At 66.0% G+C, this 57,671-nt stretch carries 54 protein-coding genes (2 of these 54 running past the window's edge); 31 read left to right on the top strand and 23 right to left on the bottom strand.

Annotation, left to right across the window (positions count from 1 at the left end; genetic code table 11):
- The 7 genes from hisD to G7Y82_RS11325 form a co-directional block, all read right to left on the bottom strand.
- Positions 1–304, bottom strand: the start of a protein-coding gene (gene hisD / locus G7Y82_RS11355) for a histidinol dehydrogenase (protein WP_168148234.1). It extends 992 nt beyond the left edge of the window; the window shows 304 of its 1,296 coding nt (coding positions 1–304); its start codon is at positions 302–304; its stop codon lies off the left edge, out of view.
- Complete coding sequence (gene hisG / locus G7Y82_RS11350; protein WP_168148233.1) at positions 301–942, bottom strand: ATP phosphoribosyltransferase; 642 nt, start codon at positions 940–942, stop codon at positions 301–303. The genes hisD and hisG overlap by 4 nt, the downstream gene beginning before the upstream one ends.
- 72 nt (positions 943–1,014) lie before the next feature.
- Positions 1,015–1,839 carry an NYN domain-containing protein gene (locus G7Y82_RS11345; RefSeq protein ID WP_168148232.1) on the bottom strand — a complete coding sequence of 275 codons (825 nt, stop codon included), beginning with the start codon at positions 1,837–1,839 and terminating at the stop codon, positions 1,015–1,017.
- A 33-nt stretch (positions 1,840–1,872) separates the two neighbouring features.
- Positions 1,873–3,147 carry a UDP-N-acetylglucosamine 1-carboxyvinyltransferase gene (gene murA, locus G7Y82_RS11340; protein WP_168148231.1) on the bottom strand — a complete coding sequence of 425 codons (1,275 nt, stop codon included), beginning with the start codon at positions 3,145–3,147 and terminating at the stop codon, positions 1,873–1,875.
- A 10-nt stretch (positions 3,148–3,157) separates the two neighbouring features.
- The gene (locus G7Y82_RS11335) at positions 3,158–3,376 is read right to left on the bottom strand and encodes a BolA family protein (protein WP_168148230.1); all 219 of its coding nucleotides are present in this window, start codon (positions 3,374–3,376) and stop codon (positions 3,158–3,160) included.
- 2 nt (positions 3,377–3,378) lie between these two features.
- On the bottom strand, positions 3,379–4,146 hold the full coding sequence (locus tag G7Y82_RS11330; protein WP_168148229.1) for an ABC transporter permease: 768 nt from the start codon (positions 4,144–4,146) through the stop codon (positions 3,379–3,381).
- A 124-nt stretch (positions 4,147–4,270) separates the two neighbouring features.
- Positions 4,271–5,233: an ABC transporter ATP-binding protein gene (locus G7Y82_RS11325; RefSeq protein ID WP_168148228.1), complete on the bottom strand. Its 963-nt coding sequence runs from the start codon at positions 5,231–5,233 to the stop codon at positions 4,271–4,273.
- 55 nt (positions 5,234–5,288) lie between these two features.
- Here G7Y82_RS11325 and G7Y82_RS11320 point away from each other — a divergent pair, with 55 nt between their 5' ends.
- The 7 genes from G7Y82_RS11320 (at position 5,289) to G7Y82_RS11290 (ending at position 11,652) form a co-directional block, all read left to right on the top strand.
- A complete protein-coding gene (locus tag G7Y82_RS11320) occupies positions 5,289–6,743 on the top strand; it encodes a cryptochrome/photolyase family protein (protein WP_168148227.1) in 1,455 nt (484 codons plus the stop codon).
- A 73-nt stretch (positions 6,744–6,816) separates the two neighbouring features.
- Entirely contained in the window at positions 6,817–7,788 is a 972-nt protein-coding gene (locus tag G7Y82_RS11315) for a KpsF/GutQ family sugar-phosphate isomerase (protein ID WP_168148226.1), read from the top strand.
- Entirely contained in the window at positions 7,788–8,300 is a 513-nt protein-coding gene (locus G7Y82_RS11310; RefSeq protein ID WP_168148225.1) for a KdsC family phosphatase, read from the top strand. Before G7Y82_RS11315 ends, G7Y82_RS11310 begins: the two co-directional genes overlap by 1 nt.
- A 97-nt stretch (positions 8,301–8,397) precedes the next feature.
- Positions 8,398–8,970, top strand: a complete 573-nt coding sequence (gene lptC, locus G7Y82_RS11305) for an LPS export ABC transporter periplasmic protein LptC (RefSeq protein ID WP_168148224.1) — start codon at positions 8,398–8,400, stop codon at positions 8,968–8,970.
- Positions 8,951–9,685: a lipopolysaccharide transport periplasmic protein LptA gene (gene lptA / locus G7Y82_RS11300; RefSeq protein WP_168148223.1), complete on the top strand. Its 735-nt coding sequence runs from the start codon at positions 8,951–8,953 to the stop codon at positions 9,683–9,685. The genes lptC and lptA overlap by 20 nt, the downstream gene beginning before the upstream one ends.
- Entirely contained in the window at positions 9,682–10,416 is a 735-nt protein-coding gene (gene lptB / locus G7Y82_RS11295) for an LPS export ABC transporter ATP-binding protein (RefSeq protein ID WP_168148222.1), read from the top strand. The genes lptA and lptB overlap by 4 nt, the downstream gene beginning before the upstream one ends.
- Before the next feature lie 156 nt (positions 10,417–10,572).
- Positions 10,573–11,652, top strand: coding sequence for a zinc-binding metallopeptidase family protein (locus G7Y82_RS11290; protein ID WP_168148221.1), 1,080 nt, complete (start codon positions 10,573–10,575; stop codon positions 11,650–11,652).
- 25 nt (positions 11,653–11,677) lie between these two features.
- Here the strand turns inward: G7Y82_RS11290 and G7Y82_RS11285 are convergent, their stop codons facing one another.
- From G7Y82_RS11285 to G7Y82_RS11275, 3 genes are all read right to left on the bottom strand, one after another.
- Positions 11,678–12,046 (bottom strand): hypothetical protein, encoded by a 369-nt coding sequence (locus G7Y82_RS11285; protein ID WP_168148220.1) that lies wholly within the window; start codon positions 12,044–12,046, stop codon positions 11,678–11,680.
- 30 nt (positions 12,047–12,076) lie between these two features.
- On the bottom strand, positions 12,077–12,910 hold the full coding sequence (locus G7Y82_RS11280) for a DUF817 domain-containing protein (RefSeq protein WP_206370577.1): 834 nt from the start codon (positions 12,908–12,910) through the stop codon (positions 12,077–12,079).
- Positions 12,911–13,192: 282 nt separating this feature from the next.
- The gene (locus tag G7Y82_RS11275; protein WP_168148218.1) at positions 13,193–14,416 is read right to left on the bottom strand and encodes an argininosuccinate synthase; all 1,224 of its coding nucleotides are present in this window, start codon (positions 14,414–14,416) and stop codon (positions 13,193–13,195) included.
- A 247-nt stretch (positions 14,417–14,663) separates the two neighbouring features.
- Between G7Y82_RS11275 and rnt the strand changes: the two genes are divergently transcribed.
- From rnt to G7Y82_RS11240, 7 genes are all read left to right on the top strand, one after another.
- On the top strand, positions 14,664–15,383 hold the full coding sequence (gene rnt / locus G7Y82_RS11270) for a ribonuclease T (protein WP_168148217.1): 720 nt from the start codon (positions 14,664–14,666) through the stop codon (positions 15,381–15,383).
- Complete coding sequence (locus G7Y82_RS11265) at positions 15,383–16,900, top strand: glucan biosynthesis protein G (RefSeq protein ID WP_168148216.1); 1,518 nt, start codon at positions 15,383–15,385, stop codon at positions 16,898–16,900. The genes rnt and G7Y82_RS11265 overlap by 1 nt, the downstream gene beginning before the upstream one ends.
- A 172-nt stretch (positions 16,901–17,072) precedes the next feature.
- Positions 17,073–19,607, top strand: a complete 2,535-nt coding sequence (mdoH, locus tag G7Y82_RS11260) for a glucans biosynthesis glucosyltransferase MdoH (RefSeq protein WP_366515654.1) — start codon at positions 17,073–17,075, stop codon at positions 19,605–19,607.
- 174 nt (positions 19,608–19,781) lie between these two features.
- Positions 19,782–20,564 (top strand): GNAT family N-acetyltransferase, encoded by a 783-nt coding sequence (locus G7Y82_RS11255; RefSeq protein WP_168148214.1) that lies wholly within the window; start codon positions 19,782–19,784, stop codon positions 20,562–20,564.
- 10 nt (positions 20,565–20,574) lie between these two features.
- A complete protein-coding gene (locus G7Y82_RS11250; RefSeq protein ID WP_168148213.1) occupies positions 20,575–21,348 on the top strand; it encodes a lysophospholipid acyltransferase family protein in 774 nt (257 codons plus the stop codon).
- A gap of 67 nt (positions 21,349–21,415) precedes the next feature.
- Entirely contained in the window at positions 21,416–22,420 is a 1,005-nt protein-coding gene (lipA, locus tag G7Y82_RS11245; RefSeq protein WP_277346294.1) for a lipoyl synthase, read from the top strand.
- Positions 22,420–22,959: a hypothetical protein gene (locus tag G7Y82_RS11240; protein ID WP_168148212.1), complete on the top strand. Its 540-nt coding sequence runs from the start codon at positions 22,420–22,422 to the stop codon at positions 22,957–22,959. Before lipA ends, G7Y82_RS11240 begins: the two co-directional genes overlap by 1 nt.
- Before the next feature lie 19 nt (positions 22,960–22,978).
- Here G7Y82_RS11240 and mpl read toward each other — a convergent pair whose 3' ends face one another.
- The gene (mpl, locus tag G7Y82_RS11235; RefSeq protein WP_168148211.1) at positions 22,979–24,322 is read right to left on the bottom strand and encodes a UDP-N-acetylmuramate:L-alanyl-gamma-D-glutamyl-meso-diaminopimelate ligase; all 1,344 of its coding nucleotides are present in this window, start codon (positions 24,320–24,322) and stop codon (positions 22,979–22,981) included.
- A 7-nt stretch (positions 24,323–24,329) separates the two neighbouring features.
- Positions 24,330–24,905 carry a hypothetical protein gene (locus tag G7Y82_RS11230; protein ID WP_168148210.1) on the bottom strand — a complete coding sequence of 192 codons (576 nt, stop codon included), beginning with the start codon at positions 24,903–24,905 and terminating at the stop codon, positions 24,330–24,332.
- A 162-nt stretch (positions 24,906–25,067) separates the two neighbouring features.
- On the opposite strand from G7Y82_RS11230, the gene rnd reads away from it, so the two are divergent.
- Entirely contained in the window at positions 25,068–26,159 is a 1,092-nt protein-coding gene (gene rnd / locus G7Y82_RS11225) for a ribonuclease D (protein ID WP_168148209.1), read from the top strand.
- 123 nt (positions 26,160–26,282) lie between these two features.
- Here rnd and G7Y82_RS11220 read toward each other — a convergent pair whose 3' ends face one another.
- Positions 26,283–26,846 (bottom strand): adenylate kinase, encoded by a 564-nt coding sequence (locus G7Y82_RS11220; protein WP_168148208.1) that lies wholly within the window; start codon positions 26,844–26,846, stop codon positions 26,283–26,285.
- Between the two features lie 213 nt (positions 26,847–27,059).
- Here G7Y82_RS11220 and ppa point away from each other — a divergent pair, with 213 nt between their 5' ends.
- Positions 27,060–27,590 (top strand): inorganic diphosphatase, encoded by a 531-nt coding sequence (gene ppa, locus G7Y82_RS11215; protein ID WP_168148207.1) that lies wholly within the window; start codon positions 27,060–27,062, stop codon positions 27,588–27,590.
- A 157-nt stretch (positions 27,591–27,747) separates the two neighbouring features.
- A complete protein-coding gene (locus tag G7Y82_RS11210; RefSeq protein WP_168148206.1) occupies positions 27,748–28,104 on the top strand; it encodes a DUF4870 family protein in 357 nt (118 codons plus the stop codon).
- 55 nt (positions 28,105–28,159) lie between these two features.
- On the opposite strand, the gene G7Y82_RS11205 is transcribed toward G7Y82_RS11210, so the two are convergent.
- Positions 28,160–29,071, bottom strand: coding sequence for an ROK family protein (locus tag G7Y82_RS11205; RefSeq protein ID WP_168148299.1), 912 nt, complete (start codon positions 29,069–29,071; stop codon positions 28,160–28,162).
- 191 nt (positions 29,072–29,262) lie between these two features.
- Between G7Y82_RS11205 and G7Y82_RS11200 the strand changes: the two genes are divergently transcribed.
- Positions 29,263–31,575: a DUF6351 family protein gene (locus tag G7Y82_RS11200; RefSeq protein ID WP_206370574.1), complete on the top strand. Its 2,313-nt coding sequence runs from the start codon at positions 29,263–29,265 to the stop codon at positions 31,573–31,575.
- 61 nt (positions 31,576–31,636) lie between these two features.
- Here G7Y82_RS11200 and G7Y82_RS11195 read toward each other — a convergent pair whose 3' ends face one another.
- Complete coding sequence (locus G7Y82_RS11195; RefSeq protein ID WP_168148205.1) at positions 31,637–33,196, bottom strand: gamma-glutamyltransferase family protein; 1,560 nt, start codon at positions 33,194–33,196, stop codon at positions 31,637–31,639.
- A gap of 248 nt (positions 33,197–33,444) precedes the next feature.
- Entirely contained in the window at positions 33,445–34,026 is a 582-nt protein-coding gene (locus tag G7Y82_RS11190; RefSeq protein ID WP_168148204.1) for a QsdR family transcriptional regulator, read from the bottom strand.
- A 263-nt stretch (positions 34,027–34,289) separates the two neighbouring features.
- Between G7Y82_RS11190 and G7Y82_RS11185 the strand changes: the two genes are divergently transcribed.
- From G7Y82_RS11185 to G7Y82_RS11160, 6 genes are all read left to right on the top strand, one after another.
- On the top strand, positions 34,290–35,816 hold the full coding sequence (locus tag G7Y82_RS11185) for a cellulase family glycosylhydrolase (RefSeq protein WP_168148203.1): 1,527 nt from the start codon (positions 34,290–34,292) through the stop codon (positions 35,814–35,816).
- A gap of 112 nt (positions 35,817–35,928) precedes the next feature.
- Positions 35,929–36,405 (top strand): hypothetical protein, encoded by a 477-nt coding sequence (locus G7Y82_RS11180; protein ID WP_168148202.1) that lies wholly within the window; start codon positions 35,929–35,931, stop codon positions 36,403–36,405.
- Positions 36,406–36,514: 109 nt separating this feature from the next.
- Positions 36,515–37,279 (top strand): endonuclease/exonuclease/phosphatase family protein, encoded by a 765-nt coding sequence (locus tag G7Y82_RS11175; RefSeq protein WP_168148200.1) that lies wholly within the window; start codon positions 36,515–36,517, stop codon positions 37,277–37,279.
- Positions 37,276–38,508, top strand: coding sequence for a cardiolipin synthase ClsB (gene clsB / locus G7Y82_RS11170; RefSeq protein WP_168148198.1), 1,233 nt, complete (start codon positions 37,276–37,278; stop codon positions 38,506–38,508). Before G7Y82_RS11175 ends, clsB begins: the two co-directional genes overlap by 4 nt.
- 87 nt (positions 38,509–38,595) lie before the next feature.
- Positions 38,596–38,892 (top strand): hypothetical protein, encoded by a 297-nt coding sequence (locus G7Y82_RS11165; RefSeq protein WP_168148196.1) that lies wholly within the window; start codon positions 38,596–38,598, stop codon positions 38,890–38,892.
- Between the two features lie 55 nt (positions 38,893–38,947).
- The gene (locus G7Y82_RS11160) at positions 38,948–41,074 is read left to right on the top strand and encodes a TonB-dependent receptor (RefSeq protein WP_168148194.1); all 2,127 of its coding nucleotides are present in this window, start codon (positions 38,948–38,950) and stop codon (positions 41,072–41,074) included.
- A gap of 51 nt (positions 41,075–41,125) precedes the next feature.
- Here G7Y82_RS11160 and G7Y82_RS11155 read toward each other — a convergent pair whose 3' ends face one another.
- The 4 genes from G7Y82_RS11155 to G7Y82_RS11140 all read right to left on the bottom strand — a co-directional run bounded on the left by G7Y82_RS11155 (position 41,126) and on the right by G7Y82_RS11140 (position 47,010).
- A complete protein-coding gene (locus G7Y82_RS11155) occupies positions 41,126–43,426 on the bottom strand; it encodes a xanthine dehydrogenase family protein molybdopterin-binding subunit (RefSeq protein WP_168148192.1) in 2,301 nt (766 codons plus the stop codon).
- Positions 43,423–43,902, bottom strand: coding sequence for a (2Fe-2S)-binding protein (locus G7Y82_RS11150; protein WP_168148191.1), 480 nt, complete (start codon positions 43,900–43,902; stop codon positions 43,423–43,425). Before G7Y82_RS11150 ends, G7Y82_RS11155 begins: the two co-directional genes overlap by 4 nt.
- Before the next feature lie 5 nt (positions 43,903–43,907).
- Positions 43,908–45,203, bottom strand: a complete 1,296-nt coding sequence (locus G7Y82_RS11145; RefSeq protein WP_168148189.1) for a c-type cytochrome — start codon at positions 45,201–45,203, stop codon at positions 43,908–43,910.
- Between the two features lie 73 nt (positions 45,204–45,276).
- Positions 45,277–47,010, bottom strand: a complete 1,734-nt coding sequence (locus G7Y82_RS11140) for a ClcB-like voltage-gated chloride channel protein (protein ID WP_206370572.1) — start codon at positions 47,008–47,010, stop codon at positions 45,277–45,279.
- A gap of 562 nt (positions 47,011–47,572) precedes the next feature.
- On the opposite strand from G7Y82_RS11140, the gene G7Y82_RS11135 reads away from it, so the two are divergent.
- A complete protein-coding gene (locus G7Y82_RS11135; protein ID WP_168148187.1) occupies positions 47,573–48,091 on the top strand; it encodes a hypothetical protein in 519 nt (172 codons plus the stop codon).
- 147 nt (positions 48,092–48,238) lie between these two features.
- Here the strand turns inward: G7Y82_RS11135 and gpmA are convergent, their stop codons facing one another.
- The 3 genes from gpmA to G7Y82_RS11120 all read right to left on the bottom strand — a co-directional run bounded on the left by gpmA (position 48,239) and on the right by G7Y82_RS11120 (position 50,664).
- A complete protein-coding gene (gpmA, locus tag G7Y82_RS11130; protein WP_168148186.1) occupies positions 48,239–48,991 on the bottom strand; it encodes a 2,3-diphosphoglycerate-dependent phosphoglycerate mutase in 753 nt (250 codons plus the stop codon).
- Between the two features lie 171 nt (positions 48,992–49,162).
- Complete coding sequence (locus tag G7Y82_RS11125) at positions 49,163–49,687, bottom strand: gamma carbonic anhydrase family protein (protein WP_168148184.1); 525 nt, start codon at positions 49,685–49,687, stop codon at positions 49,163–49,165.
- Entirely contained in the window at positions 49,687–50,664 is a 978-nt protein-coding gene (locus G7Y82_RS11120) for an alpha/beta hydrolase (RefSeq protein WP_168148183.1), read from the bottom strand. The genes G7Y82_RS11125 and G7Y82_RS11120 overlap by 1 nt, the downstream gene beginning before the upstream one ends.
- Before the next feature lie 87 nt (positions 50,665–50,751).
- On the opposite strand from G7Y82_RS11120, the gene G7Y82_RS11115 reads away from it, so the two are divergent.
- The 6 genes from G7Y82_RS11115 to G7Y82_RS11090 form a co-directional block, all read left to right on the top strand.
- A complete protein-coding gene (locus G7Y82_RS11115) occupies positions 50,752–51,327 on the top strand; it encodes a LemA family protein (RefSeq protein WP_436286671.1) in 576 nt (191 codons plus the stop codon).
- Between the two features lie 34 nt (positions 51,328–51,361).
- Positions 51,362–52,303, top strand: a complete 942-nt coding sequence (locus G7Y82_RS11110; RefSeq protein WP_168148181.1) for a GIDE domain-containing protein — start codon at positions 51,362–51,364, stop codon at positions 52,301–52,303.
- 119 nt (positions 52,304–52,422) lie between these two features.
- Entirely contained in the window at positions 52,423–54,498 is a 2,076-nt protein-coding gene (locus G7Y82_RS11105; protein WP_168148180.1) for a M3 family metallopeptidase, read from the top strand.
- Between the two features lie 64 nt (positions 54,499–54,562).
- Positions 54,563–56,071, top strand: coding sequence for an efflux transporter outer membrane subunit (locus G7Y82_RS11100; protein WP_168148179.1), 1,509 nt, complete (start codon positions 54,563–54,565; stop codon positions 56,069–56,071).
- On the top strand, positions 56,068–56,583 hold the full coding sequence (locus tag G7Y82_RS11095; protein ID WP_168148177.1) for a MarR family winged helix-turn-helix transcriptional regulator: 516 nt from the start codon (positions 56,068–56,070) through the stop codon (positions 56,581–56,583). The genes G7Y82_RS11100 and G7Y82_RS11095 overlap by 4 nt, the downstream gene beginning before the upstream one ends.
- Positions 56,580–57,671, top strand: partial view of an FUSC family protein gene (locus tag G7Y82_RS11090; RefSeq protein ID WP_168148175.1) — the 5' portion only. 1,032 nt of this gene lie beyond the right edge of the window; only the first 1,092 of its 2,124 coding nucleotides appear in the window; its start codon is at positions 56,580–56,582; its stop codon lies beyond the right edge, outside the window. The genes G7Y82_RS11095 and G7Y82_RS11090 overlap by 4 nt, the downstream gene beginning before the upstream one ends.

Here is a 57,671-nt window from a genome sequence, read left to right as displayed (position 1 = left end):
CATACGCGCGAATGCGCGTCGCCGCGGCTTCCAGCGCAGCGCGCAGCTCGGCCGGCTGAGCCTCCCAGGCCGCGGCCCACTGGGCCTTGGGCACTTCGAGTTCGCCGGCCGACTGCAGGCTGCGGCGATCGAAGCGCTGGGTCAGTTCGAGCAGCGCGGCGTCGCCGTCGGCGCGAATGCGCGCAACGATCTCGTCGACGATACGGGTGACCTCGGGGCTCGCTTCCGGCGCACGGTCGAGCAGGGCGTCGAGCTGCGCGGCGAAGTCGGCATCGCGCGTGTCGAGGCGGCGCACGTCCATCAAGCGGCCTTCAGCGTCTGGCCGGCGCGGCGGATCTGGTCGAGCAGCGCGGCGATTTCGGCGTGCTTGGTCTTCAACGAGGCCTTGTTGACGACCAGACGCGAGCTGACCTGGCAGATCACTTCGGTCTCGATCAGGCCGTTGGCGCGCAGCGTGCCGCCGGTCGCAACCAGATCGACGATGACGTCGGCCAGCCCCACCAGCGGCGCCAGCTCCATCGAGCCATAGAGCTTGATGATCTCGACCTGCTCGCCCTTGTCGGCGAAGTGGCGGCGGGTGATTTCCGGATATTTGGTGGCAACGCGCAGGCGGCGACGCGGGTCGCGCTTCGGCGCGTCCTTCTGCGCCGCAACCGACAGCCGGCACTTGGCGATGTCGAGGTCGAGCGGCTCGTACAGGCCGGTGCTACCGTGCTCCATCAGCACGTCCTTGCCGACGATGCCGAGATCGGCGGCGCCGTATTCGACATAGGTCGGCACGTCCGTCGGACGGATGATCAGCAGCGACACGCCGGGCGTGCGCGACGGCACGCGCAGCAGGCGATCGATGTCGCCCGCCGGATCGAGGCCGATGCGAGCCAGCATCGGCAGGCTTTCTTCGAGGATGCGGCCCTTCGAAAGGGCGAGCGTCAGCGCGGTCATCGCCGAATCTCTTTTACCGGGGAAATACTCAGGGGCGGCGATTGTACCCGCCCTGCGCCGCGCTCGCGCGCGTCAATCCGGCGCTCGGGGATCGCGTAGCCAGACGGTCTTCTGTTTGCCGTCCGCGGATTTGCGCTCGTCGACCTCGAAGCGGCCAGCGGCGGCGACCAGTTCACTGAGCTTCTTATAGCCCCAGTTGCGCGAATCGAAGTCGGCGCGACGCTTGGCGATCAGCGTGCCGACCGCACCGAGCGCCGCCCAGCCGTCGTCGTCGGCGGCATCGTCGATCGCCTCGGCCAGCAGCTCATGAAGCTCGGCGTCGGTGCGCGGATCGGTCTTGCCGTCCTTGTCGGCAGCGCGTTCCGGCTCCGGCGGCGGTGCCGCCTTCTTCGCCGTCTTGCGCGCTGGTGTCGGGGCCTCGGCTTCGGGCGCCTTCTGCGGCTTCGCCTTCGAGCTGGCGCCGCGCAAGACGTCGAGGTAGATGAACTTGTCGCAGGCGGCGCGCAGCGACGCCGGCGTCTTGCGCTCGCCGAAACCGTAGACGGTCAGGCCGGCCTCACGCAGCCGCGACGCCAGCCCGGTGAAATCGCTGTCGCTGGAGACCAGACAGAAACCGTCGAAGCGATCCGAATACAGCAGATCCATCGCGTCGATGATCATGCGGCTGTCGGTGGCGTTCTTGCCGGTCGTGTAGCTGAATTGCTGGATCGGCTGGATCGCCAGATCGACCAGCACCTTCTTCCAGCCCTTCAGATTATCGGTCGTCCAGTCGCCATAGATACGCTTGACGTTGGCGGTGCCGTACTTGGCGATTTCCGCGAGCAGCGCCGCGGCGATCGCCGGCTGCGTGTTGTCGGCATCGATCAGGACGGCGAGCTTCTTGGTCGGTTCGGCCATGACGCATCCTCCGCTGGCGACCCGAGGCCGCGCTTAGATAAGTTTGTTGACGCGCTTGATCTTGGCACCGAGGGCGCTGAACTTGCCTTCGATATCTTCGTAGCCGCGATCCATGTGGTAGATGCGGTCGATAAAGGTTTCGCCTTCGGCGGCCAAGGCCGCGATCACCAGCGACGCCGACGCGCGCAGATCGGTGGCCATGATCGGCGCGGACTGCAGGCGATCCTTGCCGGTGATGACGGCCGTATTGCCCTCGATGCGGATGTCGGCACCGAGGCGCTGCAGCTCCTGCGCGTGCATGAAGCGATTCTCGAAGATCGTTTCCTTGATCACACCGACACCGTCGGCGAGGCAGTTCAGCGCCATCATCTGCGCCTGCATGTCGGTCGGAAAACCGGGATGCGGCATGGTATGGATGTTGACCGCCAGCGGCCGCTTGCCCTGCATGTCGACTTCAATGAAGTCCGGGCCGGTCGAGATCTTGCCGCCGGCCTGCTGCAACTTGACCAGCACCGCGTCCAGCATCGTCGGATCGGTGCGGTTGACGCGCACACAACCACGCGTCGCGGCGCCGGCGACCAGATAGCTGCCGGTCTCGATGCGGTCCGGCAGTACCGAATGCTTCGCTGCGTGCAGCTTGGCAACGCCCTGAACGCGAATCGTCGTCGTGCCGTCGCCTTCGATCCTGGCGCCCATCGCGCGCAGGCAGCGCGCCAGGTCAACGACTTCCGGCTCGCGCGCAGCGTTTTCGAGAACGGTCTCGCCGTCGGCCAGCGTCGCCGCCATCATCAGGTTCTCGGTGCCGGTCACGGTGACCGTATCGAAAACGATGCGCGCGCCCTTGAGCCTGCCGCCCTTCGGGGCCTTGGCATGGACGAAACCGCCTTCGAGCGTGATCTCGGCGCCCATCGCCTCCAGGCCCATCAGATGCAGATCAACCGGCCGCGCGCCGATCGCGCAGCCGCCGGGCAGCGACACATGCGCCTCGCCGCGCGCCGCGACCAGCGGCCCGAGCACCAGGATCGACGCGCGCATCGTGCGCACCAGCTCGTACGGCGCGACGCAAGTCGTGATCGGCCTGGCGTCGATCACCATCTCGTGCGCGGCCGGCTCGTCGACCGCGCAGCCCATCTGCAACAGCAGCTTGCGCGTGGTGTTGACGTCCCACAGCTGCGGCACATTGGTCACATGCAGCGGCTCGTCCGACAGCAGCGCTGCACACAAGATCGGCAGCGCCGCGTTCTTAGCGCCGGAGGCGTCGATCACACCGCGCAGCGGGCCGTTGCCGGCAATGACGAATTTGTCCATCGAGCAGGCTTCAGGCGCTGCGCGTGGTCAGTTGCAGCGCGTGAATGTCACGCCCCATCTTGTCGCCGAGCGCCGCGTAGACCATGCGGTGCTGCGCCAACGGCGGCTTGCCGGCGAACGAGGGGCTGATCACCAGCGCCTCGAAGTGCTGGCCGTCATCGCCACGCACGGTGACCTGCGCATCCGGCATGCCGGCTTCGATCAGGGCGCGAATTTCGTCTTTGGTCATCTTTATCGCTTCAGCTTGTAACCGGTCACCAGCATCCACAGGCAGACACTCGACGCCAGCGCGAAGAAGCCGAGGCCCCACAGCATGCTGTAGAGAATCGGTACGTCGGCATGGCCGAAGAAGCCGTAGCGGAAACCGTCGATCAGGTAGAAGAACGGATTGAAATGGCTGGCCTTGAACCACAACGGCGGCAGCGCATGCACCGAGTAGAACACGCCGGACAGAAACGACAGCGGCGTGATGAAGAAGTTGGTGAACGTGGCGATATGGTCGAACTTCTCGGCGACGATGCCGGCGATCATGCCGAGCACCGCCAGACTGCTGGCCGACAGCACGAACATCACCAGCAGCGCCAGCGGCTGATGGATCGGCAGGTGCACGAACGGATAGGTGACGATCAGCATCGCCGTCGCCACCAGCAGGCAGCGGAACAGCGCGGCGGTGATGTAGGCGCCGAACCACTGCAAAGGCCCCAGCGGCGCCATCTGCAGAAAGACCAGGTTGCCCATGATCTTCGACTGCGTCAGGCTCGACGAGGTGTTGGCGAATGCGTTCTGGATCACCGTCATCATGATCAGGCCCGGCACCAGAAACTCGGTGTAGCCGACGCCCGGATAGATCGGCGCCCGGCCCTTCATCGCCTGCGCGAACACCAACAGATAGAGCAGCGCGGTAATGACCGGCGCAGTCACGGTCTGGCCCAATACAGACCAGAAGCGCATCACCTCTTTCTTGAGCAAGGTGACGAAACCGAGCTGATCCGGGCTCATCGCTCATCTCCCGTCACATCCATACGGCTACAGCCCTGCCGCGCCATCCCTGGCGCGTCGTTCTGCGGGTGCAATGTCCACCGGACATCCCGCAAAGCGCCGGCAAACCTGAGCGGGTCGCGCGTCATGTCGCCGCTCCGTTGGCTGCGGCGGCCTGCGCCGAATGGCCGGTCAGCTCGATGAAGATGTCCTCCAGGTCCGGCTCGCGGGTCTGCACATCCTCGATCGCCACACCGGCCGTGCGCAGTGCGTCGAACACGCCGCCGATCGGGTGCACGCGGGTCTCCAGTTTCAATTCGAGCGCACCACCGACCTCACCGGTCACCAGCGGCCGCAAGGCCTCCGGCAGCTGCGCGTCGCCGGCCAGCTTGATGCGCAGGAAGCGGTAAGGATGGCGCGCCAGTAGCTGCTGCGTCGGTTCGATCACGGCGACGCTGCCGCGGTCGAGGATCGCGATGCGCGAGCACAGCTCCTGCGCCTCTTCGAGGTAATGCGTGGTCAACACGACGGTCGTGCCCTGCCGGTGCAGCTCGCTCATGAACGCCCAGGTCATGCGTCGCAGCTCGACGTCGACACCGGCGGTCGGCTCGTCGAGGATGACCACCGGCGGCCGATGTACCAGCGCCTGCGCAATCAACACCCGGCGCTTCATGCCCCCGGACAGCGCGCGCATCGACGCATTGGCCTTGGCCGACAGATCGAGGCGCTCGAGCATTTCGTCGATCCACGGCCACACTTCCTTGCCACAGCCGTAATAGCCGGCCTGGATGCGCAGCATGTCGCGAACCTTGAAGAACGGGTCGAAGACCAGTTCCTGCGGGACGACGCCGAGCAGACGCCGCGCCTGGCGGAAATCGCCGACCGTATCGTGGCCGAGCACGGCAACGCTGCCCTCATTGGCACGCACCAGCCCGGAAATGATGCTGATCAGCGTCGACTTGCCTGCGCCGTTCGGCCCGAGCAACGCGAAGAACTCACCGCGCTGGATGTCGAAACTGACGCCGCGCAAGGCTTCGAGCGCGCCGTAGCGCTTGCGGATGCCGCGAATTTCGAGCGCGGCAGCGGTCTGGGGAGAGGTGGCGTTCATGGAAGATCGTCATTATAGAAGCTTCGCCCGTCCGCTTCCGGTGCCACTTCCGAACATGACCACCCGCCCGCCCGCCATCGTCTGGTTCCGCCGCGATCTGCGCCTGACCGACAACCCGACCCTGGCAGCGGCGCTGGCCGCGCACGACACCGTCGTGCCGGTTTACATCGACGATCCGGACAGCGAAGCCCCCTGGACACCCGGCGGCGCGACGCGCTGGTGGCTGCACCACAGCCTGGCGGCACTCGACGAGCGCCTGCGCGCGACCGGCGCCCGACTGCTACTCCGCCGCGGCGACAGTCTGACGGCGCTGCGTGCGCTGATTGCCGAAACCGGCGCCGACGCCGTGTACTGGAGCCGCCTCTACGAACCGGCGACGATCGCCCGCGACCGCGATATCAAGCAGGCGCTGCGCGAGGACGGTGTCGAGGTACACAGCCACAACGCAGCACTGTGGTGCGAGCCGTGGACGCTGAAGACCGGTGCTGGCGATCCCTACCGCGTGTTCACCCCGTTCTGGCGCGCGCTGCAGCCGCAGATGCCGGCGCTGCATATTCACCGCGCACCCCAGTCGATCCCCGTGCCGAAGCGGATGCCGGACAGCCTAGCGCTGCAAGCGCTGGGCTTGCGGCCGAAGATTGCCTGGGATCTCGGCATGCAGGCCACCTGGACACCGGGCGAAACCGGCGCGCTGACGGCCGCCGCGGACTTCGCCAAGGCCAGCCTCGGAAACTACCGTGAAGGCCGCGACTTCCCGGCGCGGGCCGACACCACGCGGCTGTCACCGCACCTGCATTTCGGCGAGATCTCGCCGCAGCAGGTTCGCGCCGCGGTGCAACGGCACGCGGCCGGCCAGGCACGGCTGGAAGACGATGCCAGTCACGTGCTGCGCGAACTGGGCTGGCGCGAGTTTGCCCATCACCTGCTGTTCCACTATCCGCAGACGCCAGAGGCCCCGCTCTACGAGAAATTCGCCAAATTGCCGTGGCGCCAGCCGCGGGACTACGCGGCCGACCTCGCCGCATGGCAGCAGGGCCGCACCGGCGTGCCAATCGTCGACGCCGGCATGCGCGAGCTGTGGACCACCGGCTGGATGCATAACCGTGTGCGCATGATCGTCGCGTCGTTTCTGACCAAGAACCTGCTGATTCCCTGGCAGGAGGGCGCGCGCTGGTTCTGGGACACGCTGCTCGACGCCGACCTCGCCAACAACACCTTGGGCTGGCAATGGACCGCCGGCTGCGGCGCCGACGCCGCGCCCTATTTCCGCGTCTTCAACCCGGTGCTGCAGGCCGGCAAGTTCGACGCCGAGGCGGCCTATATCCGCAGCTGGGTCCCGGAACTGTCGGCGCTGCCGCCCGACGCCGCGCACGCCCCGTGGCAGGCCAAGCCAGCGATACTGGCCGCCGCACGTCTGCGGCTCGGCACGGATTATCCGCTGCCGATCGTCGATCTGGCCGCCTCGCGCCAGCGCGCACTGGACGCCTACCAGGCGATCAAGGCGGGCTGAGTGTCCGGTCAGCGGCCGCCGGCCCGCTGGCCGGTATAATGTGTCCCCTTTTTCGTTCGGAATGCCCTCGACCATGGATTCGGCGACGCTGCAGACGCTGGGCAAACAGGCGCTGGAGATCGAGCGCGATGCGCTGAATGCCCTGATGCCGCGCATCGACGCGCATTTCGCCCGGGCCTGCGAGCTGATGCTGGCCTGTAACGGTCGGGTGGTCGTCACCGGCATGGGCAAGTCCGGACACATCGGCAACAAGATCGCCGCGACGTTGGCATCGACCGGCACGCCGTCGTTCTTCGTGCATCCCGGCGAAGCCAGCCATGGCGACCTGGGCATGATCACCCGCCAGGATGTGGTGCTGGCGATCTCCTATTCCGGTGAAACCGCCGAGATCGTCACGCTGCTGCCGCTGTTCAAGCGCATGGCGGCGCCGCTGATCGCGATGACCGGCAAACCGCAGTCGACGCTGGCCACCACCGCCGACGTTCACCTCGATGTGTCGGTCGCCAAGGAAGCCTGTCCGCTGAACCTGGCGCCGACGGCGAGCACCACGGCGACGCTGGCGATGGGCGACGCCTTGGCGGTGGCGATGCTCGAGGCGCGCGGCTTTACCTCAGAAGACTTTGCGCTGTCGCATCCGGGGGGCTCGCTCGGCCGCAAGCTGCTGCTCAAGGTCGGCGACGTCATGCACGGCGGCGAGCGCCTGCCGAAGGTGTCACCCGAAACCAAGCTCTCCGATGCCCTGCTCGAAATGTCGCGCAAGGGCTTCGGCCTGACCGCCATCGTCGACGCCCATAACAAGGTGCTCGGCGTGTTCACCGACGGCGATCTGCGTCGCGTGCTCGATCAGGGCATCGACGTGCGGCAGGCCAGTGTCGAACAGGTCATGACGCGCGGCGGCAAGACCGTGCGAGCCGATCAGCTGGCGGCCGAAGCCGTGGCGCTGATGGAAAAGCACAAGATCACCGCGCTCTTGATCGAGGATGCGGCAGGCCAGCTGCAGGGCGTCGTGCACATGCACGATCTGCTGCGCGCGGGTGTCGTCTAGTGGCCCTGCTCGACAGCTCCGAGCTGGTCTGGCGGGCACGCGACATTCGCTGCCTGTTCCTCGACATCGACGGCGTGCTGACCGACGGCAAGCTGTACCTCGGCCCGAACGGTGAAGAGACCAAGACCAACTACGTACGCGACGGTCTCGGCATCAAGATGATGCTCAAAGCGGGCCTGCACGTCGCGGTCATCAGTGGCCGGCCGTCGGAAACGATGCGCCAGCGCCTGAGCTGGCTCGGCGTGCAGCACATCGCGCTCGACACCGAGGACAAGCTGCCGGCCTACCTGCGCATTTGCGACGAGCTGCGGCTCAACGATCAGCAATGCGCCCACATGGGCGACGACGTCCCCGATCTGCCGCTGATGCAGCGTGTGTCACTGGCGCTCAGCGTCGCCGATGCCCACCCCAAGGCGTTGAATGCCGCGCACTGGGTGTCGCGTTACAACGGCGGACACGGCGCGGTCCGCGAAGCCATCGACCTCATCCTCGACGCGCAGGGGCTGGCATGAGCATGCGACACGGTGCTTTGCGCATAGCGCAAACGGGGGCGGGAGCAGGCTCTCTCATGCGAACGTCCGTACGTGCAGCCGGCGCGAGGGGGAGTGCATGAGCCGCATCAAGAGCTGGCTGCCGTTCGTGCTGCTGATCATCGCCGCCGCGTACATCGTGTCGCACAGCATGCGCCGCAGCAATGAAGTGACCGCCAACGCGCCGGAAGCCAGTGGCCGCGAGCCGACGTATGTCGCCGACGACGCCACCTGGATTCGCTACGGCACCGACGGCAATCCGATGATCCGCGCACAGGCGCAGCGCATCGACTACTACGACGACCGCTCGGCGGTGCTGACAACGGTGGTCGTCGACCGGCTCGGCGGCCCGCAGGGACATTGGCATCTCGAAGCACCGAAGGGGACGGTGCCGGCAAACCAGCAGCGCATGCTGCTGCAGCCGGACGTCAACATCACCGGCGAGACGTCGAGCCAGCTGCCGACCACGATTGCCGCACGCGATGTCTGGGTCGACTGGGACAAGCGCACGATCTCGTCGGACCAGCCGATTCGCGGCAACGCACCGAACCGCGCGGTCAGCGCCAAGGGCTGGCAAACCGATTTCGATGCCAGCAGCATTCAAATGAAGGGCAATGTAGAGGTCCAGTACGATGCGCCACCACGCCGTTAGCCTCCTTCTGTGCTGCGGGTTCGCGCTGGCGACCGGCACGGCCGCCGCCCAGACTGCGCCGCCGCCGGCTGCGACCAAACCGGCCGCGACCACGGCGACTGCCGCCACCGTAAGCGCTACGCCGGCTGCGGCGAACACGACCGCCGCGGCAGCGACCGCTGGCACCGCCCCGACTACCGGCAAGAAGGACAACAGCCCGCGGGCACAGACCGACGAGCTGCGCCCGACCGGGCCGATCACCGTCAAGGCCGACACCGCTGAGTGGGTGCAGAACGACCGCATGAAGTACACCGGCAACGTGTCGATGGTCTCGGACACGATGACGGTGCGCGGCGATTCGATGGAAGTGCATCAGCTGGCCGACGGCAACTTCGAGGCCTGGGTGCACGGCAAGCCGGCGACACTCGACCACGCCGCGGACCCAACCGCGCAGGGCGCCGCGCAGAAGCCGCTGCACGCGTCGGCCAACGAGATTCACTACAACTCGCAAAGCGGTCGCGCCGATCTCAACGGCGCCGCGCACATCAAGCGCGGCGACGACGAAGTGTCCGGCGACACCATCGGCTACATCGTGCCCGAACGTCGCATCCAGGCCGCCAGCGGTGGCAAGGGCCAGGTCACGATCACCTTCCAGCCGCCGCCACAGAAGGACAAGAAGGGCACGACGGCACCGGCGACCGGCAGCAAGAACCAGCCAAAAGGAAAAACCCCGTGACGACTGCCTCGACTCTGTCGGCCTTCGCGCTCGTCAAGCGCTTCAAGAAGCGCAGCGTTGTCCGCGACGTCTCGCTGACCGTTTCGAGCGGTGAGATCGTCGGCCTGCTCGGCCCCAACGGCGCCGGCAAGACCACCTCGTTCTACATGATCGTCGGCCTGATCCCGGCCGACGGCGGCCGGATCGAACTCGATGGCCGCGACATCACCGCGCAGCCCATGCATGCGCGCGCGCGCCTCGGCCTGGGCTACCTGCCCCAGGAAGCCAGCGTGTTCCGCAAGCTGTCGGTCAAGGACAACATCCTGGCGATCCTCGAGCTGCGCAAGGACCTGAACGGCGATCAGCGCGAAGCCGAGCTCGAGCGCCTGCTCTCCGAGCTGCACATCACGCACATTCGCGATGCCGAGGGCCAGGCGCTGTCCGGCGGCGAACGCCGTCGCGTCGAAATCGCCCGTGCCCTGGCCGCCAATCCGCGCTTCATCCTGCTCGACGAACCGTTCGCGGGCGTCGATCCGATCGCGGTTGGCGACATCCAGCAGATCGTCCATCACCTGAAGGAGCGCGGCATCGGCGTGCTGATCACCGACCACAACGTGCGCGAGACGCTCTCGCTGTGCGAGCGCGCCTACATCCTCGCCGAAGGTCAGGTCATCGCCGAAGGCTCACCCGACGACCTGCTGTCGAACGAAACCGTGCGCAAGGTCTATCTCGGCGAGCAGTTCCGTCTCTGATCTCGCCGACCGCCGCGGCTGCGACTGCCGGCCCAGCGGCTCGCCGCCGCCTTGGCGAGCGCGGCCTGGCGGTGCTGCTGCACGGCACCCCCCAAAAGCAGCGATCATGCACCGATGCCATGCGCCTTTTGGCGCGGCGACGAAGTGGAGGCGACCGTGAAGGTCTTTTACTGCGACCACTGCGACAACCTGATTTTCTTCGAGAACACCGTCTGCAATCGCTGCGGAAACACCCTCGCGTTCCTGCCGGATCGGCGCCGCATGGGCACACTCGTCGCCGAAGGTGACAACCGCTGGCGGCTGGCCGGCAAAGCGCGTCGGCGACCGCTGTACCGCCTGTGCGGCAACTACCAGACCACCAATGTCTGCAATTGGGCGGTTCCGCACAAAGACCCGAGCACGCTGTGTCCCTCGTGCCGCCTCACACGCGTGATCCCCAACCTCGGCGTGCCTGGGCACGCCGAAGCCTGGTACCGCCTCGAGGTCGCCAAACGCCGGCTGATCTACGGCCTGCTCGAACTGCGCTTGCCGATCCTCGACCGCCAGGCCGATCCCAAGCGTGGCCTCGCCTTCAAGTTCCTCGCCGACCCGCCGCCGGGGACGACAGGACCGGCGGTGATGACCGGCCACGCCCAGGGCGTCATCACGATCAGCGTCGCCGAGGCCGACGACGCCGAGCGCGAAAAGCGGCGCCTGCATCTGCATGAACCGTATCGCACGCTGCTCGGGCACTTCCGCCACGAGATCGGCCACTACTACTGGGATCGCCTGATCGCCGGCTCGACGCGCCTCGACGCCTTCCGTGCGCAGTTCGGCGACGAGCGCGCCGACTATGCGCAGGCCTTGCAAGCACACTACGAGCAAGGCCCGTCAACGGATTGGCAAAATACCCACGTCAGCAGCTATGCCAGCGCCCATCCGTGGGAAGACTGGGCCGAAACCTGGGCGCACTACCTGCACATCGTCGATACCCTGGAAACCGCATCGGCCTGCCGCATTTCGCTGCGCCACACACCGGTCAGCGACAAGACCTACGACGGCCAGCCGGTCAGCGACGGCCTCGAGCGCGACACCTTCGCGCGCCTGATGGACCGCTGGATGCCGATGACCTTCGTCCTCAACAACCTCAACCGCGGCCTCGGCCTCGGCGACGCCTACCCGTTCGTGCTGTCGATGCCGGTCATCGACAAGCTGCGCTTCGTGCATGAAACCATCGCCGCTTATCGCGCCGATTGATGCAATCACCAGCGTTGCGCCGCCTCTAAGGCAATACCAAAACTGGCGAGGCCAATAACAGCGCACCCACCATCAGACAGCACAGTGCCGCAACCCATTTTTGCCTGGGGCCAAACGCATCGAAGCGCCTCTCGTACGCACACCACGTGGCGCTCTTTAGGGAAAAGGCGCGCTCGTTGATGAAAATCAGCGGGGGCGCGGTCAGCAGGCTCAAAAGTGGCGCTGAAGTTGCCCAGCTCGCATCGACTCCAAGCCGATCGAAAGCCCACAAAAGCCATGTGCTGATGGGCGCGATTTCGATCATGATCAGCAGCGCCTGCGCTTTCGACTCGGCAGCGCGCGGCGCCGTCTTCCATGCGCAAGCGCATCTGATCTCATACATCAGCAAGAACATAGCGGCTTTCATCGCACTAAACAGTGTGCCTCATGTCGACGGCGGCTCCGAGCGCGATGCGTCTGGCTTTGGCAAGTGCAGGCGCGACAGCAGATACGAACCACCGTCCGGCACACCGAGGGAAGCCTTGAGCCCCTTCAGTCGCGCGATCAGCACGAAGCTGAGGATCACCAACAAGGCCCAGGAGCTGATTTTCGCGTAGTGCACGCTGTGCCAGACGTCGCGCTGATTCGGATAGCGCCAAGCGCCGAAGAACGTGGCGATGTTCTCCGCGAGCCAGATGAAGAACCCGATCAGCGCGAACGATACGACCAGCGGCATGCTGTAGCGGCGATCGCCGAGCCGAAAATCAACGCGCGTTTTCCACATCAGCGCCACCAGCGCCGTTGCCAGCCCCCAACGCTGATCGGGCATCCAGGCGTTCGTAAAGAAATTGACATAGAGCAGGATCGCGAACAGGTTTGCGACATCGCTCGGATATTCACTGAAGTGCAGGTCCAGGCGCCGAAATGCCTGGACCAGATAGCTGGCCACCGCGGCGTACATGAAGCCGCTGTACAGCGGCACGCCCCAGAACTTCGTATACGCGAATTCTGGGTACGCCCAGGAGCCGTGATGCGTCTTGAACAACTCCAGTGCCAGACCGAAGACATGGAACAGGCAGATGACCAAGGCTTCGTCGGCGGTCTCGATGCGCGTCAACAGCATCAGCGCCTGGACACACAGGCACCAGATCAGCAAAAAGTCATAACGCGGAATCGGCAGCGCCAACAGCTTGCTCAGCGCCAAACCGCCGAAGATGGCGACCGCGAACACACAGCACTGTGCCTCGATACGCGCGAACAGCAGCAGATCGTGCAGCAACGATCGCAATCCTCCGCCATCATGCGCTGCAACGCTCATCGCTCGATTTGCCCCGTGTTTTGCCAACCCTGCATGCCGAATGCTCCGGCACACGCCCGATTCATGCTAGCGCGTCGCTCAAACAAAACGGCCCGCAATGCGGGCCGTTTCAAATGACATCACTCGCAGACTCGCGTTGAGTCGCCGTCGCGCGAGCGGCGCCGAGGTCGCGTCAGCCGCGCACAGCTGTGCTGAAGCACCGCGAGCACGGCAGGCGCGAGATCGGCGCGCGCAGCAGGCGACTCAGCGCGCGTCGCGCTTGGCGCCGGTGCGCAGACGCAGGCCATTCAAGCGAATGAAGCCCTCTGCGTCCTTCTGGTTGTAGGCGCCGCGATCGTCCTCGAAGGTCGACAGCGAAGCGTCGAACAGCGAGTCCTTGGAACGACGGCCGAGATTGTAGACGGCGCCCTTGTAGAGCTTGAGGCGGACCTCGCCGTTGACGCGGGTCTGGGTGTCGTCGATCAGCGCCTGCAGCGCGCGACGCTCCGGGCTCCACCAGTAGCCGTTGTAGATCAGGCTGGCGTACTTGGGCATCACCTCGTCCTTCAGGTGCGCCTGTTCGCGGTCGAGGCACAGCGACTCGATCGCACGGTGCGCCTTGAGCAGGATGGTGCCGCCCGGGGTTTCGTAGCAGCCACGGCTCTTGATGCCGACATAGCGGTTCTCGACGATGTCGAGGCGGCCAATGCCGTGCTCGCCGCCGAGCTTGTTGAGCTTGTCGAGAATCTCGAACGGCGTGCCGCGCACGCCGTCGATGGCGACCGCGTCGCCCTTGTCGAATTCGATGGTGATGGTCTGCGCTTCGTTCGGCGCATCTTCCGGGCTCTTGGTCCAGCGCCAGATGCCCTCATCCGGAGACCACCACGGATCTTCCAGACCGCCGCCCTCGTAGCTGATGTGCAGCGCGTTGGCGTCCATCGAGTACGGCGAGCCGCCGTCCTTCTTCTTGGTGATGGGAATGCCATGCTGCTCGGCATAGGCCAGCAGCTTTTCGCGCGAGTTCAGATCCCATTCGCGCCACGGCGCGATGATCTGCGCCTCCGGCCACAGCGCGTAGGCACCAAGCTCGAAGCGGACCTGGTCGTTGCCCTTGCCGGTGGCACCGTGACTGATCGCGTCACAACCGGTCTGGCGCGCGATCTCGACGAGGCGCTTGGCGATCAGCGGCCGCGCGATCGACGTGCCGAGCAGGTACTCGCCCTCGTAGACGGCGTTGGCGCGAAACATCGGGAACACGAAGTCGCGCGCGAATTCCTCGCGCAGGTCGTCGATAAAGACTTCCTTGACGCCGAACTGCTCGGCCTTGGGACGCACATGGTCGAGCTCCTCGCCCTGACCGATGTCGGCCGTGAACGTCACGACCTCCGCGTCATAGGTGTCCTGCAACCATTTAAGGATGACGGAGGTGTCGAGGCCGCCGGAATAGGCGAGCGCGATCTTGCGGCGCGAGGAACTTTGCTTGCTCATGAGTCGTCAGACGAATGTTTCGGGGGATCGATCTGGCCCGGCCGGGACCTGAAAGCCATCGAGGCGCGCGATTATAGAGCCTGCGGCGCCAGTCGGCGGCCAGACAGCCCGAAGCGGGTATCATGCCCGACCCTCTTCAAACCATGATGCAAGCGCAGGAGACCCCGATGATGACAGCCGCCCCGCGTGCACCGGCAGGCCCCGGCCGATGGCCGTGCGCTGCGCGTGCCCCGCTGCGGGGGATCGCATGACGGTCGACGGTAACGCGCCGGCACCGGCTCCGGAGCCGCGCAAGCTCAAGGTCGGGCACCGTTTCCGCGGCTTCTTGCCGGTCGTGGTCGACGTCGAAACCGGTGGCTTCAACTCGCAGACCGATGCGCTGCTGGAGATCGCGGCCGTAATCCTCGGGATCGACGAGCACGGCCAGCTGGTGCCCAAGGAAACGGTGTTCGCGCATGTGCAGCCGTTCGAGGGCGCCAATATCGAAAAGGCCGCGCTGGAAATCACCGGCATCCGCATCGACAGTCCGCTGCGGCTGGCGATGAGCGAACGCGAAGCGCTCGATCACGTGTTCCGTGTCGTGCGTCGTGCGGTATCGGAGAACGGCTGCACCCGGGCCGTGCTGGTCGGCCACAACGCGCATTTCGACCTCGGCTTCGTCAATGCCGCTGTCGCACGGACCGGCTACAAGCGCTGCCCGTTCCACCCGTTCAGCGTCTTCGACACGGCGACGCTGGGCGGCGCAGCGCTCGGCCAGACCGTTCTGGCGCGCGCCTTGCAGGCAACTCGCCTGGGCTACGACGCCGAATCGGCGCATTCGGCCATTTATGATGCAGAAAAGACCGCAGACCTCTTCTGTCTGTTGGTCAACAGGATGCGGCCGCTGTTCGAAGAATTCACGGCCGCCGGAACGGGGGATGCCGCGACGGCATCGGACATCGGAATCAACGCGGAAAACGGGACCTAATGCAACGCAAGGTATTGCTAGGAGCATGGCTGCTCACGCTCGGCGCACTCGTCAGCCAATCAGCCTTTGCTTTCGACTTCGACGACGTCGCCAAGAAGGCCAAGACGCTGTCGACGAAGGCCTTCACGCCGCCCGACACGCAGCTGCCAAAGGCACTGACCGACCTCAACTACCAGCAGTACAAAGAAATTCAGTACAAGCCGGACAAGGCGCTCTGGCACAACAACAAGCTGCCGTTCGAAGTGCAGTTCTATCACCCGGGCCTGTATTTCAACCAGATCGTCAAGATCAACCTGGTCACGGCCGACGGCGTTCGCAAGATTCCGTTTCAGCCGGAAAATTTCGATTACGGCAGCAACAAGATCGACCCCGCCAAGCTGCGCGATCTCGGCTTCGCTGGCTTTCGCGTGCACTTCCCGCTCAACGAAAAGGGCGTCGAGGATGAGTTGATCGCCTTCCAGGGTGCGAGCTACTTCCGTGCGCTCGGCAAGGATCAGGTGTACGGCGAGTCAGCGCGCGGACTGGCGATCGACACCGGCGAACTGTCCGGCGAGGAATTCCCGGTCTTCCGCGAGTTCTGGATCGAATGGCCGCGTCCGCAGGACAACGAGCTGACCATCTACGCGCTGCTCGATTCGCGCCGCGTGACCGGCGCCTACCGCTTCAAGGTGCGCCCCGGCGACTCGACGGCGACCGAGGTCAAGGCGCGACTGTACTTCCGTGACGGGGTCGGCAAGCTTGGCATCGCACCGCTGACCAGCATGTTCCTGTACGGCGCCAATCAGCCGTCGCCGGTCGAGGACTATCGCCCCGAAGTGCACGACTCCGAAGGCTTGTCCGTGCAAAGTGACAGCGAATGGATCTGGCGTCCGCTGGTCAATCCCAAGCGCCTGCTGATCACCTCGTTCGGCGAGGTCAATCCGCGCGGCTTCGGCTTGATGCAGCGTGACCGGCTGTTCGCCCACTACGAGGACCTCGACAACCGCTACGACCGCACGCCGAGTGTCTGGGTCGTCCCCAAGGGCGACTGGGGTCGCGGTCGCGTCGAGCTCGTGCAGATTCCGACCAAGGACGCCACCAACGACAATATCGTCGCGTACTGGGTCCCGGAAAAGAGTCCGCAAGCCGGCGACCAGATGGATCTCGAGTACACGATGTTCTGGCAGGCCAACCAGGAAACCAAACCGCCGTTGGCCTGGGTCGCGCAGACCCGCCGCAGCCGCGGCTGGACCGACACGCCGGACGGCACCTGGCGCTACATCGTCGACTTCCAGGGCGGTCCGCTCGACTTCCTCAAACCGGGCGAAAAGCCCGTGGCCGGCCTGTGGGTCAACGACAACGGTGAAATTCTCGACCGTCAGCTGGTCAAGAACGATGTCACCGGCGGCTGGCGCCTGACGCTGCGCGTGCGCCGCACCGACGACAGCAAGCCGCTGGAAATGCGCGCGGTGCTGCGCAAGGGCGACGACAACATCTCGGAGACCTGGGCGTATCTGATGCCGCCCGAGCCGCGCTGAGCGCGCCGGCGACAGCGCGAGTTCATCGCAGCTTCAGCGCCCGCCGGCTTTCATCGCTGGCGGGGCTCTCGGCAGCGGCGTTTTTTGTCTCTACACTCGGCAACTTGCGTCGCTGCGGAGCAGCGACTGACCGAATGGTCCGACACTCGCCAATTTGCCGCTCAGGGATAACGTGACACAGCCGCCTCCGGGCCTCGCCTCGCCGCTGCCGCGCCGTATCGAGGAATATCTGCGCGAACTACCGCCGGCCACCGCCGCTCGCCTCTTGCCCACGCTCGAAGCGACGCTGAGCAAGGATCCGAACGCGACTCAGGACCAACTGTTCGCGGCGCTGCACGCGGGCCTTGCCGAGCAGGATGCGCTGCCGGGCGATCAAACCATCGCCGGCTCCAGCTATGCACGCCTGAAGCTCGGGCTCGGTGATGCTCAGCCCGGCGACGAACACATCGACGACGCCCTGTACCCGCCGGATGCCGGGGCGCGCCTGAATACCACGCCACCCGTGTTCCGCGCGTCGATGACGCCGCGCCCCTGGGACCACAATCCGGTGCGTCGCCTGTGGCGCTGGCTCGGTCGCCGCGCGCAGGGCGGCGGTGCCGCGCTGACGCCGCGTGGCGGCGCGCAACCCGAAGCCCCGCGCTCGAAGACGCTCGGCCCCGCCCAGGTACGCTGGCGCTGGAGCGGCACGCTGCGCCGCCTGCTGCTGATTGCCTTGATCATCGCGCAAACCGTCGGCGCCACCTATCTGATGTCGGCGGTACTGCCGTACAAGGGCCGTCACCCGCTGGAACTGGCAAGCCTGACGCTCTACGCGGTGCTGTTCGCGTGGATTTCCGCCGGCTTCTGGACGGCGCTGTTCGGCTTCTTCGTGCTGCTGACCGGCCGCGACAAGTATTCGATCTCCGCCACCGCCGCGCCCGATACACCACTGGCGCCGGGCCGTAACACGGCGATCCTGGTGCCGATCTGCAACGAAGACGTCGCGCGCGTGTTCGCCGGCCTGCGTGCCACCTACGACTCCGTCGCGCAAGCCGGGCTACGCGATTCGTTCGACTTCTATGTGTTGTCCGACAGCGGCAAGGCCGACGCGCGCAGCGAAGAGGTCGGGGCCTGGCTCGACCTGTGCCGCGCCGTCGACGGTTTTGGCCGCATCTTCTACCGCCGCCGCGTGCACCGCATCAAGCGCAAGTCCGGCAACATCGCCGACTGGTGCCGCCGCTGGGGCAGCAATTACCAGCACATGATCATCCTCGACGCGGACAGCGTGATGTCCGGCGAGTGCTTGAAGCGCCTCGTGCAATTGATGGAAGCCAACCCCAACGCCGGCATCATCCAGACCGCGCCGAAGGCCGCTGGCCGCGAAACGGTCTATGCGCGCATCCAGCAGTTTGCGACCCGCGTCTACGGTCCGCTGTTCACCGCCGGCCTGCATTTCTGGCAGCTCGGCGAATCGCATTACTGGGGTCACAACGCCATCATCCGCGTCGCGCCGTTCATGCAGCACTGCGCGCTCGGGCGCCTGCCCGGCAGCGGCGGCCTGTCCGGCGAGATCCTCAGCCATGACTTCGTCGAGGCAGCGCTGATGCGCCGCGCCGGCTGGAGCGTGTGGATCGCCTACGATCTGCCCGGCAGCTACGAGGAGATGCCGCCGACGCTGCTCGACGAGTTGAAGCGCGACCAACGCTGGTGCCAGGGCAACCTGCAGAACTTCAAGCTGTTCTTCACCAGCGGTCTGCATCCGGCGCATCGCGCCGTGTTCATGACCGGCGTCATGGCGTACCTGTCGGCGCCGCTGTGGTTCTTGTTCCTGGCCCTGTCGACGGCGCTGCTGTTCGTCTTCATGAAGACCGAACCGACGTATTTTTCGCAGCCCTACCAGTTGTTCCCGACCTGGCCGGAATGGCATCCGGAATGGGCGATCCGCCTGTTCGCCGGCACCATGACGCTGCTGTTCCTGCCGAAGATCCTGTCGGCGGTGCTGCTGATCGTCCGCCACAAGGTCGCCCGCCCTTACGGCGGCCGCCTGCGCCTGCTGGTCAGCCTCGTCATCGAGATGGCGTTCTCGGCGCTGCTGGCACCGATTCGCATGCTGTTCCATACGCAGTACGTAGTCTCGGCGCTGCTCGGTATCGCGGTGGTCTGGAAATCACCGCCGCGCGAAGACGCCGCAACGCCGTGGAGTCAGGCCATCGTCCGCCACGGCGGCGGCTCACTGCTCGGCCTGGCCTGGCTGGGCCTCGTCTATTGGCTGAACCCGCACTTCCTGTGGTGGTTGCTGCCGGTCGCGGGCAGTCTGGTCATCGCCATTCCGTTGTCGGTCTGGAGTTCGCGCCGCACGCTGGGTCTGCGCGCACGCGATGCGCGCCTGTTCCTGATCCCGGAAGAGTCGATCACGCCGCGCGAGCTGCGCTGGCTGAAAGCCAATATGCGTCGCGCGCCGCATTACCCGGACTTCGCCGAAGTCGCACGCGAGCCATTCCCGAACGCAATGCTGAGCCTGGTCGGCCGCCACCGCGCCACCCGCAACAGCAAGGCGCAGCGCAGCCTGCGCAATCTCGCCGAAGCCTCGGCGCGACGCGATCCGGCGACGCTCGGCGAGAACGAGCGCAATCAGCTGCTGCTCGACGCCAGTGCGCTCGCTCACCTGCACCGCCGGCTATGGACGACGCCGGACGCACACCCGGGCTGGTTCACGAAGACCGACTGATAGCGTCAGCTGCACGAACCCGGCAACCGAAGTGCTGCTGGGTAAAGCGGCGTCGCACCGCAGAACATCCGCTCATCAGTGGGCGGCCACCGTCACGCAGTCTTCATGCCACTGTAACCGGGCTTCAAAACCCGGTTCATAGAGTGCGCGCATCCAAAAAGGAGTGCTGCATTCATGTCGACACGCATTGATGGTGACCTGCCGCGCGGCCCGCGCTTCGAGGTCCGCTTTGCTCAAACGGCGGCCGAGATCACCGAAACCCAGAAGCTGCGCTATCGCATCTTTGCCGGCGAGATGGGCGCCGAGATCGACGGCGGGGCGGACGGCCTCGACCACGACCAGTACGACCCGTTCTGTCGCCACCTCATCGTCCGCGAGGCGGATAGCGGCACGATCGTCGCCTGCACGCGCATTCTCACCGGCGAGCGCGCGCCGGGCGCCGGTGGCTTCTACTCGTCCACCGAATTCGACCTGGCGATGCTGGATTCGCTGGCTGGCCGCGTCATGGAAATCGGCCGGACCTGTGTGGCGCCGGAGTATCGCAGCGGCGCGGTGATCGCGACGCTTTGGCAGGGCATTGCCAGCACCATCGTCAACGAAGGCTACGACTATCTGTTCGGCTGCGCGTCGATCGATCTGCGTGACGGCGGGGCCGGCGCGCATGCCATCCTCGAGCAACTGCGTGCCCAGCACATGGCGCCGGCCTGGCAGCACGTCCGTCCGTACATCCCGCTGCCGGCGGCGGACCGCCGCGCACGCGACAAGGTCCGCATGCCGCCGCTGCTGAAGGCGTACCTGAGCCTCGGCGCCAAGGCCTGTGGCGAGGCGTACTGGGATCGCGATTTCAACTGCGCCGACGTCTTCATGCTGCTCAACGTCAGCGACCTGAATCCGCGTTATGCGCGCCACTTCCTCGGCCAGTCGCCGACGGTCGCGACCGGCACCAGCGCACGCTGAAGACCTGACGATGTCCCTGCTTCGCACCATCTGGCGCACAGCGCTGTTGCTGGCGCTGATCGTGCTCGGGCTGCTGATGGCCGTGCTGGTCACCGCCGATCTGTCGGAGCGGCTCGATTGCGCGCGCATGGCGGGCTGGTGGCACCGCCGCCTGCTGGCGGTGCTGGGCATCCGCGTCCAGCGCCACGGCACGCCGGTCGACGGTGCCCATCTGAGCATCGCCAACCACATTTCGTGGCTGGACATTCCGGTGATGAACGCCTGTGAACCGGTGCGCTTCGTCGCCAAGAGCGAGATTCGCAACTGGCCGCTGGCCGGCTGGCTGGCCACCGCGGCCGGCAGCTTTTATCTGCGCCGCGGCCGCGGCGACGCGTCGCGCGTCGTCGACCGGCTGACGACTTATCTGCGCAACGGCGGTAGCGTCGCACTGTTTCCCGAAGGCACGACCACCACCGGCCGGCAGGTACAGCGCTTCCATGCGCGGATGTTCGCGCCGGCGATCGACGCACGCTGCGTCGTGCAACCGATCGCGCTGCGCTATCTGCCCGTCGCCGACGGCCGCGATGTTGCCCCGTTCGTCGGCGATGACGATCTGTTCCGTCACCTGCTGCGCGTGCTGCGCGAGCCGCGCATCGACGTCGAGCTGACCTACTGCGCGCCGCTGGAAGCGCTCGGCCGAGAGCGCACCGAACTGGCTGCGGCGGCGCAGGCGGCCATCGAAGATGCGCTCGGCTTGCCGCCGGATCTGCGCAGTGCCGGCGTCCCCCTGGCCGCGGCGGCGTAAGCCAGGACAGCCGCGACCGCATCGACATTAGCGGTACAATGGCCGTCTGCAACATGCGGAGCTGTCATTGAACCCCACTCCCCCGAAAACGCCGGCGCCGTCTGAGCGGCCGGCCGTCAAGCGCATCGTCCAGGGCGAGAAGCTGCGCGGCGCCGAGAAGATGGCGCGCATCCCGGTCAAGATCGAGGCGACCATCGCGCCGCTGCGCAAGCCGACGTGGATCCGCGCCAAGAGCCAGGGCACGCCGGAAGTGGCGCGCCTCAAGGATGTGCTGCGCACCGCCAAGCTGCATACGGTCTGCGAGGAAGCGTCCTGCCCGAATCTCGGCGAGTGCTTCGGCAAGGGCACGGCGACCTTCATGATCATGGGCGACATCTGCACACGGCGCTGCCCGTTCTGCGACGTCGCGCATGGCCGTCCGAATCCGCTCGACGCCGACGAACCGCGCCACCTCGCGGAAACGATTCGTGACATGGGGCTGCGCTACGTCGTCATCACCTCGGTCGACCGTGACGATCTGCCCGACGGTGGCGCCGGCCATTTCGCAGCATGCATCGCCGAATCGCGCAAGCTGTCGCCGACGCTGACGATCGAAGTGCTGGTGCCGGACTTCCGCGGCCGTATGGACCCGGCGCTGACGATCTTCAAGGACAACCCGCCGGACGTCTTCAACCACAATCTCGAAACGATTCCGCGTCTCTACAAGCAGGCGCGTCCCGGTTCGGACTACGAGTGGTCGCTGGATCTGCTCGAACGCTTCAAGACCCTGCATCCGGACGTGCCGACCAAGTCCGGCCTGATGCTCGGCCTCGGCGAGTCGCTCGAGGAAATCGAAGCGGTGATGCGTGACCTGCGTGCGCACGGCGTCGACATGCTGACGCTCGGCCAGTATCTGCAGCCGTCGAAGAACCACCTGCCGGTCGACCGCTACGTGACCCCGGAAGAATTCGACCATCTGCGCGTGATCGGCGAGCAGATGGGCTTCTCGCATGTCGCCAGCGGCCCGATGGTGCGCTCCAGCTACCACGCCGACCTGCAGGCCGAGAACGTCCTGCACTACAAGGCGGTCTGATGCATCGCGTCGCGATCGCTTGCCTGCTGTCGGCCTTGGCATCGAGCCCGGTGCTGGCCGCCGATCTGAGCCACTGCACGACGCTCGATGACGACAGCGCACGGCTGGCCTGCTACGACGCGGCCGCCGGACGGCACGCGCCGGTCGCGGCGGTCGATGCACCCAAGCCGATGCCCAAGCCCAGACCGGTGCAAGCGCCAGCAGCAGCCACGTCATCGCCCGCGCCAACTGCAGCGGCACCGGGGGCCGTCGACCGCTTTGGCGCCGAAAGCCTGCGCGGCGAGGCGGCGGCCCCGCACAAGGCACAGGAAGCCGATCAGATCAGCTCGAACATGGTCGGTCGCTTCAACGGCTGGCCCGGCAAGGGCACACGCTTCACGCTGGCCAACGGCCAGGTCTGGGAGGTCAACGAGGATGGCTCCAAAGCCTACCGCCCGGTCGACAACCCAGAAGTGACGATCAAGAAGGGATGGCTCGGCTCGTACTTCATGTACGTCGACGCCGTCAGTGCTCGCGTCAAGGTCAAACGCGTGCGCTGAGCCAGCACCGGCTGGCGCGTCAGCCTTGCTGCAGACGCGCCAGCAGCTTGTGGTGAATCCCGCCGAAGTCGCCGTTCGACATCACCAGCACGCGGTCTCCCGGCATGCTGGCAGCGACGATCGCGTCGATCAGCGCATCGAGATCCGCCGCCACCTGCAGCCGCTCACCGACCGCAGCCAGCGCCTTGCCGGCATCCCATTTCAAATCCGGGCGCGCGTAGACAAAGCACAAATCGGCATCTTTCAGGCTGTTCGCCAATTCGTGCGCATGCGCGCCAAGCCGCATGGTGTTGGAGCGCGGTTCGAGCACCGCCAGCACCCGGCCCTGCCCAGCACGCCGCAGCGCATCGACGGTCGTGGCGATGGCCGTCGGGTGATGCGCAAAATCGTCGTAGACGCTGATGCCGCCGGCTTCGCCGATCTTTTCGAGCCGGCGCTTGACGCTGCGAAATCCCGCCAGCCCTTCGATCAGTGTGCCGACCGGCACCCCGACGTGATGCGCGGCCGCAAACGCCGCCAGCGTGTTCGACTGGTTGTGACGACCGGCCAGCGGTGAGTGCACGAACCCGGCGGATTTGCCGCCGACGCGTAACTCGAAGGCCTGCGGCTCTCCCGCCGCCTGCCAACCCGCGTCGTCGTCGAACGACACCCGCTCGCTCCAGCAACCCTGTTCGAGGACCCGCGACAGATTGCGATCGGCGCCATTGACGACGATGCGTCCACGGCCCGGCACGGTGCGCACCAAGTGATGGAACTGCCGCTCGATCGCCGCCAGATCCGGAAAAATGTCGGCGTGGTCGTATTCGAGGTTGTTGAGAATGACGGTGCGCGGCCGGTAGTGAACGAACTTGCTGCGCTTGTCGAAGAACGCCGTGTCGTACTCGTCGGCCTCGATCACGAAGTAACGCGACGTGCCGAGCCGCGCGGAAATTCCGAAGTTCTGCGGCACCCCGCCGACCAGAAAACCCGGTTCCAGACCGGCGTGTTCGAGCAGCCACGCCAGCAGCGCCGAGGTCGTGGTCTTGCCGTGCGTCCCGGCAACGGCCAGCACGTGACGCCCCTGCAGCACGTGCTCGGCCAGCCACTGCGGGCCCGACGTGTACGGCAGGCCCTCGTTGAGCACGTATTCCATCGCCGCATTGCCGCGCGTCACGACATTGCCGACCACGACCATGTCGGGCGCCGGCTGCAGGTGCGATGGCTCGTAGCCCTGCATGACGGTGATGCCCAGCGCTTCGAGCTGCGTCGACATCGGCGGCCAGGCGTTGGCGTCGGAACCCGTCACGGTATGCCCGGCCTCGCGCGCAATCGCCGCGATGCCGGCCATGAAGGTGCCGCAGACACCGAGAATGTGGATATGCATATCGGCCTCAGGCGCCGCCCAGCAGCAGGCCGGCGAACGAGCTGATGAACGCGAGGAAGAACAGCAGCACGATGCCGACGACGAAGGTCAGCAGCAGACCGAGCAGGATCGACAGGTTCGCCGCGTTGCGGAAAATCCAGGCCATCACGCCGATGCTCCAGAAATTCAGCATGTTCATGATGAACGCCGTGCTCTGCGGCAGCTTGAACTTGTCCGGATGCTCGAGCAGCTGCGGATTGCTGGCCAGCTCGCGCAGCGTCGGCGCGATCTGCGCAAAGAACGGCAGCAGCGCCAGTGTCAGCACCGCATTGGTCGCCAGCAGCGCCGCATAGGTCTGATGGAAGCGCGCGTCGAGGTTGCGCGCGCGCAGCAGGGCGCGCGTGGTCATCGCAAAGCCGGCGACCAGCGCCGCCGCCAGCAGCAGCGACGTCGCCACCGGCAGCACCTGCACGAACATCAGGGCATTGACCCCCGCCGCCGCGACCGCGATCGGCAGCGTCAGGCGGGGCTCATACGGAAAATCCTGCGGACCGGCGCGAAAGAACAGAATGCGGACGGTGGCGCTGACGAGCGAGGCGAACATGGGTGGCCGAAAAACGATAAAGGCCGATATTCTAGAGGCAGTCATCGCGTCGGGCATTGCAGCGACGCGACCATTCGGTTGCCGCCCCAGCGCGTGCACCCTTCACCGCATCCATCGATGCATGATCCGTCACGCGCCAGACGCGCGTGACGTGCGCCCTTCATGACCACGTTCATCCAGACCCCAGAACAACTCGCACCTCATCTCGACCGCTGGTCACAGCGCCAGTGGCTGACCGTCGACACCGAATTCGTCCGCGTCGACACCTACTACCCGAAGCTCTGCCTGATCCAGATCGGCGACGGGGACGAGGCGGCCTGCATCGACACGCTGGCGCTCACTGACCTCGGACCGCTGCTGGACGTGCTCTACGCCAGCCACTCGATCAAGGTCTTCCACGCCGCCGCCCAGGACCTGGAAATCCTCGTCAAGCTGCGTGGCAGCTGTCCGCAGCCGCTGTTCGACACCCAGATCGCTGCGACGCTGCTCGGCATCGGCGACCAGATCGGCTACGCCGGCCTGATCGACAAGCGCCTCGGCATCACCCTCGACAAGAGCCTGTCGCGCACCGACTGGGCACGGCGCCCATTGCGCGAAGCGGAACTGGCCTATGCCGCCGCCGACGTCTCGCACCTGGCGACCGTGTTCCCGACGCTGCAGGAGGAACTGGCCGCCTGCGGCCGCCTCGCCTGGCTTGCCGAAGACTGCGCACGGCTCGCCGACCCGGCGAACTACAGCACACCGCCCGAAGACGCCTGGCAGCGCCTCAAGGGGCTGTCGCGCCTCGACGCACGCGCACAGTCGGTTGCCGCCGCGCTGGCCGCCTGGCGCGAAAGCGAGGCCCAGCAGCGCGACCGACCACGTAAGTGGATCCTCGACGACGATGCGATCTATCGCCTCGCCGAGCGCCGCCCGGATTCGACGCAGCGCCTCGAATCACTCGGGGTGCTGCCACCCAAGACCCTGGAGCGGCAGGGTGAGCGCCTACTGGCGATCGTTGCCGAAGCGCTGGCGCAGCCAGCCACAGTGCGGGTCGCCGATGAAGAGCTGACAGCGGAACAGAAGCAGCGGCTGCGCGAGCTGCAGAACGCCGTGCAGGCGCGCGCCGCCGAGCTGGGACTGCCGCAGGGTTATCTGGCCCCGCGCGCTGATCTGGTCGCCGTCCTGCGCCGCGGCGCCGCGGCCGACGTCCCGGTGTTGCAGGGCTGGCGCCGCGAGGTCTGCGGGACGATGCTCATCGAGCGTTTTTGCTGAGTGATTCAACACGGCTGGCGCTCACAGACCGGCCCCACCCGCCCCCTCGGCTGCACCGAACAGGGCGTGGAGCACGAAAAAGGCCCGCTACGAAGCGGGCCTTTTTCGTTACCGGATTTCGGCTTACTTCAGCACGCCAAGAATGCGATCGAAGATATCGTCCAGCGTACCGACGCCCTGCACGGTCATGAGCTTGCCCTGCTGCTCGTAGTAGTCGAGCAGCGGATGGGTCTCGTCGTTGTAGACCTTGATGCGATGACGGATCACGTCTTCCTTGTCGTCGGCGCGGCCTTCCTTCACGGCGCGGTCGAGCAGGCGCTTGATGATCTCTTCGTCGGTGACGGCCAGATGCACGGCCTTGCCGATCGCCGGCTGGCCAAGGCGCACCAGCATCGCGTCCAGCACTTCGGCCTGTGCGGTATTGCGCGGGAAGCCGTCGAGAATGAAACCCTTTTGCGCATCCGGCTGGCCGAGGCGCTCCTCGACGATACCGATGACGATTTCATTGGCAACCAGCTGGCCGGCGTCCATCGCCGCCTTGGCCTTCTTGCCCAGCTCGGTGCCGGCCGCCACGGCCGCGCGCAGCGCATCGCCCGTGGAAATCTTCGGAATGCCGAAATGCGCTACGAGCTTTTCGCCCTGCGTGCCCTTGCCTGAGCCCGGTGCGCCCAGCAATACGATTCTCATCTTTTGGAATGCCTTCTCAAGCCGTCGAACGCGCTCAACCCTCCTCTGCGGGAGGTACACGCGGGCTGGCAAAAGTAACCGCTGCGTCACCGGGGCGTCAAACCTTGCAATTACGCGGAAAATGCATTTGTTAGAATCGGCGGCCCGATCATCCGGGGCGGACATCGGCCGCTCCGGCCGTGCATCACGCCATCAACAGAAGGACACGCGAACATGGGTTTTGAAACACTGGGCCCGGGCAGCAAGGCCCCGGAAGAGTTCTATGTCGTCATCGAGATCCCGGCCTACGGTCCGCCGGTGAAGTACGAAGTCGACAAGGAAACCGGCCTGCTGATGGTCGACCGCTTCATGAACGTGGCGATGAGCTATCCGGCCAACTACGGCTACGTGCCGCAGACCCTGTCCGGCGACGGTGACCCGGTCGACGTGCTGGTGGTGACGCCGCACCCGGTCGTGGCCGGCTCGGTCATCAAGTGCCGCGCGGTCGCGGTGCTCGACACCGAAGACGAAAAGGGCACCGACGCCAAGCTGCTCGCCGTGCCGGTCGACAAAGTGTCGAACAATGCCTACGACAATCTCCGCGATCTGGCCGACGTGCCGGAACGCGTCAAGAACGAGATCGAGCACTTCTACAGCAGCTACAAGGCGCTGGAGAAGGGCAAATGGGTCAAGCTGGCCGGCTGGCGCGATGCCGCTGCTGCCAAGCAGGAAATCGTCGACGGCATTGCCGCGTACCAGAAGTAAGACGTCGTGAACCCAGGGCGGCCGGCGTCAGCTGGCCGCCTTTTTCGTGGCCGCGCGCCTGAGGATTCCAACCGATGGCCGCCCTCGCGCGTCTTATGTCAAAGTGCCCCAGCAGCATGGGGGCTGCAAAAAACGAGCTCAGGGAGTTGCACATATCATGGAATCCGATCCGATTCTCACGCCGGGCCAGAGCGCCAGCGAGGCCGAACGCACGACGCTGCTGGTCGCCTACGTCCTGCAGGTCATTTCACCGTTCACCGCGTTCCTGGCGTCGGTCATCAGCGTCGTCATCAGCTACATCAAGGCCGCCGAGACACAGAACGAATACATTCGCAGCCATCATCGCTACCTGATCCGCACCTTCTGGTGGACGCTGATTCTGGGCTTCATCTTCGGTCTGCTGTGCTGGATCGTGATCGGCATTCCGTTGCTGATCGGCCTCGGCATTTGGTGGATCTACCGCATGGTGCGTGGCTTCATCGCCTACAGCGAACGCCGCAGCATGCCGCTTTGATCGCACGCACCGCCGCCGTTCCCCGATTCGCGGAAACGGCGGCGGCGCGACGCGTCTAGGACGTCGCGTCCTCCGGCCACAACCAGGCCGCACCCCGCACGCCGCTGGCGTCGCCATATTGCGCGGCGACCAGGCGCGTCGCGATCTCATCCGAGAACACCCACGGCGCCCATAGGGCCGGCACATTCCGGTACAGGCGCCGCAGGTTCGACAAGCCGCCGCCGAGCACGATGACCTGTGGATCGAGCAGATTGATGACGTGCGCGAGCGCCCGCGCCAAGCGCTGCTCGTAACGATCCAGCGTGGCGCGCGCTGCCGCGTCGCCGTCTTCGGCGGCGAACACGATCTGCTCCCCGCGCCAGTTGCCGCCGTGCAAGCGCATGTGATCGGCGGCCAGGCCGGTGCCGGACAACCAGGTCTCGATGCAACCGCGCCGCCCGCAATAACACGCCGGGCCCGGCAGTTCGCCGGGTTGCGGCCACGGCAGCGGGTTGTGCCCCCACTCGCCTGCGATCGCATTGGCACCATCGAGCAGTTGTCCGCGCACGACGATGCCGCCGCCGACGCCGGTGCCGAGAATCACGCCGAACACCGTCGAAGCACCGGCAGCCACGCCATCCATCGCTTCGGACAGCACCATGCAGTCGGCATCATTGGCGATGCGGACGCGCGGCCCGAGCTTCGCCTGCAGATCGGCGAGCAGCGGCCGGCCATTCAGACAGGTCGAGCTGCAGTTCTTCATCAAGCCAGTGCGCACACTGGGCGCGCCCGGCGTGCCGACGCCGACCGGCAGCGGCCCGCCGCCGGCTGCCGCTTCGAGACGGTGCACCAGGCCGGCGACCGCCTCGATCGTGGCGTCGTAGTCGCCGGCCGGTGTGGCGATGCGCTGGCGCGCGACGATGCGCGAGTGCTCGCCCATCACCACACCTTCGATCTTGGTACCGCCGAGGTCGATCCCGATCCGCATGCGCGGATGGTCGGTGAAGTCGTACGTCTTTTCCAGCACCGAGATGGTGGCCTGCGCCGTACGCAGGATGTGCGCCGCGCGTCGACTGGCCCATAATCGGACAGTTTCCGGTCCGTCCGGAGGCGGTGCCTGCAGCCTCGCGGGCGCCATCACATATGGAGCGCCGATCACGGCGCCGAGGGGGAGATGCCATGCCGAACATCCGGCACATCCGGGCCATGGGCCCATTCCTGCTGGCCTGCCTGTTTGCGGCGCTGATCACGGCCTGCGGCAGCAGTTCGCCCGACAAGAGCTCCAGCGGAGGCGGTAGCGGCGGCGCCGACGCGCCGACGATCAAGGTCGTGTCGAACCGCCCCGATCTGATCAGCGGCGGCGACGTCCTGCTCGACGTCGTGCCGGCGACGGCCGGCGTCACCGTGACGATGCAGCTCAACGGCAGCGACGTCAGCAGCGCCTTCACGGCGATGGACGACGGCACGTTGCGCGGCCTGGTCAGCGGCCTGACGGTCGGCGACAACACCTTCACCGCGACGGCCGGCGGCGACAGCGCCAGCGTCACGCTGGTCGACCATCCGAACGGCGGCCCGGTGATCGCCGGCCCGCAGCTGCAGCCGTGGACCTGTCAGGAGGGCGCAACCGATGCACAGTGCAATCAGCCGGCGACCTACGCTTATTACTACCTGTCGTCGAATCCGCTGAAGACCGGTTTCCAGAGCTACGACCCGGACAATCCAGCCAGCGATGTCGCCGACACCACGACCGACCAGGGCGTGACGGTACCGTTCATCGTGCGCGTCGAAACCGGCTACCAGGATCGCGATCAATACCAGATCGCCGTGCTCTACCAGCCCGGCACGGGCTGGAGCGCCGTGACGCCGCAGACGCAGTTCAATCACAAACTGCTGATCACGCACGGCGCCAGCTGCGGCGTGTCGTATCAGACCGGCACCGCGCCGAGCGTGCTCAGCTATCAGCCGGCCAACGTGCTCGGTCTGGCCGGCGTCGACGTCTCGTCGCTGCCGACCGAGCTGATCGCCGACAGCGCGCAGTACGCGCTCGGCGCCGGCTTCGCGGTGATGTCGACCGCGCTCGACAACAGTGGTCACAACTGCAACGTCGCACTGCAGGCCGAATCGCTGATCATGGCCAAGGAGCATCTGATCGAGCAGTACGGCACGCTGCGCTACACGATCGGCACCGGCTGCTCCGGCGGCTCGCTGGCATTGCAGTGGATCGCCAACGCCTACCCCGGCATCTACCAGGGGCTGTTGCCGACCTGCTCGTTCCCCGACGCCTGGAGCACGGCGACGCAGTTCGCCGACTACCACCTGCTGCTCGCGTACTTCGGCAATCGCAGCGAATGGGGCAGCGGCATCACCTGGGCCGAGCCCAAACGCGCCAAGGTGATGGGCCGCGTCAGCCTCACGCTCAACGCCACGGTCAGCGAGTCGGCGCAGTTCCACGTCGCCGTGCCGACCGACCCCTGCACCGGCATCAGCGACGCGCAGCGCTACGATCCGACCACCAACCCGGGCGGCACGCGCTGCACGATCACCGACGCCGTCATCAATCTGCTCGGGCCGCGGCCGTCTGAACTGTGGACGACGATGGAGACCACCGCCGGCCACGGTTTTGCCGGCTTTCCGGTCGACAACGTCGGCGTGCAATACGGCCTCGCTGCGCTACAGAATGGCAACATCAGCGCGGCGCAGTTCCTCGATCTGAACGAGAAGATCGGCGGCCTCGACGTCGACACCAACCTGACGACGACGCGCACCGCCGCCGTCGAGCCGGCGCTGGCCAATGCCTATCGCACCGGCCTGATCAACGAGGCCAACAACCTCGACCAGGCTGCGATCATTGACTGCCGTGGTCCGGACCCGGGCCTGTTCCACGATTCGTACCGCGCGTTTGCGATGCGCGCGCGCCTCGACCGCGCGCACGGCACGCATGCCAACCAGCTGATCTGGGAAGGCTCGCTGCTGATCGTCGGCGACGCCGACTGCAACCAGAACAGCCTGATCGCGATGGATGCCTGGCTGTCGGCCGTCGAGCAGGACAGCAACAGCCTGACGCTGGCGCAGAAGATCATCGCCGACAAACCGGCCGACCTCAGTGACGAATGCTGGAGTGGCGCCGGCCAGAAACTCAGCGACCAGCTCTGCGGCGAACTGGTCGTGCCGGTGTTCGGCACACCGCGCACCGTGGCTGGCGACGCGATCAGCACCGACACCAACAAATGCCAACTCAAGCCGCTGAATCGCGACGACGACTACGGCGCGGCCGGCTTCACCGACGATCAGTGGGCACAGATGGAAGCGCTGTTCCCGGACGGCGTCTGCGACTACAGCCTGCCCGGCGTCAGCCAGCAGGACACCATCGCCTGGCTGCACTACGCCGACAGCAGCGGCACCGTCATCTACGGCGGCACGCCGCTGGCGGCTGCAGCCGCCAACAGCGGCACCGGCTGGACCAGCGCGGCATTCAGCGGCTTCACGTGGTGAACCGACGGGGGCGCCGCGTACCGGCGCCCCCTTTTTGACCGATCGCGCTGCGGCACGCCGCTCAGTAGCCGCCCGCCAGCCCGTCCTTGCGCGGGTCCGAGCCACCGATCAGCACGCCACGCGCGTGGTCGATGTAGATCGCCTGGCCGCCGCCGATCGGCATCTTGGCCGGGCGCACGACATAGCCCTTGGCAGCCAACGCTTCGCGCACCCTCTGCGGCACCGTCTCCTCGACTTCGAGCACGCCGCGAAAACAGAAGTGCCGCGGCAGTTCCAGCGCCTGCTGCGGATCGAGGCCGAGATCGAGCAGCGCGCTGAGGAACTGTACCTGGCCGGTCGCCTGGTAGTGCCCGCCCATGACGCCGAACGGCATCACCGGCCGACCGTCGCGCATCGCCATGCCGGGAATGATGGTATGCATTGGCCGCTTCAACGGCGCCAGCGCATTCGGATGCCCCGGCTCGCGCGAGAAGCTCGCGCCGCGGTTATGCAGCAGCAGCCCGGAACGCGCGTCGTAGATCGCGCTGCCGAAGTCGGTAAAGATCGAATTGATGAACGACACGGCATTGCCGTCGCGATCGACGCAGGACAGGTAAACCGTATCCTTGTGCGGCGTCTCGTCGAGCAGCGCCGGCGTCAATGCGTGTTCCGATGCCAGCAGCGGCCGCAGCTCGTCGGCGTATTCGGCGGACAGCAATCGCTGCAGAGGAATCTGCGTGAAGTCCGGATCCGCCGCCCAGCGCGTGCGCTCGCGATAGGCGAGCACGCTGACCTGCGCCAGCAGATGCGCATACGCAACCGGATCGCGCCAGACCTGCGGCATGTCCAGCGCCGACAGCAGGTTGAGCATGATCAGCACCGCCATGCCCTGTCCGTTCGGCGGACACTCGAGAATGTCGTGGTCGCGATAACGCGTACGGATCGGCTCCACCGCCTGACCGCGATGACGTGCGAAGTCCTCTGCCGTGTGCGTGCCGCCGAGCGCGCGCAGCGTCGCGACGATGCCGTCGGCGATCGCGCCTTCATAGAACGCGCGGCGACCATCGGCCGCGATCGCGCGCAGCGTCGCCGCCAGCGCCGGCTGCACCACGCGATCGCCCGGGCGCACGGCGCGGTCGTACATCGGCGCGGCCGTCGGGCTGCGCGCGAGCCGCTCGCGCTCCATCTGCCAGTCCCAGGCGACGCGTGGCTGGACGAGATAACCCTGCTCGGCAAGCGCGGTCGCCGGCGCCAGTAGCCGATCCAACGGCAAGCGGCAGTGGTCGGTGTGTAGCTGCAGCAGCGCATCGACGGCGCCCGGCACGGTCACCGCGTGGGCGCTGTCGAAGCCGATCTCGCCGATCGCCTCGGGGTCGAGCGCCGCCGGCGTGCGGCCGGAACCGTTGTAGGCCGATACCGTGCCGTCGGCGCGGGCATGAATGTAGAAACTGTCGCCGCCGAAACCGGCGTTCTGCGGCTCGGCAACAGCCAGCACCGCAGCCGCGGCGACCGCGGCGTCGGCCGCCGAGCCGCCGGCGCGCAGCACCTCGAGTCCAGCCGTCGTCGCCTCCGGCAGCGAGGTCGCGACCACGCCGTTCTCGCAGTAGATGGCCGAGCGGGTCGGCTGCTGAAAATTGCGCATCGGCGCGTAACCTCCGGTAAACGAGGCCCGCACTTTAATCAGTGCAGCCCGCAGCCGTCGGCGATCGGCGCCGGTACCGGCGAATTCGGTGGAATCCACCAAGTGCACCGTTGACGCTCGCACATCCCGGCGCAGCGCCGGCGGCCGTCGCTCACGACGCCGCGAACGGCGGCAAGGGGGCTGTGACGCGGCGGCCATGCGCAGCATTAAAATGGGGCATAGCAACGCACGCCCGGAGGCACGTCAGCTCAGCCTCTCGTTCGCCCCTGATCGGTTTTCGAGCGCGCGCGGCGAAGCGGTAACGAAGGCACCTGCGCCGAGACCAGGATGCGAATGGCGTCACGCGCAGCTTCCAGCTTGGGCTTTCGTCCGGCAATTTGATCGCTGTACATGCAGGACTCGACGATCCGGACAAGAATGTAGGCGAGATCGTCGATATCGAGCATCAGCCGTACCCGGTTGACCTCGACATGCTCGCACACCACTTTGCGAACCTCGGCAATGATGCGTGATTGCACCGGGCTGTCCTTGGACATCAACACCCGCAGCGCATACTCCGGATCCTGATCGAGGAAGCGACGAAACGGCTCGAATGCCAAGACCTCGGACATGACGCGGTAACTCACATCGGCCGCGTAATCAGCCAGCGATCCGCGCGAGTCGCGAGTCGCGCGCGCCCAGACGTTCGACAGCAATACCCACAGTACTTCGCCCACCAACAGTTCGCGGCTACCGATCCAGCGAAAGAGCGTCGCGCGGCCCACGCCGAGTTCCGTCGCCAGTGCGGCCACTTCGATGCGCTCGCCAGCCAGCCATTTTTGCAGCGCCAAGTCGATCGCATCCTCACGCACAGGCCGTTCCCGGCGTCGCGTCCCCGCTCCCCGCTTTGACGCTGTCGACAGCAAATCGACGGATTTCAAAAGCATGCCCTCAGACCGAATCCGCAGCATTGTCCGCAACGGTGATGCGCCGGACGCCCGGCACAGCTCATGTTGATCACGCCCGCGAATGATAGCGGGCTCGCTTGAGCCTCCCGTAAATATGAGTCATATTAAAAAAACGACTCATAAAACATCAGGGGGGAGACTGTTCTATGTCCGGCAAGCTCGTGCAAGGAGTTGCGGCCGCGTTGTGCGCCTTGGGGCTTGCCGCATGCGGCACGAGTGCCGATCCCAACGCATCGGCCGGCAACACAACCGCTATCCCCATGCCGTCGCTGCCCGTCTCGCACAACGGCCGCTGGCTGACCGATGGCGACGGTCGAGTCGTCATCTTTCACGGCATCAATGTGGCGATGAAGGAAGCGCCTTACACCCCGCAAGCGCAGGGATTCACCGAAGAAGACGCGGCCATGCTGGCGCGCGAGGGTTTCAGTACGGTGCGTGTCTGGGTGTTCTGGAATGCCATTGAGCCCATGCCCGGCGTGTGGGATGACAGCTCGCTCGCCGCCTTGCGCGAATTCGTCGGCTGGCTGCGGCACTACGGAATTACGACCACCATCAATTTTGCGCAGGTGCTCTGGGGAGAAAAATTCGGGGGCCTCGGCTTTCCGGACTGGGCCGCGCAGACCGACGGCCTGCCAAGCACGCCACCACTCGCCGACGGCGTGACGGGCCTGGTCCTCCAGGGGCTGTTGAATCCAGCACTGAATCGGGCCTGGAGCCACTTTTGGGCGAATGACCCGTATCCGGACAACGTCGGCCTGCAGGATCACTTCGCGCAAGCATGGGCTCATGTCGCTCAGTATTTTCGCGATGTCCCGGGAATCGTCGGGTACGACATTGTCAACGAGCCATCGCCAGGCGCACAGGGACTCACCTGCCTGAATCCCGCTGGGTGCCCGCTGTTCGACTTGAACACGCTCACGCCGTTCAACGAGCGCGTTGTCGGCGCAATACGTGGCGTCGATCCGGACCATATGATCTGGTATGAACCACAGGTGCTGGCCGCCGCCGGGTTTGCAACCTATGTCGGCGCCGGCGACGACCCGAAGCTCGCCCTGACCTTCCACTACTACCCGCAGACCGGAAGTCTCGGACTGGGAACGGCAACCGACACCGCCATTTCACTGTTCGAAGCAGATGCGAGCGCACACAACGACGCCTTGCTGCTGTCCGAATTCGGCGCCTCTGACGACTTGCCGACGATTGCAACACTGCTCGACGCCGCTGACCAAGCGCGACTGGGTTGGTTGTACTGGGCCTGGTACTCGACCGAGCCGACCGGCAACGCTCAAACACCGACAACGGAAGTCGATCATCCGGAAGAAGGCATCATCATCGACCCCATGCAGGCGCCGGTAGAGGACAACCTCAAGAGCGACAAGTTGGCTGTACTCGGCCGGCCCTACCCATTTCTGGTCGCAGGGACTCCGCAATCCTGGAGCTTCGACACCAGCAGCCGAACCTTCTCACTGAGCTACAGCACGGTTCCAGTGGCGGGTGGCGCTCCCATTACGTCACCCACCGTCATCATCATTCCGCAACGCTTGTACCCGCAAGGCTCATATCAGGTCAGCGTTACCGGGGCTCAGGTCACCTCCGCCGCTGGCGCGCCGGCACTGACGCTGCAGACTGAACAGGCAGCATCCACAGTGACGGTGACCGTCGCCCCACAGTAAAGCCAGTGAGGACACGAACCACCTGAAGCGCCTTTGCCGGCGCCAATACTGGACCTGCCGACACCAGACGCCGACAATCCTGCGCCGCGCGCCACTACGCTCAAGCAGCACCATGTCCGCAGAACCCGAACCGCAGGTCCGTCGTTGCACCGAGATCGGGGTGGCGCCGCTGCGTGCGCTGCTCGAACCCTTGGGGCTGCACATCGAGACGGTCGCTGACGGCGAGAGCATTCCCGGCAGCTACTGGGGCGAGACCGAGGCCGGCTTGATCGGCGATGTGCTGTATCTGCGCGCCGACACGCCGGTGCATTCGGCCCTGCACGAGGCCTGCCACTGGCTCTGCGCCGACGACGCGCGCCGCGCCGCGATGCATACCAATGCGGGCGGTGAAGATGTCGAGGAGCATGCGGTCTGCTATCTCGAGTGCCTGCTTGCCGAACGTCTCGCCGGCTACTCCCGTAGCGAGTGTTTCACCGACATGGACGCCTGGGGCTACCACTTCATCCTCGGCTCGGCGCAGGCCTGGTTCGAGCGCGATGCCGACGATGCCCTCGCCTGGCTCGAACGGCGCAGGCCACCCGGCTACTGAGCGCAACGCAGCGCATGGCAGGAGTCGGGCGCCCCGCTTGCGGGCGGCGTCAGCGTCGGTTCATCGCAATGCGCCAGCCTAGACCTTCCCGCATGCCGGTCGAGGGCGCATGGACGCAGCCACGAACGCGACGGCGGCCTTCAAGCTGCTGACGCTGAATACACACAAGGGTTTCAATTCGTTCAATCGGCGCTTCGTGCTGCACGAGCTGCGTGAAGCGGTGCGCGCCGAATCAGCGGATGTGGTGTTTCTGCAGGAAGTGCTCGGCAGCCACGAGGCGCATGCCGTGCGCTATCCGCAATGGCCGCAGAAATCGCAGTACGAATTTCTCGCCGACTCGGTCTGGCAGGACTTCGCGTATGGCCGCAACGCGGTCTACACCGAAGGTCATCACGGCAATGCACTGCTGTCGAAGTTCCCGATCGTGCGCTACGAGAACCATGACATCTCGATTGGCACGCACGAGGAGCGTGGCCTGCTGCACTGCGTGCTGCGCGTACCGCACAGCGAGATCGACGTGCACACGGTTTGCGTGCATCTGGGCCTGCGCGAAACGCATCGGCGCCAGCAGGTGCAGCACCTCTGCCGGCTGATCTCGCAGGACATTCCGGCCAACGCGCCGTTGTTCGTCGCCGGTGATTTCAACGACTGGTGGCTGCTCGCCAACCGACGCCTGCAACGCTGCGGCCTGCGCGAGGCCTTCGTGCAACACCGTGGGCGGCTGGCGCGCTCATTCCCGGTGCGCTGGCCGCTGTTCAAGCTCGATCGCATCTACTATCGCAATGCCCGCATCTCGCGACCGCGCGTGCTGTCGGCACGCCCGTGGTCGCGCCTGTCAGACCATGCCGCACTGACCGCCGAGGTCCAGCTATGAGCCGTACGCATTGGCACGAAGGCAACCGCGTCGCGCTGCTCGAAAACGGCGAGGAATTCTATCCGCGCGTGTTCGAGATGATGGCGCAGGCACAGCGTGAAATCCTGCTCGAGACCTTCATCTTCTTCGACGACCCTGCCGGGCAACCCTTGCGCGACGCCGTCCTCGAAGCCGCCGGCCGCGGCGTCCAGATCCAGATGACGGTGGACGGCTGGGGCTCGGAAACGCTGACGCAGGATTTCCTGCAGCCGATGATCGACGCCGGCGTGCGCATCCACATCTACGATCCGGTCAAGCGCATCTTTGGTCATCGCACGCATATCTTCCGCCGCCTGCACCGCAAGCTGATCGTCATCGATCAGCGCATCGCCTGGTGCGGCGGCATCAACTTTTCACACGACCATCTGCGCAGCTACGGGCCGCATTCGAAGCAGGACTACGCGCTCGAGCTCGAAGGGCCAGCCGTCGCCGACATCTATCGCGAAATGCTGCGCATGTTGCCCAGCGACGAACCGCCGCGCCGCCGCCCCTGGGGCTGGCTGCGACGCCGTGCGCGTCAGCAACAACAAGCCGCCATGGTGCCGACCACACGCGTCGGCGATGCGCTGGTCGCGTTCGTCATTCGCGACAACGGCCGCCATCGCGCCGACATCGAGCGGATTTACCGCGTCGGCATTCGCGCGGCCAAACATCGCATCGTCATCGCCAATGCCTACTTCTTCCCCGGCTATCGCCTGCTGCGTGATTTGCGCCGCGCCGCGCGCCGCGGCGTCGACGTGCGGCTGATCCTGCAGGGCAATCCCGACATGCAATGGGTGCAGTGGGCCGCCAATACCCTGCACGATTACCTGTTACGCGCCGGCGTGCACATCTACGAATACTGCGAGCGGCCGATGCACGCCAAGGTCGCGATCATCGATGACGACTGGTCCACGGTCGGGTCCAGCAACCTCGACCCGCTGAGCCTGTTCCTCAATCTCGAGGCGAATCTCGTCGTACACGATCGCGGCCTGGTGCGCGACATCGACGCCAGCCTGACGCGGCTGATGGACCGACACTGCCGCGAGATCGGTCCCGAGGAAGCGACGCGACGCACGATGATTCGCCAGTTGATGAGCTATCTCGCCTATCACATCAGCCGCCGCCTGCCGTCGCTGGCCGGTTGGCTGCCAGCGCACGCTCCGAAGCACGCGACCCTCCCCTCGGTTGAGGCTGACACGCCGCCCTGATCCGCAGTTCTACGGCGCGCCGCCTGACAGAACGGTCATGCGATGCGTCCGGCGCGCCGGCACAATGGTCGCGGACTGGAAACCGTGATGCGCCGCACGAATTCATTGCGATTGTTGCTGCTGACCCTGGGCCTCGTGCTCGGGCAGTGGCTGGCGCTCGCCCATGATTTCGAACATCCGGCACTGCAGGCCGACACGACCTGCCAGATCTGCGCGCACGCCCAAGGGCTGAGCGGCGGCGCGCTCGCACCCGGCCTGCACCTGCCCGCCGTGTTCGCGGTCGGTGAAACACCGACCACCACGACCGCCGTCCTCTTCGATCTTGCGCCGCGCGGCCAGCTCCGCATCCGCGGCCCACCGGCAACGACCGTCAGCACCATCTGATCGTCCGGGTGCGCCACCGCGCGCCCGTCTTTGTCGTTGTCTTCGAGGAATCCCCATGCCCGCCTTGTTTGCGGATGTGCGCCGCGCGCGCACCCCTTTGCCTTTTGCTCCGAGCGGCGCTGCGGCGCTGTCCCTGAAACCGCTGATGCTGGCCGCCATGGCCTTTCCGGCACTCGCCTTCGCGGACGCCGACGTGCGTGATCGCGATGAAAATGCGCCGGCCGAAATCGTCGTCACCGCCAGCCCGCTCGGCCGCACGTCCGACGAGTTGGTACAGCCGGTTGACGTCCTCAGCGGCGCCGATCTGGATCGCGCGCGGCGCGGCACGCTGGGCGAAACGCTAGAGGGCCAGCCCGGCGTGTCGACCACCGACTTCGGCGCCGGCGCCGGACGCCCGGTGATTCGCGGCCTGGCCGGCCCGCGTGTCGAAATGCTGGAAAACGGCCTGTCGGTGATGGACGTTTCCGACCTGTCGCCCGACCACAATGTCACCATCGCGCCGGCCCAGGCGCGGCAAATCGAAATCCTCAAGGGTCCGGCGACACTGCTGTACGGCAACAGCGCGTCGGGCGGCGTCGTCAACGTCGACAACGGCCGCCTGCCGACGGCGGTCGCCGACGGCCTGCACGGTGCGCTCGATACGTCGTATGGCAGCAACGGCGACGCCGGCTCGGTCAGCGGCGAGCTGAACTACGGAACCGGTGGCCACATGCTGCACGCCGACTACGGCTTTCGCGAAGCCGAGGACTACGACATCCCGGGCTACGCCGGCGTCGACCACAGCGGCAGCCACGATACGCTCGACAACAGCCAGCTACGCGCACAGTCAGGCGCGCTGTCCTACGCCTATGTTGACGGCAACGGCGACGTCTTCGGATTCTCCGGCAACCGCTTTGTCACCAACTATGGGCTGCCGGTCGAAGAAACCGCGTTCATTTCGCTGCACCAGACGCGCCTCGACACGCAGATCATCCTCAACAAGCCGATCGAAGGCTTGGAGTCGATCAAGTTTCGCGCCGGCTCTTCGCTGTACGACCATACCGAGTTCGAGGCCAAGGGCGAACCCGGCACCGTCTTCCACAACCAGCAGTATCAGGGCCGGCTCGAAGCCGTGCACGTACCGGTCGCCGGCTTTCGCGGCGTCGTCGGCGTGCAATTCAACTGGCGCGACTTCAGCGCGCTCGGCGAGGAAGCCTATGTGCCACCGGTCTACAGCCGTCAGGCCGGCCTGTTCTTCATGGAAGAAAAGCCCTACAGCCTCGGCAAACTGGAATTCGGCGCGCGCATCGAGCGCGACACCAACACCCCGGCCGGCGGCTACCCGGACCGCAACTACACGCCGTTCTCGGCATCGCTCGGCTCGATCTTCAACGTCGGCGACACCTCGCACCTGAAGCTCTACGCGACGCACGCCGAACGCTCGCCGGTCCCCGAGGAGCTGTACGCGTTCGGCCCGCACGGCGCCACCGCCACCTTTGAACGCGGGTCGGTCGACGCCAAGACAGAAGACTCGAACAACGTCGAGGTCGGGTTCGACCATCACGGCGACGGCTGGACCTTCAACGGTAGCGTCTACTACAACGACATCCGCCACTATCTGTACCTGTCGGAGGTCGACGAAGGCCTCAACGCCGACGGCAGCGGCACGCCCAGCAGCGACGGCGTTGCCGACCGCGTCGACGAAGAAGGCGAGTTCGATCCGGATGGCAATCTGGTGCTCGCCGACTACCGCCAGGCCAACGCCAGACTCTACGGCTTCGAAGCGGCGTTGAACGTCATGCTGATCCGCAACGGGCCGTTCAAGCTTAACTCCAAGCTGTTCGGCGACTATGTGCGCGCCAAACTCAGCGGCGGCGAGAACCTGCCGCGCATACCGCCGCTGCGCGTCGGCCTGGCGTTCGACGGCAGCTACGGTCGCGCCGAAGGCGGCCTCCGCTACACCTTCGTCGACCACCAGAACGACAACGCGCCGCTGGAAACGAAGACGTCGGGCTACCGGCTGCTCGACGCCGACCTCAGCTACAAGCTGTACGTCGGCGCCGACGGCGAGCACAGCGCGTCGGTCTATCTGCGCGGCAGCAACCTGCTGAACGACGACATCCGCCGCTCGACCTCGTTCGTCAAGGACAGCGTGCCGGCGCCGGGTCGCTCGGTCTACGTCGGGTTCAGAATGTCGTTGTAAGCCGTACGACGCCGATACCCGCCGCCACGTCCGCGGCGGGTACCGGTTCTTTTACGCCGACAGCGCGTTGCGCACCGACGCCGAAGTGATCGGCAGATCGCGCAGACGGGCACCGACGGCCGCGAAGATGGCATTGCCGATCGCCGGCGCGACGATCGTCGTGCCCGGCTCGCCGAGCCCGACCGGCACCTGCTGGCTGTCGACGAAATGGATGTCCAGCACCGGCACGTCGGCGATGCGCAGCGGTGTGTAGGTATCGAGATTGACGTCGCGCACCAGGCCATTCGCGAAAGCCGTGCCCTCATGCAAAGCCATGCTCAGGCCCCAGAGCACCGCGCCTTGAGTCTGTGCCAACGCACCGTCCGGATCGACGATCGTTCCGGCATCGACCACCACTGTCAGTTTCTCGACCGTCACTGCGCCGCTCTTGCGATCGACGTGCACGCGCGCCACGCACGCGCCCCAGGTCGGCATGTCGCGCTCCTGGCCGAAGCTGGTCGCGATGCCGAGCCCCGTATCCTTCGGCAGCGGCGAGCCCCAGCCGGCGCGCTGCGCGGCGCGGCGCACGACCTCGGCCTGACGCAAGGCGCCACCGACGGCGTTCGGCGCACTGCCGGCATTGCGGCCCTTGCCGTCGAGCAGCTTGAGGCGGAACGCCACCGGATCCTGCTTGAGGTGCAGAGCGGCCTCGTCCATGAAGCTTTCGAGCGCCCAGTTGGTCCAGCCGGGACCGACCGAGCGCAACCAACCGGGACGAAAGCCGGTGTTGGCGAGTTCGTTCGGGATCGCCCGCACCAGCTGGCGGCCGACGTCATACCAATGGTCGGCGCCGGAAATCGCAAACGGGTCGTAACGGCCGTCGAGCCCCTTGGCCAGCAGCGGGCTGGCCATCACCTTGGTCGGCCAGCCGGCGCAGGCGTGATGCTCCATCGCCTGCACCTCGCCCTTGGCGTCGAACGCCATGCGCACGCGCTGCACCGACGGCGAGCGCACGGAATCAAAGCGCGCATCGTCCTCGCGCGTCAGCACCAGTTTGACCGGCTTGCCGAGTGCCTTCGCAGCCAGCACTGCCGGCACCGCGTAGTCGCCGTTGAGCCGGCGACCGAAGCCGCCGCCGAGCAGATAGGTGCGCATGACGATGGCGCTCTCGGGCCGCCCGAGCGCCTTGGCCAGCGTCGGCAGGACCAGCGACTGCCACTGATTGCCGGTGTGAACCTCCATCACGCCGTCTTTCTCGAACGCCAGGGCATTGAGCGGTTCGAGCTGAAAGTGCAGCACGGTGGCGGTCGTATAGACCTGGTCGAGTGTGCTGGCCGCCGCATCGAACGCCGACGCGGTTTCGTCGCTGCCGACATCAAGGCGAACGCCGCCATCGCTGCGATCGACGAGTCCGCGCGCATGTTCCTGCAACTGCTGTTCGCTGAGATCGGCCGCCTCACCGGCCTGCCACTCGATCTTGAGCAGATCGGCGGCGCGCATCGCAGCCGGATAGCTCTGCGCGATCGCCAACACCCAGCCGGGCACGGTCTGCGACGGATCGTCGATGACGAGGCTGCGGATATAGCCCTTGACCTTGCGCGCGGCACTGTCGTCGACCGACACGACCTTGGAGCCGTTGCGCGTCGGCGGCAACCGGGGCCGCGCATAGACCATGCCCGGCACCTTGGCATCGATGCCGTAGAGGCCGGTACCATCGACCTTGCGCGCGATATCAAGCGCATCGGCCGGCTGCCCGATCAGGCGGCGCTCGGCAACCGGCTTGATCGGCAGCTTGTCGAGTTCGTCGGCACTGAAGCTGCGCAGTGCGCCGCCGCGACGCACGATCTCGCCATAGGACAGCGAGCGTCCGCCGGCGATCACGTGCCCGCTGCGCGCCGTGCAATGCGCTGGCGCCACCCCCATCAGCTTGGCGCCGGCCTCGATCAGCGCGATGCGGCCGGCGGCGCCGGCGCGGCTGAACACCGGGAAGGTCTGCCACACCGACCAGCTGCCGCCGGTGACCATCAGGCCCCATTTGGGATCGGTGTCGACGTGAATGATGCGGACCTGGCTCCAGTCGGCTTCCAGCTCGTCGGCCAGGATGCGCGCCAGGGCCGTACCGACGTGCTGACCCATTTCCGCGCGAATGATGTTGACGCGAATGACGCCGTCGGCGTCGATCGAGAACCACAGATCCGGCGACAGCTCCGGTGCCGTCGCCGGCATCGGCGTGTTGCCGGGCATGGCCGGGTTCATCGCCGCATCGGCCAGGCGCGGGAAGCCGAACGCCAGCGCGCTGCCGGCCATCGTCACCAGGAAGCGACGTCGCGACAGCGGATGGCCGGCTTCGGCCAGCGCGCGCACGCGGCTCATGCCTGCGCTCCATGATCGGCAGCCGCCATCGCGGCAGCGGCTTTCTTGATCGCCTCGCGGATGCGCACATAAGTCATGCAACGGCACAAGCTGCCGGTCATGACCGCGTCGATATCAGCATCCGTGGGATTCGGAAAATCCTTGAGCAAGGCGACGGTCTGCATGATCTGCCCGGACTGGCAATAGCCGCACTGCGGCACCTGCAACTCGCGCCAGGCCCGCTGCACCGGATGGTCGGCGTGCGGATCGAGACCTTCGATGGTGGTGATGTCGGCACCGCTCACAGCAGCAAGCGGCGTGATGCAAGAACGCGTCGCACGGCCACCGACATGTACGGTGCAGGCGCCGCACATGCCGATGCCGCAACCGAACTTGGTACCGGTCAAGCCGACGTCGTCGCGGATGACCCACAGCAGCGGCGTCTCGCCATCCGCTTCACTGGTCACCGCGCGTCCGTTGATGGTGAAGTTGGTCATCGGAATCAATCCTGCTGCTGCGCGGTGGCCCGCACCTGCGCCACCTTTTTCTCGAGATCGGGCCACGCGGCCTGGTCGGTCCGCGTCGCACGCAGATATGCAGCGATCTGCGCCACATCGGCATCGGAGAAGCCGCGGCCGAACGCCGGCATCACCACACCCGGCGCACCGTCGGGCGCGTCGATGCCAAACAGAATCACCTGAATCAGGTTGGTCGGATCGTCGAGATGCACCGCACTGGTCAACGACAGCTCGGGGCGTAGCGGCTGGACCTGCTCGCCGCTGTTGTAATGACAGGACGCGCAGGCTGTGGCGTACAAACGCGCCGCCGGATCGGCCGTCGGTCCACTGCCGATCGCGCTGAGCTGCAGGGCCTTGGCCAGGATCGCCGGGGTATCACCCGAGCGCGTCGCCGCACCGTCGAGATCGGCGAAATAGGTCGCGATCGCGCGGACGTCGTCTGCCGGCAGCTTCGACAAACCGCGCGTCACCGCCGCCATCGGCCCCGCCACGGTACCGTGATAGCGTGTCACGCCGGTCGAAAGATACGCGACGAGTGCATCCGTATCCCAGGCCACGGGCGACGGATTCGAGCCGTTGAGCGGCGGTGCAATCCAGTGATCGATGGCGGCACCGGCGTAGGCCTGATCGTGCCGCTCGGCACCGAGCGCGTTGCGCGGCGTATGACAGGCACCGCAGTGACTGACCCCTTCGGCCAGATAGGCGCCGCGATTCCACTGCGCAGAGCGCTCGGCCTGCGGCTGGTAGCGCCCCGGATGGAAAAACAACAGCTTCCAGCCGGCCTGCAGCAGGCGGATATTGAGCGGGAACGGGATCGTATTGCGCGGCGCCTCGGCATGCACCGGCTTGCGCGTCATGAAGTACGCATAAAGCGCGGCGACGTCGTCGTCGCTGAGCTTGCTGAAATGGTCGTACGGAAAGGCCGGGAACAGGTGCGAGCCGTCGCGCGCCACGCCCTCGTGCATCGCACGGCGAAACGCGGGCTCGGACCAGCTGCCGATGCCGGTGTCGACGTCGGGCGTGATGTTGGTCGAGTAGATCGTGCCGAACTGCGTGTCCATCGCGTAGCCGCCGGCATAGGGCTCGCCGCCCTTCGCGGTATGGCAGGTTTCGCAGTAGCCGGCGCTGGCCAGCTGCGCGCCGCGCGCGATCTGCTCGGCGGAAAACGAGGATGCCGGCGCGGGCTGGATCGGAGCGATCGCAGGTCGCCACGCATAGATGCCGAATGCGAACGCGCAAACGACGACCACCCCTAGCACCACCAATAGCCGCTTCAGCACTGGGCCTCCCCGGAGTCGGTTTCCGACAGGTGGCGATCATAGACCTCGACGCGCGGATGTTCCAAGCAGCAGCTCAGCGCCGCAGTTCGTTGGCGTGCGACAGGATCTCGCGACGGCTGATGACGCCGAGCATGTGGCGCTGCCGGAGATCGTCGACCACCGGCAGCCATTCGATCGGATGCTGCGTCAGCACGTCCCAGGCCTGCGCCAGCGTGCGGTCGGCCGGCAGCACGAGAAAGTCCGCCTCGACGTAATCGCGCACTGGCGATGAAGACGCAGCCGGTGTGCGATACAGCACGTCGTAAACGCGATGCAGCGACAGCGCACCGACGAATCGCCCTTGAGCATCGATCACATGCAGATAGCGCCGCCGACCGCGGCGAAAATTTTCGAGCGCGTCACTCAGCGTGTCGTCGGGCGTCAAGGTCTGCGTCGGCGGCCGGACCAGCGCCGCCAGCGGCGTACCCTCGTATTCGCGGATTTCCGACAATTTCAGGCGTCGCCGATCGAGTACCGAATACAGTGACGACGGCACCGGCAGCAGGCTCGACACCGCGTACGCGACGACGCTGCCACACATCAGCGGCAAGAGCAGTGTTGCGTCCATCGTCATCTCGAACACCATCAGGATCGCCATCAGCGGTGCGCGGCTGACGGCGGCCATGAACGCCCCCATCCCAACCAAGGCCAGCAGCGCCGTATCGGCGTGCCCGCTCAACGGCAGGAATTGCGCCGCACCGGCGATGACACTGCCGAGCGCCGCACCGATGAACAACGACGGCGTGAAAATACCGCCGACCGCGCCGGAGCCGACGATCAACAGCGTCGCCGTGATTTTCGCGACCAGTACCCAGGCCACCGGCACCGACATCGACGCGTCGTGCAGGATCGACAGGATCGGCGCATAGCCGTTGCCGCAGACTTCCGGCACGACAATCGTGATCGCGCCCATCAGCAGCCCACCGAACGCCATGCGCAGCGGCAATGGCCACGGCAGCGCCGCAAAGAGACGCCGGGATCGCGCCAGCAGCATCAGGAACGGCGGCCCGAGCAGCCCCGCCATGATGCCGATCGGCAGCAGCAGCATCAGATCGAGTCCGTCGAAGACCGGCGCGCGCTGCACCAGCGCAAATGGCGCGCCGCCGTTGCCGAGCGCATGCATCGTGAATGTCGCCGCCGCCGCCGATGCGAACAACGGAATCAGGCCCTCGACGGTGATCGAGCCGAGTACCACTTCAGCAACGAACATCGCGCCGGCCAACGGCGTGTGATAGACCGAGGCCAGGCCGGCGGCGGCGCCACAGGCGGTGCACAGACGCAGCGTGGTCAGATCGGCCCAGCGTCTGCCGGTCAACGACCCGGACAGCGCCGCGAGTTGCACCATCGCGCCCTCGCGGCCGATCGAACCGCCGGTGACGATCGACGACAGCGACGACAACGAGCGCAGGATCGAACTGCGCAACGGAATGCGGCCGTCGCCCTCGGCCACCGCATCCATGTAGTCGTTGTTGCCCGACTCGACCGGTAGTCGCCGATCCCACCACAGCAGCAGGCCGGCGACCAGCGCGCCAAGGGCCGGCAACAGCAGCCGCCATTCGACGGGCAACTGCGCGAAGTGCACGGTGATATCGGCCTGCGAACCGAGCAGCGTGGTGTCGAGAAAGTCGATCGACATCCGGAACAGATTCGTCACCAGCGCCGCCAGCACGCCAATCGGAATCGCCAGCAGCGCCGCCGGCAGCACCGCGTCACGTCGCCACCAGCGCAGCGAGCGTTTGCGCAGCGAACAGGTCCAGGGCTGACTCAAAACAGAGGGTCTCGTGGCGCCGGGAAAGAGACGTCAATTCTACGATGCAACAGCAATACGATGCCGCAGCAAAGATGAAGAATAAATTCCGCCTGCAAATTCGCAACACCAACCGACGCTATCGTAGGCTCCGATAACGAGCCGCATGAGTTGCAGGACAACATGGCCCGCCGAGCACGAAACAGAAGATTCAACGATGGACGTCACAGGGTTCAATCGATATAGCCTGCACGCCCCGCGCGGCCACATCAAAACGCCGCGGCGCATCTACACCGACGTCCTCGACTTGCAAGCCGGTGACCAACCTGCCCCCGAGGTTGTGGCTATTAGCTCTAACTCACCGGCCGCGACATTATGCATGTGGTGGAAAATTCCCCAAAGGCGCGGCGTGTCTGGGCATTGAGTAGATCGACCACATTGCATTTTCGTGTTTCGACCAGGGCGACATCAGGCGATGCTTGGATCTTGCAAGCGTTTCCTATCGCGAAGAACTAGTATCGGAAACACAGCATGCACAGTTGTTCCTCGCAGCCCCGCCGGCAAAGGCATCGAGATCCACCACATGTCTCCAAAAACCGAGTTCTCTAGCAAAGTCCTCGTCAGCATCTGCGTGAGCCTAAAGAAAGACATCGATGATGTGAGATCGTTAGGCAGTGGCTGGGAAAACTGGCTGCAGATCGAAATCGCCAGGGCCCTAGAAAAAGCCGGCACGGCAACTGCGCTCGAAAAAAAATACCTCTCATCGACTTACGACCGAGAGCGCTACGCCGACCTCGAGGTGCAGCACAAAAACAAGCGCTACTACGTGGAGTTAAAGGCCGAGCGGATGTCGCATGTGGGACGAGCCTTCGAACGCGAGTGCCAAAGCACACTGGAGATCATTGGCGGTGCGGCGCTAGCTGGGTCCGGCGAAAGTAAATCCGTCAACATCTGGGCACTATTCGTTGCACGCTCCCCAGAACGTATAGCCAACATCAAAAGCAGTGCCTCTTCGTGCCCGAACATCGTACTTATAGAAGAAGGCCCAAATGAAAATCCGTGGATCGCCATCTTCGCCCACTCGCTCACCGCGCTCGGCTAAGGCATCGGGCTGGCCTGGAGGTGCGCGAGCGTAGCTAGCCACGGCAGCGCAGGCTGCCATCGCACAACAACGACACCAGAAGGAGCACGCCCGGGACGACAGACAAAAAAAACCGGGACATGCCCGGTCTTTTCACTGCCTCTGCGTTCATGCCTTGGACTTGGCCTGGTTGGCCACCGCTTCGGCAGCCTTCTTCGCCGCCTCCGGATCGCCGAGGTAGCGGAACGACTGCACGGTCAGGTCGTCGCCGAGTTCGAACAACAGCGGGATGCCGGTCGGAATGTTGATCTCCAGAATCTCGTCCTGTGAGACCTTGTTGAGATACTTGTAGAGCGCGCGCAGCGAGTTGCCGTGCGCGGTGACGAGCACGGTCTTGCCGGCCTTGAGATCCGGCGCGATGGCGTCGTGCCAATACGGCAGCACGCGTTCCAGCGTCGTCGCCAGCGATTCGGTGGCCGGCAGCGCCTGCTCGTCCAGCGCCGCGTAGCGACGGTCGAACTTCGGATGGCCCGGATCGTCGGACGCCATGTCCGGCGGCGGGATGTCGTAGCTGCGGCGCCAGATCTTGACCTGCGCCTCGCCGTGCTTGGCCGCGGTCTCGGCCTTGTCGAGACCCTGCAGCGCACCGTAATGGCGCTCGTTGAGGCGCCAGCTCTTGTAGACCGGCACCCACATCTGGTCCATCTCGTCGAGCGCGGTGAAGTTGGTGCGAATCGCACGCTTGAGCACCGACGTGTACGCGACGTCGAACTGCAGGCCTTCATCGCGCATCAGTTTGCCCGCCGCCACCGCTTCCTTGCGACCCACGTCGGTGATGTCGACGTCGACCCAGCCGGTGAAGCGGTTTTCGAGATTCCACTGGCTCTGGCCGTGGCGCAGCAGGACAAGTTTGCGGGTCACTGGGTTCTCCGGTTGGCGGCGATGCCGCGAGATGACATGGCAGCTACCGGTGGGCGGTATCGGCGACCGGCCGGCTCCGTGGCTGCATCCGTACGGGGCGCCGCGCGCAGGCCACGCTCCGTCAATTCCTTATTTTACCGCCGATCGGCCGTGGCGCCCGCGACCGCGCCATCACTCGAAGTAACGGTCCTTGAGTCGCACGTAATGCGCAGCCGAATAGCGGAAATGTTCGAGTTCGCTGACGGTCAGTTCGCGCGCCGGCTGCGCCGGCGAGCCGCGGTACAGCCAGCCGCGCTGCAGTCGCTTGCCCGGCGGCACCATGCTGCCGGCGGCGATCAACACCTCGTCTTCGACGACCACACGGTCCATGACGATCGCGCCCATGCCGATCAGGCAGCGGTCGCCGATCGTGCAGGCATGCAGGATCGCGCCGTGGCCGACGGTCACGTCGTCGCCGATCAGCAGCGGCACGCCGCCCGGCGAATACGGGCCGTCGTGGGTCACGTGCAGCACTGCGTTGTCCTGCACGTTGCTGCGGGCGCCGACGACGATACGGTTGACGTCGCCACGCAGCGCCGCGAACGGCCAGACCGACACGTCGTCGCCGAGCGTCACGTCGCCGATCACCGCCGACTGCTCGTCGACATAGACCCGCGCGCCGAGGCGCGGGGCGGTCCCGGCGTAGCGGCGAATCATCAGTGGACGGGCGTCGGCGGCGTGTCGGCGATCGAATCGGTGAAGACCTGGCCGCCGCTCGGCTGATCCTGCTGCAGCGGCTTGGCCTTGAAGCCGCTGGCCGGCTGCGACGGCTGGCCATTGGACTTGCGATGAATGAAGTCGACCACCTGCTGCAGCACGTCGGTGCGCTTGCGCAGCACCGAGGCGAACGAGTTGAGGATCAGGTCGTGCGACATCTTCGGATAGATCAGCGTCTCGACCGGGCCGCCGGCCTTGGTCACCGACTGCGCCAGATCCTTGGTGTTGGAAATCGGCACGACCTTGTCGTCCTCGCCATGCACGAGGAACAGCGGCGGGTTCTGGCCGTCGACGAAAAAGATCGGCTGCGTGTTCGGCTGCGGCTCGCCCGGACCGAACAGGTCGCGCAGCGTCGGGTCGGTGATCGGCAGGAAGCTGTAGGCGCCGGCCAGGCCGATCATGCCGCGCAGCCAGCCACGCGGCGTGCCGCCGACGGCCTTCAGGTATTCCGGATCGAGCGCCAGCATCGCGGCGATATGGCCGCCGGCCGAATGCCCCATGACGAACAGTTTGTTGGGACTACCGCCAAAGTTCTTGGCGTTGTCGCGTGCCCACTTCACGGCATTGGCGCCGTCCTGGACGAAGGCCGGGAAGCGCACCTGCGGATAAAGCCGGTAGTTCGGAATCACCGCGACAATGCCGTTGGCGGCCAGCGCCTGGCCGACGAACTTGTACATTGTCTTGTCGCCGTGCTGCCAGAAGCCGCCGAAGAAGAACACCACGACCGGCGCGTTCTGGACGTTATTCGGACTGTAGACGTCCAGGTTCAGGTCGTGTTGACGGTCATACGGCACATCGGCCGTCAGCGTGTAGCCCTTGTCCGTCGTCATATCGTTCAGCATGGACTGCGAGGTGCAGCCGCCAAACGCCAAAAGGACCGCCATCAGGGCGGCAACCCGCACGAAAAGTCGCGACATGGTACGCATCGGTTTTACGTTGAGGCCGATATGGTAGCGCGCACAGCTGAATTGCCGCATGCTCTGGGTCTGCACTTCCGGGGGGGAATCATGCTGACGTCGTTCATCTGGCTCGCGGCTGCGCTGGCGCTGCTCGCGTACGCGATCATCATCTACAACGGCCTGGTGAATCTGAAACACGCGATCGGCAAGGCGTGGAGCAATATCGATGTACTGCTCAAACAGCGCCATGACGAGCTGCCGAAGCTGGTCGAGACCTGCCGTCAGCACATGCAGTTCGAGCGCAGTGCCCTGGAGCAGGTGATGGCGGCGCGCGCCGGCTCGCAGCAGGCCCGCGAGGCCGGGGACATCCGCGCCGTCGGCCAGGCCGAAAGCCGCCTGCGTGGCGGACTCGGCTCGATCATCGCCACCGTCGAGGCTTATCCGGAACTCAAGGCCGACCATTCGATCCAGCAGTTGCTGGGCCGCATCACCGGGCTCGAGAACGCGATCGCCGACCGCCGCGAGTTCTACAACGAGACCGTCAATCTAAATAATGTGCGCATCGAGCAGTTTCCCGATGTGCTGATCGCGCGGCTGTTCACGTTCCGTGCCGCCGAACTGCTGCAGTTCAGCGCCGACGAGACGCGTGACGTCGACCTGCACGCGCTGTTCAGCCGCTGATCGCGGCGCCTCCAGCTTCCACGTCGTTCCCCACATGCTCGCGACGCTCGGCGCGGCGATCGTCGAAAGCAAGCCCAATGCCTTCTGGCTGTGCATCGCCGCGCTGGCGGCGCTGGCGGTCGGCAGTTTCGTGTTCGGCTTTCGACGCCTGCAGCGCGCCCGCCTGCTCGAAGACACACCGCCGTCGCGCATCCGCTCCGCCGCACAGGGCTACGTCGAGCTGCGCGGCTTCGCGCGGCTGCTGCCCGGCCCGCCGATCGTCTCGCCGCTGACCGGCACGCGCTGCGTGTGGTGGAAGTTCCGCGTCGAGCAACGCCGCGATTACCACGACGGCAGCCGCCAACGCCGCGAATGGCAGCTGCTGCGCGCCGGCTGCTCCGAAGAGCTGTTCACGCTGGCCGACGACAGCGGCGAATGCATCGTCGACCCTTACGGCGCCGAAGTGCTGCCGAGTCAGAGTCGCGCCTGGTCCGGGCACACGCCATTTCCCGGCCCGGCACCGCGCCGGCGCTCCTGGTTCAGCGTCGGTGGCGGCCAGTACCGCTATCGCGAGCTGCTGGTTTGCGTCGGCGATCCGCTGTACGCGCACGGCCGTTTCCAGAGCCAGTCCGCCGTCACCGACACCAACGTCGCGCGTGACGTGCGTGAGCTGCTGGCCGACTGGAAGCGCGATCACCGCGAGCTGCTGCGTCGCTTCGACACCGACGGCGACGGCCAGATCAGCCTCGTCGAGTGGGAGGCGGCACGTGCAGCGGCACTCGCCGAAGTCCGCAACGCGCAGCTGGAGCGCAGCCTGCAGCCTGACCTGCACGTGCTGCGCCGTCCCGGCGACGGCCGTCGCTTTCTGATTTCGACGCTGTCGCAGGAGCAGCTGGCGCGGCGCCTGCGCCGCAGCGCCGCATTGCTGGTCTCGGCCTCGCTGCCGATCGCCATCGCCACCGCCTGGTTGTTGATCCGTCGCTTCGGCAGCAGCTGAGCGCGGCGTCGCATCGCGCGAAAATAGCGAGAAAATTCAATCTTCTGAGTGTGCGGTCCTCGAAATGGGCGGGGTCCGTCCCCAGAATACCGTCCCGCCCTGCTCCGCCCGGACCGCTCATGGACAACCCGCTGCTACGCGACGCGATCACCCAGCCTCTGCCGGCCTTCGCCGCCATCCTCCCCGAACACGCGGAAGCCGCGCTCGACGAGGTCCTGGCAAAGAACCGCGCCGAACTGCAGGCCCTGCTCGACAGCGGCCAGACACCGAGCTGGGATCGCCTCGTCGAGCCGCTGGAGGACATGAGCGACCGCATCCAGCGCGCCTGGGGTCCGGTCTCGCACCTGTTCAGCGTCAAGGCCACCGCCGACTGGCGCCGCGCCTACAACGCCTGCCTGCCGAAGCTGACCGAATACGGTGTCGAGGTCTCGCAGTCCGAACCCTTGTACCGCGCCTACGAGGCGCTGGCGGCGTCCGACGAATTCCAGGGCTATGACGCGGTGCGGCGCAAGGTCATCGCCGACGCACTGCGCGACTTCCGCCTGTCCGGCATCGGCCTGCCGCCGGAGAAAAAGGAACGCTACAAGGCGATCTCGCTGCGTCTGTCGGAGCTGCAGACGACGTTCGAAGAGCACCTGATGGATGCCATCCAGGCCTGGGGCAAACACGTCACCGACGAGGCCGAGCTGGCCGGCATGACCGACGAGGCCAGGCAGGCCGCGCAGGAGCGCGCCAAGGCCAAGAACCTCGAAGGCTGGTGGCTGACGCTGGATTTCCCGAGCTTCGACGCCGTCATCAGCTACAGCGACAACCGCGCGTTGCGACGCGAGCTTTATGAAGCCTATGCGACGCGTGCGTCCGATCAGGGGCCGCAGGCCGGCCAGTTCGACAATAGCGCGCTGATGGAGGAAATCCTCGCGCTGCGTCACGAGCTCGCGCAGCTGCTGGGCTTCGGCAACTACGCCGAGCTGTCGATGGCGACCAAGATGGCGGACACGCCGGACGAGGTCGAAGCGTTTCTCGTCGATCTGGCGCAGCGCGCCAAGCCGAGCGCGCAAGCCGACCTCGACGCGCTGCGCGCGTTCGCCCAGCAGCGCGACGGCCTGAGCGACTTCGCGCCGTGGGACGCCGCCTACTACGCCGAGAAGCAGAAGGAAGAAACGCTGGGCCTGTCCGACGAGGAACTGCGGCCGTACTTCGCCTTCGATCGCGTGGTGCGCGGCATGTTCGACGTCGTGCAGCGCCTCTACGGCATTTCCATCGAAGCCGTCGACCACATCGAAACCTGGCACCCCGACGTCACCACCTATGCGCTGAAGGACGGCGAAGGCGTGCCGTTCGGGCTGTTCTACCTCGATCCGTATGCGCGCGCCGAGAAGCGCTCCGGCGCGTGGATGGACGAGTGCATCAACCGCCGCCGCACCGCGCACGGCCTGCAACAGCCGGTCGCCTACCTGACCTGCAACTTCACGCCGCCACTGGCCGGCAAGCCGGCGCTGATGACGCACGACGAAGTCGTCACGCTGTTCCATGAATTCGGCCACGGCCTGCATCACCTGCTGACGCGCGTCGACGAAGCATCGGTCGCCGGCATCCACGGCGTATCCTGGGATGCGGTCGAGCTGCCGAGCCAGTTCATGGAGAACTGGTGCTACGACCCGGCGACGCTGCGTCAATTGGCCCACCACTGGCAGACCGACGCGGTGATGCCGGAAGCGATGATCGACAAGCTGCGCGAGTCGCGCCGCTTCCATGCCGGCATGGCGACCGTCCGCCAGCTCGAATTCGCGCTGTTCGATCTGCGCCTGCATCGTGACTTCGACCCCGGCTTCAAGTCCGAGCACGGCGAGCGCGTGCTGCAGCTGCTCGACCGCGTGCGCGACGAAGTGGCGGTGATGAAGCCACCGGCGTTCAACCGCATGCCGTGGAGCTTCTCGCACATCTTCGCCGGCGGTTACGCGGCCGGTTACTACAGCTATAAGTGGGCCGAGGTGCTGTCGGCCGACGCGTTCGCGGCCTTCGAGGAAAGTCGCTTCGCCACGGAAACCGGCCAGCGTTTCCGCGACACCATCCTCGCCCAGGGCGGTTCCAAGGAAGCGATGGACCTGTTCATCGAATTCCGCGGCCGCAAGCCGAGTATCGAAGCGCTGCTGCGTCACAACGGCCTCGGCGAGGACGTCGGCCAGGCCGCCTGACGCACAGGGCCTGGACCGAGAAGCCCGCTTTACGCGGGCTTCTTCTTGCGGATATACTTCATTTATGAACTATTCATTTATGGTCGATATCGGCTGGCGCCGCGCGCTGCTGACCGCTGGCGCCGCAGGACTGGCGCTGCTGGGCGGCTGTGCCAGCATGGACGGCATTGCCCCGCAGGCGAAGACCGTCGATGCAACGACACTGCAGGCCGGCCAGACCCTCAACGGCGAAAAACCGGATGCGCCCTGGCCGGACGCAAAATGGTGGACGACCTTCGGCGACGCACAGCTCGACCGCCTGATCGCCACCGCGACCATCGGCAACCCCAAGCTCGACGTGGCACGCGCGCGGATTCGCGCCGCGGCGGCGCAGGCCGGCCTTGCCAAGGCCGCCGCCGAACCCGACGTCAAGCTCACCGAATCGAACGTCGACACGCTGTTCACCGGGCAGAGCTTTTATCCGTCGCCGTATGCGCGGGAGTGGTGGTGGGCCAACACCCTGCACCTGGACTTCAGCTATTCGCTGGATCTATGGGGTGGTGACGAAGCGGCGATCAAGGGCTCGCTGGCGCAGATGTACGCCAGTGCCGCCGCCGAACAGGCAGCACGGCTGGCATTGCAGAGCGACATCGTGCAGGCCTATGTACAGATGACGCTGGCCTACGAGCAGCACGATCTGCTGAGCAAGGACCTGAAGAATCGCCAGCAACTGGTCGACATCGCTCAGCGCCGCCTCAGCGCCGGCATCGGCACCGAACTGGAGCTGTCGCAGGCCCAGTCGGCGGTACCGACCGTGCAGGCCGAGATCGATGCCACCGAGCTGAAAATCGAACTGGGCAAGCATCAGCTCGCCGCGCTTTGCGGCCAGGGACCGGGCGCCGGCGACCACATCGAACGGCCGACCCTGAAACTGCCGCCCGAAGCGCTGCTGCCGAGCCAGTTGCCGGCCGAGTTGATCGGCCGCCGCCCCGACATCGTCGCACGCCGCTGGCAGGTCGAAGCGGCTGGCGAAGGCATCAAGGTCGCCAAGTCGCGCTTCTATCCGAACGTCAACATCTCGGCGATGGTCGGCCTCGAATCGCTGGGCTTCTATCACTACCTCAACACCGACGCGATGGTCGGTGGCGTCGGCCCGGCGATCTCGCTGCCGATCTTCGACGGCGGCCACCTGCGTGCCGATCTCGGCGGCAAGACCGCGGCTTACGACGAAGCCGTCGGCGCGTACAACGCGACCATCGTGCAGGCGCTGCAGCAGGTTGCCGATCAGGTCGCGACGATTCGCGGCCTCGAACGCCAGCAGCAGCAGATCGATCAAGCGCAGGCCACTGCCCAGCATGCCAACGACCTGGCCATGCGCGGTTTCCGCGCCGGCCTCACCAACTATGTCGAAGTGCTGACCACCGAAAACGCGCTGATCGCGCAGCAGCAGCACAGCGCCGCGCTGCGCGCGCAGCGCATGGCCGCGCAGGCGCTGCTGGTCGAAGCGATCGGCGGTGGGCTGCCAGCCGCGACGCGGGAACCGCCGGCCGACGCCACTCAGGCGGCGCCGGACACCGCGCAGGCCCAGCCTTGAAGACCGACAAGCACCCGCGCCACATGGCGATCGAGCGCGCCCTGCTCGGCGTTCGCGAACGCCTGCCCGACATGCCGTACGAACGCTTGCTCGCGGCGCGCTTGATGACGCATGCGCACAAGCATTCGCAGGAGCTGAGCAACGTCGTGCTCAAGCGCCACGCACTGAACTACGCCACGTATTCAACGATGATGGTGTTGTATGGCAACGCCGGCGCCGGCATGAGCGCATCGGAGCTGGCCGCCGCGACCGGCGAAAAGCCGACCAACCTGACCCGCGTCTGCGACGAGCTGTACGCGCGCAAGCTGATCCGCCGCGAGCCGAGCAGCGACGATCGCCGTCGCATCGAGCTGCGCCTGACCCGGGCCGGCGAACGCCTGATCGAGGAAGTGCAGCCGGAAATCTGGGCACTGGTCAGTCGCTTCTACGAAGGCTTCAGCGCGGCCGAACTCGAACAGTTGCAATCCATGCTCGGCCGCGTGCTGGCCGCCAGCCTCGGAGACCGCACATGAGCGGCACGGATCTGCGTCACTTCGGCCGCCAACTGTTCGGCCTGACGCCACCGCAGCGCATCACGGTGCTGTTCGTGTTCCGCACCATCGTCTCGGCGGCGCTGGCGATGTGGCTGTCGATGCGCTTCGGCCTGGACCGGCCGTCGACGTCGATGATCACCGTCATCATCGTCGCCCAGCCGCAGAGCGGTCTGGTGCTGGCCAAGAGCGTCTATCGCGCACTCGGCACACTGATCGGTTGCGGCGTGACCCTGCTGTTCGTCTCGTTGTTCGCGCAATACCGCGAGCTGTTCATCGGCTCGGTCGCGCTATGGGTCGGCATCTGTGCTGCCGGCTCGGCCTATTTCCGCGACTTCAAGGCCTATGGCTTCATCCTGTCCGGCTACACGGCGCTGATCATCGGCTTCCCGGCAGCGCTGCACACCGGCGTGACCTTCGATACTGCGCTGTCACGCGTCAGCGAAGTGCTGCTCGGCATTCTGTGCGCGGGGGTCGTCGCCGACACCGTGTTCCCGCATCGCCTGGCGCCGGCGCTGGTCGAGCTGGTGCGCACCCGCTATCGCGACTTTGCGATGTTGATCGCCGGCACCCTGTCGAGCCGAGACGAACCGGGTGAATCGGCGCGCCGCCACGCGCGCCTGGCCGGCGACATCATGCGCTTCGAGTCGCTGCGTGCCTCGGTGTATTTCGAAGATCCCGAAGTGCGCATCCGCAATCCGCGCCTGCAGCAGCTCAATGTCGCGTTCATGGCAGCGCTGACCAGCTTCCATGCGCTCGAACGCCTGCTCGCGCGGCAACGCGCCAAGGGCGGCGACCTGATCGACCGCATCGTCTGTACGCGCGCCAAATCCCTGATCGACGTGCTCGCCGACCCGCCGGGCAGCGCCGCCGAGGCGCGCACGACATTGCCACGTCTGGAGTCCGCGGTCGCCGCGCTATCGATGCCGGTCGACGCATCCGGCATCCCGCCGGAGCAGGCGCCGGAATTCCACAGCGGCATCGATCTGCTGCGCCAACTCGGTGACGAACTGATCACCTACACACGTCTCTATGCCTCGCTCGCGCACGCGGTGCCGCCGGCTGCACTG

Source organism: Solimonas marina (assembly GCF_012241385.1).
Classification (GTDB): Bacteria; Pseudomonadota; Gammaproteobacteria; order Nevskiales; family Nevskiaceae; genus Solimonas; species Solimonas marina.
The sequence above is the reverse complement of the archived record's forward strand: the minus strand, read 5'-3'. Positions and strand labels throughout refer to the sequence as shown.

Bases quoted from the DNA above. Each gene is read 5' to 3' on its own strand.
- hisG (WP_168148233.1), bottom strand. From the start codon at position 942: ATGACCGCGCTGACGCTCGCCCTTTCGAAGGGCCGCATCCTCGAAGAA.
- G7Y82_RS11345 (WP_168148232.1), bottom strand. From the start codon at position 1,839: ATGGCCGAACCGACCAAGAAGCTCGCCGTCCTGATCGATGCCGACAAC.
- murA (WP_168148231.1), bottom strand. From the start codon at position 3,147: ATGGACAAATTCGTCATTGCCGGCAACGGCCCGCTGCGCGGTGTGATC.
- G7Y82_RS11335 (WP_168148230.1), bottom strand. From the start codon at position 3,376: ATGACCAAAGACGAAATTCGCGCCCTGATCGAAGCCGGCATGCCGGAT.
- G7Y82_RS11330 (WP_168148229.1), bottom strand. From the start codon at position 4,146: ATGAGCCCGGATCAGCTCGGTTTCGTCACCTTGCTCAAGAAAGAGGTG.
- G7Y82_RS11325 (WP_168148228.1), bottom strand. From the start codon at position 5,233: ATGAACGCCACCTCTCCCCAGACCGCTGCCGCGCTCGAAATTCGCGGC.
- G7Y82_RS11320 (WP_168148227.1), top strand. From the start codon at position 5,289: ATGACCACCCGCCCGCCCGCCATCGTCTGGTTCCGCCGCGATCTGCGC.
- G7Y82_RS11315 (WP_168148226.1), top strand. From the start codon at position 6,817: ATGGATTCGGCGACGCTGCAGACGCTGGGCAAACAGGCGCTGGAGATC.
- lptC (WP_168148224.1), top strand. From the start codon at position 8,398: ATGAGCCGCATCAAGAGCTGGCTGCCGTTCGTGCTGCTGATCATCGCC.
- lptA (WP_168148223.1), top strand. From the start codon at position 8,951: ATGCGCCACCACGCCGTTAGCCTCCTTCTGTGCTGCGGGTTCGCGCTG.
- G7Y82_RS11285 (WP_168148220.1), bottom strand. From the start codon at position 12,046: ATGTTCTTGCTGATGTATGAGATCAGATGCGCTTGCGCATGGAAGACG.
- G7Y82_RS11275 (WP_168148218.1), bottom strand. From the start codon at position 14,416: ATGAGCAAGCAAAGTTCCTCGCGCCGCAAGATCGCGCTCGCCTATTCC.
- rnt (WP_168148217.1), top strand. From the start codon at position 14,664: ATGACGGTCGACGGTAACGCGCCGGCACCGGCTCCGGAGCCGCGCAAG.
- G7Y82_RS11265 (WP_168148216.1), top strand. From the start codon at position 15,383: ATGCAACGCAAGGTATTGCTAGGAGCATGGCTGCTCACGCTCGGCGCA.
- G7Y82_RS11255 (WP_168148214.1), top strand. From the start codon at position 19,782: ATGTCGACACGCATTGATGGTGACCTGCCGCGCGGCCCGCGCTTCGAG.
- G7Y82_RS11250 (WP_168148213.1), top strand. From the start codon at position 20,575: ATGTCCCTGCTTCGCACCATCTGGCGCACAGCGCTGTTGCTGGCGCTG.
- G7Y82_RS11240 (WP_168148212.1), top strand. From the start codon at position 22,420: ATGCATCGCGTCGCGATCGCTTGCCTGCTGTCGGCCTTGGCATCGAGC.
- mpl (WP_168148211.1), bottom strand. From the start codon at position 24,322: ATGCATATCCACATTCTCGGTGTCTGCGGCACCTTCATGGCCGGCATC.
- G7Y82_RS11230 (WP_168148210.1), bottom strand. From the start codon at position 24,905: ATGTTCGCCTCGCTCGTCAGCGCCACCGTCCGCATTCTGTTCTTTCGC.
- rnd (WP_168148209.1), top strand. From the start codon at position 25,068: ATGACCACGTTCATCCAGACCCCAGAACAACTCGCACCTCATCTCGAC.
- G7Y82_RS11220 (WP_168148208.1), bottom strand. From the start codon at position 26,846: ATGAGAATCGTATTGCTGGGCGCACCGGGCTCAGGCAAGGGCACGCAG.
- ppa (WP_168148207.1), top strand. From the start codon at position 27,060: ATGGGTTTTGAAACACTGGGCCCGGGCAGCAAGGCCCCGGAAGAGTTC.
- G7Y82_RS11210 (WP_168148206.1), top strand. From the start codon at position 27,748: ATGGAATCCGATCCGATTCTCACGCCGGGCCAGAGCGCCAGCGAGGCC.
- G7Y82_RS11205 (WP_168148299.1), bottom strand. From the start codon at position 29,071: ATGCGGATCGGGATCGACCTCGGCGGTACCAAGATCGAAGGTGTGGTG.
- G7Y82_RS11200 (WP_206370574.1), top strand. From the start codon at position 29,263: ATGCCGAACATCCGGCACATCCGGGCCATGGGCCCATTCCTGCTGGCC.
- G7Y82_RS11195 (WP_168148205.1), bottom strand. From the start codon at position 33,196: ATGCGCAATTTTCAGCAGCCGACCCGCTCGGCCATCTACTGCGAGAAC.
- G7Y82_RS11185 (WP_168148203.1), top strand. From the start codon at position 34,290: ATGTCCGGCAAGCTCGTGCAAGGAGTTGCGGCCGCGTTGTGCGCCTTG.
- G7Y82_RS11180 (WP_168148202.1), top strand. From the start codon at position 35,929: ATGTCCGCAGAACCCGAACCGCAGGTCCGTCGTTGCACCGAGATCGGG.
- G7Y82_RS11175 (WP_168148200.1), top strand. From the start codon at position 36,515: ATGGACGCAGCCACGAACGCGACGGCGGCCTTCAAGCTGCTGACGCTG.
- clsB (WP_168148198.1), top strand. From the start codon at position 37,276: ATGAGCCGTACGCATTGGCACGAAGGCAACCGCGTCGCGCTGCTCGAA.
- G7Y82_RS11165 (WP_168148196.1), top strand. From the start codon at position 38,596: ATGCGCCGCACGAATTCATTGCGATTGTTGCTGCTGACCCTGGGCCTC.
- G7Y82_RS11160 (WP_168148194.1), top strand. From the start codon at position 38,948: ATGCCCGCCTTGTTTGCGGATGTGCGCCGCGCGCGCACCCCTTTGCCT.
- G7Y82_RS11155 (WP_168148192.1), bottom strand. From the start codon at position 43,426: ATGAGCCGCGTGCGCGCGCTGGCCGAAGCCGGCCATCCGCTGTCGCGA.
- G7Y82_RS11150 (WP_168148191.1), bottom strand. From the start codon at position 43,902: ATGACCAACTTCACCATCAACGGACGCGCGGTGACCAGTGAAGCGGAT.
- G7Y82_RS11135 (WP_168148187.1), top strand. From the start codon at position 47,573: ATGTCTCCAAAAACCGAGTTCTCTAGCAAAGTCCTCGTCAGCATCTGC.
- G7Y82_RS11125 (WP_168148184.1), bottom strand. From the start codon at position 49,687: ATGATTCGCCGCTACGCCGGGACCGCCCCGCGCCTCGGCGCGCGGGTC.
- G7Y82_RS11120 (WP_168148183.1), bottom strand. From the start codon at position 50,664: ATGTCGCGACTTTTCGTGCGGGTTGCCGCCCTGATGGCGGTCCTTTTG.
- G7Y82_RS11110 (WP_168148181.1), top strand. From the start codon at position 51,362: ATGCTCGCGACGCTCGGCGCGGCGATCGTCGAAAGCAAGCCCAATGCC.
- G7Y82_RS11105 (WP_168148180.1), top strand. From the start codon at position 52,423: ATGGACAACCCGCTGCTACGCGACGCGATCACCCAGCCTCTGCCGGCC.
- G7Y82_RS11100 (WP_168148179.1), top strand. From the start codon at position 54,563: ATGAACTATTCATTTATGGTCGATATCGGCTGGCGCCGCGCGCTGCTG.